This window comes from Serratia nevei (assembly GCF_024160145.1).
Taxonomy (GTDB): domain Bacteria; phylum Pseudomonadota; class Gammaproteobacteria; order Enterobacterales; family Enterobacteriaceae; genus Serratia; species Serratia nevei_A.
Window position 1 is genome coordinate 113,062 of sequence record NZ_JAMYWQ010000007.1, and the last position, 46,521, is coordinate 159,582.

Sequence of the window (46,521 nt, forward strand, 5' to 3'; positions counted from 1 at the left end):
TCGCCCTGCGGCTGTGCGCCGATGCTGAGGTAGAAATCGATGGCCGGTTGGTTCCAGTCCAGCACGCTCCACTCCAGGCGGCCGCACTGCCGCTCGCACGCCAGCTGGGCGATGTGCCGCAGCAGCTTTTTACCGGCCCCCGCGCCGCGATGCTTCGGCGCCACGTACAGGTCTTCCAGATAGATGCCGTTTTTACCCAGCCAGGTGGAGTAACTCATAAAGAACACCGCATAACCCGCCGGCTCGCCGTTCACCGTACAAATCAGCGCTTCGGAACAGGCGCCCGGCCCAAACAGGCTGCGTTCGATATCTTCCACGCTGGCCAGCACCTGCTCGCGCGCCTTTTCGTACACCGCCAGCTCGATAATCATATCCAGAATCAGTTGGGCGTCGCTTTTTTGCGCTGGGTAAATCTCGATGGTCATGGCAAATCCTGAGTGTGTTGATGACTGTTCTTGCCAGCATATCGCGCCTCAAATACTGTATGAACTGCATTTTTATCAACAGGTAATGAATATCATGCATCTGGATTTGAAGCGTCTCGATCTCAACCTGCTGCTGGTGTTTGAAGCGGTCTATCGGCTGCGATCGGTGACGCACGCCTTCGCTGCTGGGAGCGCCGTTCATCGTCGCCGACAGCGAACTGGTGATGAGCATGCCGCGCTACGCCGCGTAAAAATTGCGGCAGGCGGCGGCGCTGGATATCCACCCCCTGCCGTTTCCGGTGCCGCCGTATCAGATTAAAATCTACCTGCACCGCAAGAACGGCCGGCCGGAGGCCTGCCGCTGGCTGCGGCAACAGCTGCAGGCGTTGGCGGCGTTATAACGCGGGTTCGCCGATCGGCAGATACCCCTGCCACAGCGGCCGGGCCGGTTTGCCGTGCGGGTTGGCCCGCAGATGCACGTGGTAGCCCTGCAGCGCCTGCAGCAGCAGGCAGTCGTCCACCTCGGCCAGGTCATCCTTGTGCTGCTGCGCGCTGTCCGTCAGCAGCACCCGTTTGGCTTTCTCCTTCGCCTCGTCGGCGGAGCGCGCCACAAACAGGCCGAACTGGTGCAATTCCGCCAGCTCATCGCTGCGGTAGCCGCCCACGTTGACGAAAAACAGCTTCTCTTCACCGGCGAACGGCGCAGGCTCCAGGCTCACGTCGTAGCCGTCCGCCCAGTCGATGCGCGCGTAGCCGTCGACATGCACCTTGCGCTTATCGCCGAACCACTTTTCACGCAGCAGCGGATACGCCTCTTCCGGCCGATCCGCCGCCGCGAACTGCACGTCGTGCAACTCGATATTGGCGCCCGGCGCCGTACCGCCCACATAAAACATCAATAATCCCGGCATGTTAGTCTGCTCTCCTTGGTGACAATCGCTATATAAAATAATACATAACGAAACTCGTGCCAACGGCGGCGCCATTCTGTGTTATCAATAGGTGAGGTTTAATCTGTTGTGGAGGAACGCATGGCATTCAATATCGGTGATTTTGTTCAACGCACCACCGGCGGCCCAAAGATGACCGTGGTGGCAATTGACGGCGACACCCTGGTTTGCAGCTGGAATGAACTGGGTAAAGAGCAGCGCACGGAGGTGCAGGCCAGCGACGTGGCGCTGTACCACGAAGACGGCGATTTCGGTGTCTGCTGAATAACCGGGGCGCGCCGCGCCCCGTTATCGCCTTATGCGCGAATGTCCTGATAGGCCGGCGTGGTATCGAACTCATGTTTGGCGAACGGGCACAGCGGAATGATTTTGCGCTGCTCCGCGCGCATTTTCTCCACCACCAGCGCCACCAGCTTTTTGCCGACGCCCTGCCCCTTCAATGACTCATCCACCCAGGTGTGATCGATAATGGTCAGCTTGTCGCCGCTCGGCACGAAAGAGATCTCGGCGATCAGCTTGCCCTGCTCGTCATTGATATAAAAACGCTTGTCGTCTGCCAGTATTTTATGATCCATATTATTTCTCCCTATATTTAAGCGCGCCGCTGGGGCAGGTATCGATAACGCGTTTCACCTCGGCCGGATCGGCATTGTCCGGCATAATCCACGGGCGGCGATTCAAGGTAAAAATAGCCGCGTTGCCACGCACGCAGCGGGCGGAATGGCGGCAAACTGCGCCGTTAAAATAAACGTCAATCTTGTCGCCGGAATAACAACGATAGCCGGCGGCGGTCAATTCTTCGTCCATCACGACCTCACATTGCCTGTTTTATTGTTTTTGCTCCAGGCTCAAGTATAGGCAATACAGCCGGCTTCACCACGCATCCCTTCCGCCGAAAAAAAGAGGCGCAACCGCCCGCCGCCGCTAGAAAAAAACGTAAATTGTTCTAATCTTTATTCAGCAAGACAACATCATTCCGACAGTGGCTAAGGAGTTTGAAATGGGTGATAGCTCAAAAGACGGCGTTATTCTGCTGTCCCGCATATTACTGATGATTCTATTTATCATTTTCGGCTGGATGAAACTGGTCAACTTCGGTGCGACCGTCTCGGCGATGGAAGGCTACGGCGCGCCGATGCCATATTTGGCGGCGATCGTTGCCGTCGTGGTGGAGTTTATTTTCGGCATTGCGCTTATTCTCGGCCTGTTTACTCGCCCTATCGCGGTCATTTTCGCCCTGTACGTTTTGGGCACCGCATTTATCGGCCATCCGTTCTGGAAAATGACCGGTATGGAAATGATGGGCAACGAAATCAACTTCTTTAAAAACATCAGCATCATTGGCGGTTTGCTGTTGCTGGCGGTGACCGGCGCCGGCCGTTATTCGCTGGACTATAAAATATTTAATAAATAATTCATCGATGGCCGGCGACTGTCGCCGGCCATTTTATTTCGGCTATCCCTTCAACGGCTGCGCTTGGCGTGGCGCTCAAAGTTTTCCGCCCTGGCCTGCGCCGATTTACGCAGCGTGACGTAGCAGGCACCCTCGCCGCCGTCGCGCGGCAAGGCACGGCAAAACGCCTGCACCTGTTCAAACTGCGCCAGCCATTTGGCGACGTAACTGCGCACGATATTCGGGTGGCTTTCGTTCTGCCGCCCGCGGCCGTGCACGATCAGCAGCGAACGCAGGTTTTGCGCCTCCGCCTGCACGATGAAGCGAAACAGCGCCTGCCGGCTGGCTTCGACCGACTGACGCAGCAGGTTCAGCGACGCCTGCGGCGGGTAACGGCCGCTGCGCAGCTTGTCCAGCACGCCCTGTTGAATGCCCTCCCCTTTGAACGCCAGCGGTTGCTCGCAAGGGATCACCTCGAGAAAATCGGTGCTGAGGAAGTTTTCCTGCAGCCGCCGCTGCGCTTCGCGCCGCGCGCTTTTGTCCACCGCATCCTGCGGCTTGAGGTACAGCGTCTGCCGCCCGCTCGCCAGCGGCACCACGTCCGCCATTGCCTGTTCAAAAAAGTCTTTTTCCTGCTCGCTCATCTTCCACCTCTCTTGAACGGCAGCCTTTACGGCCGGGAATGGGGTCGATTGTAAGATGCCTTGGCGCGGTTGCAAGCCGGGAATTGTCAGCGGCAGTGGTCTCATTTGTCGCCAACGGGTGAGCTTACGAGCAGTTTTCGCTATACTGCTAAGCCATCATTGAGTGCCGCAAAGGATCGAGCCCATGACAATGCGCGAGCTGGAAATCCAGTTTCAAAATGCGATGAATGAGTTGCAGAGCAGCTTCGAACGGCAACACCGCGAATGGCAGCGGAGCTACCAGGCGTTGCAACAACTGCTGGAAGAAGCCAAACAGCGCGAAGCCGCCCTGCGGGCGCAAAATGAACAACTGGCGCGCAAACTGAGCACCGCCAGTTCGGTGCCGGAGCAGCACGCGCTGGTGAAGCAGATCAAAATGCTCGGCGCCCATCTGGATGCGCTGGCCAAAGACGCGGCCACCTTCAACCATCACCTGCACCAACAGCGTGCGGCCGATAATTTCAGCGGCGAACAGCATTGATAGCGGGCGCTGTCGCACAGCGCCTCCCGCCCCGTTTCTGGCGTATTGAGAGTGTAATAAAGCCTAAATGACCTGGATCATCCTCGCCGCCCTGATCGTCGTATTTATTATCGGTTACCGCATTTTGACGTCCGACACCCGTAAAGCCATCGATTCGTTGGCCCATCTGCTGAGGGTCAAACCGATGCTGATCGAATCGATGATCCAGGAAATGGGCGGCCGTCAAAGCCAGACCTTTATCCGCATGCTGAACAACGGCTACACCGAAGAGATGCACCAGGCCGCTTACCTGCTGTTCATCTACCTGACGTTCATCAAGCAGGCGGACGACGAGCAGACCGCCCTGTGGCGCGACGTACTGCTGCGCGCCGGGCTGTCGCCGGAGCTGCACGCCGAGCACACCGAAGCGGCGCTGTTTTACTTTGCCGAGCTGGATATCGATGCGTTTGAACTGGCGCAGTTCCGCCGCGCCTACAATGAGCGTTTCAACCGCGAAGCGTTGTCCCACGGCTGATCGCGTCCCCCTGAGCGGGGGACCGATTACAGGAACATGCTGAAAAGGTAGCGCGACAGCGCTTCGCGCGAGCTGAAACCGTGTGCGATGCCGTAACGCTGGTTCGGGGCGTCGCCGCTTAAATCCAGGGGAAACTCCAGATACTGCTCGCTGGTGCGCACCGGGGAGGTCGGCGTGGCGAAATGCACGCTTTTCTCTTTCAGCGCCGGGTGGATCACCAGCGCGGTTCTGCCCATCCGCGCTTCGCGATTCACATACACGTAGTGTGCGCCCTTGCGGTAGCCATAGGCCTGATCGGTGACATAATCACGCTCAAAGCCGGTATTCTCCAACACTTTAGCCACTTCATCCGGCCGTAAATACATCGATTCCTCCTCTCATTCTGGACCGCTGAGCGACCTTACCGTAATCATTCACCGAAACAATAATTTTCTGGAGAGGAATCCGGGTTTCAGACTATTCCTGAATCAAGCCCGGCTGTGCTGCAGCAAGCTCAGGGTGAGCAGCACGCCGAGCGCCACCAGCAGCGCCGCCGCCAGATAGATAGACGGCACGCCCGCCTGCCCGATCAACAGCCCGGCCAGCGGCCCGGTGATGCCCAGCGCCAGGTCGAGGAACGCCGAATAGGTGCCGAGCGCCGTGCCCTGATTCTGCGGCGGCACCTGTTTCACCGCCTCAACGCCCAGCGCCGGGAACACCAGCGAGAAACCGGCACCGGCCAGCAACGCCCCGGTTTGCACCATCCAGGGCTCACCGGCCTGCCAGATCAACAGCAGCCCGACAATTTCAACCAGCAACGACGCCAGCGTCACCTTCAGACCGCCGTGGCGATTGATGACATTGCTGAAGATCAGGCGGATGCCGACGAAGGCGCAGCTGAACAGCGTCAGTGAAAACGCCGCGCCGCTCCAGCCTTTGTCGGCATAGTACAGGGTGATAAAGGTGGCGATCACGCCGAAGCCGACGGTGCCCATCGCCAGCCCAAGGCCATAGGCCCAGATGCGGCCGAACACCGCGCGAAAGGCGATGCGCTGCCCGGCGGCGATCGAGACGTCCGGCTTGCCGCTGGCCAACAGCAGCGCCACCGCAACCGCCAGCACGATCAGCGCCGCCACCCCGGCCAATCCCCACTGCTGATTCAGGAACACGCCGAGCGGCGCGCCGGCCGCCATCGCCCCGTAGGTGGCGACGCCGTTCCAGGAGATCACCCGCGCAGTATGCATCGCCCCTACCCGGCCAATGCCCCACAGCGTAGAGCCGGTGCTGGCGAAGCTTTCGCCGACGCCGAGCAACACCCGCCCCGCGCACAGCAACAGCAGGCTGAGCCACGGGTCACCGTCAACCCCGAACGCCAGCGCGTAAAACAGGCCGCTGGCGCCGCAGCACGCCAGGCCGAACAGCACCACCTTCTTGGGCCCCAGCTGGTCGGCATAGCGCCCGGCGTGCGGGCGGCTGACCAGCGTGGCGAAGTACTGCGCGCTGATGATAAGCCCCGCCAGCACCGAGTTGTAGCCCAGGTGGTTATGCACGAATGCCGGCAACACCGCCAGCGGCAGGCCGATGGTCAGGTAGCAGACGAAAGTGAACATCACCACGGACAGAATGCGTCGGTTCAGCTGGAAGTTATTTTCTGCGGTCATCGAAGGTGGCTCGCATCGGACGGGGTAGACAGAGATGGCCAGCATACCCCGATGGGATCTGATGATAAATGAGAGAGTTATAACGAATTATTATTTCGCTAACGGTTTTATCGCCACCCGCGCGCGCAGAAAATCGATAAACGCCCGCACCTTCTCCGGCACGTGGCGAGTGTTCGGGTAGAGCGCATAGATGCTCTGCTCGGGGAAGCGGTGATCCGGCAGCAACCACCGCAGCCGGCCGGTGTCGATCTCCGGCTGCGCCAGCCACGCCGGCAGCAGCGCCACCCCGGCGCCATGCAGGGCGAACGCCAGCAATGCCGCGGCGCTGTCGCCGGTGAGCGTGGCGGCGTCCGCCACCTTGAACAGCACCGCTTCGCGCTGCGGCGTGACCACCTGCCAGCTGAGCGGCGAACTGAGCCGGCTGTGGGCAATCCACTGCGCCTGCGCCAGATCCGTCAGTGAATGAATTGGCCGTTCGGCCAGGTAATCCGGCGCCGCCACCGGAAAAATGGCGAAGCTGTCGATCCGCGCCGCGCGGTGGCTGGAGTCCGCCAACTGGCCCAGACGGATCGCCACGTCGAAGCGCTCCGAGATCAGATCGACGTGATAAGAAGAAGAGACATGCTGAATGCGCAGCCGCGGGTGCTGCCGCGAAAATGCCGCCAGCGCCGGCACCACCACCTGCGCACCATACTCCGGCGTGCTGGTGATACGCAGCACGCCACTCAACCCGTGGTGATCGCGGCGGACGTCGTCCAGCACGTTTTCCGCCTCCTGCAGCAGCTGCAGGCTGCGCTGGTAAAAGCGCTCACCGGCATCGGTCAGCGACAGCCGCCGGGTGCTGCGCGCCAGCAGTGACACCCCCAGCTCGTTCTCCAGTTGCTTGACGTTAAAGCTCACCACCGCCTTGGTTTGCCCCAGCGCCGCCGCCGCCGCGGTAAAGCTGCCCGCCTCCACCACCGCCGCGAAGATCGCCAGGCGCTGCAAATTCAGCATTTCGCCGCCCTTATTGTCAAAATAATTTTGACAGTGTAATCGCCCGCGGCCGATTTATCCGCACTTTTCCCCCCGATACACTGCTCGCCTTCAACCGGAGGCACCATGTCTTATCGCAGCAAAGTGGCAATCGTCTATCTGCTCGGCTTTTTCGTCGATCTGATCAATATGTTTATCGCCAACGTCGCCTACCCCGCCATCGGCCAGGCGATGCGGGCGTCGGTTAGCCAACTGGCGTGGGTCAGCAACGGCTATATTCTCGGCCTGACGCTGGTGATCCCGCTCAGCGCCTGGCTGGCGCAGCGCATCGGCGGGCGGCGGGTGTTCCTGCTGTCGCTGGCGCTGTTCCTACTGGCTACCCTCGGCGCGGGCAACGCCGACAGCATCGGCACGCTGATCGGCTGGCGCACCCTGCAGGGCATGGGCGGCGGCTTGCTGATCCCCATCGGCCAGACGCTGACCTACCAGCTGTACCGCAGCCATGAACGCGCCGGGCTGTCGGCGGCCATCATGCTGGTGGGGCTGCTGGCACCGGCGCTGTCACCGGCGCTCGGCGGCTGGCTCGTCGATCGGCTGGACTGGCGCTGGGTGTTTTTCGCCAACCTGCCGCCGGCGGCTCTGGCGCTGACGCTGGCGGCGCGGTGGCTGCGCGCGGAAGCACCTGAGACGGTGCGTAAACCGCTCGACGGCAAAGGACTGCTGAGCGCCTGCGCGGCGTTGACGCTGCTGCTGCTCGGCCTGACCCGGCTGAGCGAGGCCGGCCGGCAGGCTTCCGGCGCGGCGCTGCTGGCCGCCGGCCTGCTGGTGCTGGCGTACTATCTGCGTCATAGCCTGCGCGCGCCGCAGCCGCTGCTGAACCTGCGGCTGGTCGCCGATCCGCTGCTGCGCAACGCCATGGCGGTTTATTTGTGCATTCCCGGCCTGTTCATCGGCGTCAGCCTGGTGGCGATGCTGTATCTGCAAAACCAGCTGGGGATGCCCGCCGCCCAGGTCGGTGGCCTGATGCTGCCCTGGGCGCTGGCGTCGTTTCTCGCCATCACGCTGACCGGCAAAACCTTTAACCGGCTCGGCCCACGGCCGCTGCTGATCGCCGGCTGCCTGTTGCAAGGTGCCGGCATGCTGGCGCTGGCGCAGATCGACTTGGCAGGGCAGCACGCGTTGCAGATCGTCGCCTTCGCCCTGATGGGGTTCGGCGGCAGCCTGTGCAGCAGCACCGCGCAGAGCAGCGCATTCCTGCAGATCCCCGACGCTCAGTTGGCGGACGCCAGCGCGCTGTGGAACATCAACCGCCAGCTCAGTTTTTGCCTCGGCGTAGCGCTGCTCAGCCTGTTGCTGAATCTGCTGCTGAGCGTGTTGCCGCCCGCGGTGGCCTACCGCACCTGCTTCATCCTGGCGGGCGCCAGCGTATTTATCCCGCTGCTGCTGTGCCTGCGCCTCGCCAACCGCGCCATCGTGCGCCGACTCAACGCTCAACAGGAGATGTTATGAACCCGTATTTTACCGAAGTGATCGACGCCCACATCGCCATTGAACGCTGGCTGGGCAAAGGAAGCGGAGAAGAACAGGCGCTGCTGGCGCGCTTTACGCCGGATTTCAGCATGATCGCGCTGAGCGGCGCCGCGTTGGATTTCACCGCGCTGTGCGTTTTTTTCCACGCGCATCGTGCCGCCAAACCGGGATTGGAAATCGTGATAGAAGAGATGAAGCTGGTGGCCGAATGGCCGACGGGCGCGGTAGTCAGCTACCGGGAAAAACAGAGTCTGCCGGGGCAAAGCGCTACGTTGCGCTATTCCACGGTGGTCTTTGAACGTCAGCCCAACGCGCTCGGCTGGCGGCATTTGCACGAAACCGCCGCGGCGCAATAATTACAGAAAGCTGCCGGCCAAAAACAGTTCCCAGCCGACTACCACCCCGCACAGGGCCACCGCGCTGAAAATGACTTCAAACAGATAGCGATTGATCATCGTTCGTCGCCTCAAAAGAAGACACCCGGAAGAACCGGGTGTCTGGAGTACGGGCTGGAGAGTGCGGAACCTCTCGGTTCCGCAAACATCACTTAATTAAGCTTTTTTACCGGCTTTTTTGTGGTGTTTTTTAGCGGCCTGAGCTTTCTGCACTGGCGCTTTTTTGTGGTGCTTTTTAGCGGCCTGGGCTTTCTGAGCTGGCGCTTTTTTGTGGTGCTTTTTAGCGGCCTGAGCTTTCTGGGCTGGCGCTTTTTTGTGGTGCTTAGCTTTCTTGTGGTGCGTTGCTTTAGCTGGCGCTTTTTCAGCAGCAGCCGCTGGCGCAGCGGTAGTGGTGGTCGCAGCTGGTGCGGTGGTGGTAGCCGGAGCAGTAGCTGCAGTATCAGCAGCGAAAGCAACAGAAGACAGACCCATAGTGGCAGCAACGATCAGCGCTAATACTTTTTTCATCTTTAAATCCTCAGAGTGTTGTTTCGGTAAGCTCCGGTGGAGCCGTTGAAACAGATACTAGTGGAATCAAACTGCCGTTTCCGTGAGTGATTGGTTTCGCCGAGTAACCAAATGTACAGCGTTTGTGTACAGAGCTTGTTAACCCTGCGCGCAGGTATATGCTGAAGGAAATACCCCGGCACAGGTCGTCCACATCATGAAAACCGCCTCGCTGAAACATGCGCCCGGCCGCTTCGCCGGCCTGGCTCTCGCCGGTCTGCTGCTGTTGACGCTACTCTATCTGTTCGTGCGTCACTGGGCCGAGTTCGTGCAGTACTGCATTAACTTCCAGATTTACATGCACCGCTATCTGGTGCTTTATCTGCTGCAACAGCGCAACCATCAATACAGCGGCGGGCTGATGCTGATGCTGGCCAGCTTCGCTTACGGCTTCCTGCACTCCATCGGCCCCGGCCACGGCAAGTTTGTCATCACCACTTATCTGGCCACCCACCGCCAACAGCTGAACGCCAGCCGGCTGATCACCCTGCTGGGCAGCCTGATGCAAGGCGTAGTCGCCATTGTGTTCGTGGTGGTGCTGGCGGTGGCGCTCAACCTATCGATGGGCGATCTCAGCCTCAGCCGTTACTGGGTGGAAAAAGGCAGCGCGGTATTCATCGCCGTTTTTGGCCTGACGGTGATCCTGCGCGCCGGCGGCTGGCGCTGGCGGCGGCGGCCGATCATCAAAGCGCTGCACCCGGCCGACCACGCGCATACGGCGGCGTGCGACTGCGGCCACCGGCATCAACCCAGCGCGGACGAACTGACCGGTGGCTGGCGCAATGCGCTGTGGCTGATCGTCTCCATCGGCATTCGCCCATGCAGCGGCGCGATCCTGATTCTGGTGTTCGCCAACGCCATCGGCATGTTCACCTGGGGCGCGATCTCCGCCATGAGCATGGCGCTGGGCACCGGGCTGTCGATCATGATCCTCGCCACGCTGGTGCACCACGCGCGCGAGCGTTTTCTGGCCAACCAACCCGGCCTGACGGGCTATTATCTGGCGCAGGCGTCGCGTATCGCCGTGATGCTCGGCGGCGTGATCCTGATCCTGTTCGCGCTGGTGCTGTTCAATGCGGTGATCCCGGTCAGCGCCAACGGCGATTTTATCGCCGCCGGCTGCTAACGCCGATGAAATCGTCGTTTTTTTTGCGTTATCGTCACGCAAATCTCGGCATGGTCTACACTTAAACCACATGTGTCAAAATGGAGAGCCGAATGTTTAAGAAAGCGGAAAGAACAGAACGCGATATCGATCAGGACGTCACTCTGCTGGCCGATACGCTGGATGAAGTCTTACGCGAGTCCGGCGACAAGACCAAAGAGGAACTGAAAGAGCTGCACAGCAAGGCAAAAGGCGTGCTGCGCGACGCCCGAGCGCGCTTCAATGGTTCCACCAGTCTGACACAGCAAGCGCGCGACGCGGTCGATCAGGCCGACAGCTATGTGCGTGACAAACCTTGGCAGGGCGTGGGGATCGGTGCCGCCGTCGGCATCGTGCTCGGCGTGCTGCTGGCCCGGCGTTAACACCCCTGCAGTCATAAAGATAAAACAGATGTGCGTCTGGCCCGCGAAATCGCGGGCCGTTTAATTTGCGCGCCTGAACAGCTGCGCCAGCGCCTGCACCGCCCGCTCCGTCTCCTCTTGCCGGCTGAAATTGGCAAATCCCAACAGTAACCCCTGCCCCGCCGGATGGTCGATTTCCCAATCCGACAACGCCTGCGCCGCCAGCCCCTGTTGCCGCGCTTGCGCCGCCAACGGCGCATCCGCCAGGCCGTCGCGCAGCCGGGCCAACAGCTGAATACCCCCCTGCTGCGGCACCACCGTCAGCCACGCCCCCAGCTGCCGCTCCAGCGCCTGCGTCAACCCTTCGCGCCGCTGGCGATACAGCGGCCGCATGCGTTTCAGATGCCGATAGAAGTGCCCCTGCCGAATAAAATCCGCCACGCCGGCCTGCAGCAGCGGCGGGCAGCCGCAGCCGCGCAACCGGCTGCTGCGCACAAACGCCTCCGTCAGGCCGGCGGGCACCACCAGATAAGCCATGCGCAGCGCCGGGAACAGCGTTTTGCTGAAGGTGCCGGCGTACAGCACCCGCCCCTGAACATCGAGGCTTTTCAACGGCGGCAACGGCCGCCCGTGATAGCGAAACTCGCTGTCGTAATCGTCTTCGAGGATCCAGGCCCCACGCTGCTGCGCCCAGTCGAGCAGCGCCATCCGCCGCATCAGGCTGAGCGAGACGCCGAGCGGGCTTTGATGGGTTGGCGTCACCACCGCCAACCGCGCCGCCGGCTCAATCAGGATACCGGCGGCCACGTCCATGCCTTGCTCATCCACCGGCACGGCAACCGGCCTGACACCGGCAATCCGCAGCAACGGGCGCGTGACCGGATAACCGGGATCTTCTATCCACACCGCGTCGCCGGCGTGCAACAGCGTCTCCGTCACCCAGTCCAGCAACGCAGGATAGCCGGCACAGAGGAAAATTTGCTCCGGCCGGCAGCTGATGCCGCGCGACAGATGCAGATAATGGGCGATCGCCTCGCGCAGTTCGGGCAGGCCGCCGGCCGGCGGCAGCGCCAGCGAAGCCACCGTAGAGCCGCGTAACCGGCGGGCGACAATGCGCTGCCACAACGCCCGTGGAAACGCATCCAGCGCCGGCACACCCAGTTGAAACGGCTGCAGCATGCCCTGCGGCTGCAGCGGATCGGGCGCCATCGTCGGCAACGATTCCGCAACCGGCGGCGTGCCCGGTGCTCTGGGCTGCAGCTGCGGCGAAACATAGGTTCCGGCCTGCCCGCGGCTCTGCAAGAAACCTTCGGCGATCAGCTGCGCGTAGGCGCTTTCCACCGTGGCGCGCGCCACGCCCAGATCGCTCGCCAACCCGCGCACCGAGGGCAGCCGGCGGCCCGCCGCCAGGTTGCCCTGGGCGATGGCGTCTTTAATCCGCCGATAAATCTGCCGGTACAGCGGTTCGGCAAGCTGGCTGTCCAGCCGCAGCGAAGTCAGAAAGGGTTGCATCATGGCCTGGTTAAATAATCATTTTATGGCCCTATAGCATAGACCATAAGGCCGCTACAGTAGCGTCATGATTTCGTTACCTACCAATTGAGGTTGACCATGATTAAGCCACGTTTGAACTATGCCGAGCTGGCGCCCGCCCCGTACAAAAATATGGTGAGCGCGCTGATGGCGCTGGAGAAAGGCACCCTGGACAAGGCCACCATCGAGTTGATGTTTATGCGCGTATCGCAGATCAACGGCTGCGCCTACTGCCTGGACATGCACGGCAAAGCGCTGCGCGAAAGCGGCTTCAGCCACGCCAAACTCGATACGTTGGCGGGCTGGCGCGTCAGCCATGAATTCAGCGAGCGTGAACGCGCGGCGCTGGAGTGGGCCGAGTCGGTTACGCTGATCGCCGCCACCGGCGCGCCGGACAGCGCTTTCGCAGCGCTGAAGGCGCACTTCAGCGATACCGAGATCGCCGATCTGACCTTCGCCATCAGCATCATGAACGCCTTCAACCGACTGGCCGTCAGCATGCGCCAGTAATTGGCCTCCCAAAAGAAATAGCGACATTGCCTGCCTCTATTAAGAGACAGGCAAATAACTGCGGTATAACCAGGCACTGTCTGACAGACACCAGGATAAAAAGATGACCGTCAGACATAGCTCGAGCCATATAATGAATTACTTGACTGATTCCTCAGTCTTTTTATGTGCTCGCGCGGATGCCTTATGCGCTTCATCCGCCTTATGATGCGATTCTTCCAGGTGCTTTTTCCATTCCCCCTTCAGTTCAGAAATAACACCTTCATGCGAATGCTCGTGCGCATGCACGGCGGACTGATGGCGCAGGGCCAAATGTTTATGGTGAATAGCAGCCTCTTCATGTTTCTTTGCCGCTTCATGATGATGAATCGCAGTAATATGATGATTTTTAATCGCTTCTTTGGACATAAAATACTCCTTTTTTCATGTTTCAAATAGAATTAAATTAATCTGAGAATCTTGATAAAAAACCCTCGCACTAACCTTAGTGCAAATAAAAATATATTCCACACTGATTTTAAAATAAAAAAATAAATATAGATAAAACATATTAAAATCAAACCAGTGAAGCCAAATCAAGCCAGGTAAAAAAACAGACCGGGCCATGAGTCGCCAAGGAATATTTATATAATGCATTTAAGAAATAGAGATTATTTCCAGGATAAATAAAATACCATGATCATTGATATTAAAAATAACGTTACTTCGATAATAATTAAAAAAGCCAATAGCAGCGCCGCACATTCGACGCAGGGTACTTTTCTGGCACCACGCACCACGCCTGGAGGGGGCACATCGCGGGTAAGCGGCAAGTTTCGGCCCAAACCTGCGCGATCAAAAAATTTTTGCCTCGCTTTTTCCAGCCGCGGCGCGGCTTGCACCCTCACCCCGACAAAACACCATATATAGCGTGGTTGATAAAATAAATATCAACATATAGTATTTTATGGGTCAGCCGCAGGGAATGTCGTTCGGTTGATAACGCCGTCAGAAACGCCAGGAACGATGCTCCGTTATCTGACTTGTCCGCCTTTCCTTCAGCCTAAAGGTAAATGCGAATCATGAGCATTATTATTTACAGCAAGCCGGACTGTGTCCAGTGCAACGCCACCTATCGCGCATTTGACCAGCAGGGGATTGATTATCAGGTGATCGATCTCACCCAGGATCAGCAAGCGCTGAACCACGTTAAGTCCCTTGGTTATCAGCAAGTTCCGGTGATTGTCGCCGGTGACGATCACTGGTCCGGTTTCCGGCCGGACAAGATCGGCGCGCTGGCGCTCGCCTGCTGAGGCCCGCCGATGAATCCGCTGGTCTATTTCTCCAGCAGCTCGGAGAACACCCACCGGTTCGTTGAGAAACTGGGCCTGCCGGCGATCCGCATTCCGATCGCCGGCGCCCGCAGCAAGCTGCTGATGGAGCAACCCTATATCTTGATCGTGCCCAGCTATGGCGGCGGCAGCGCCGTCGGCGCGGTGCCGATCCAGGTGATCCGCTTTCTCAACGTTCCGCAAAACCGTTCATACCTGCGCGGCGTCATCGCCGCCGGGAACACCAACTTCGGCGCAGCGTACGGCATCGCCGGCGACATCATCGCCAAAAAATGCCAGGTGCCTTTCTTGTACCGCTTCGAGCTACTCGGCACCGCGCAAGACGTTGAAAACGTTCGACAGGGAGTAACCGCATTTTGGCAACGACAGAACTGACCAGGCCCGAGACGGGCGCGCAGGATTACCATTCGCTCAACGCGATGCTCAATCTTTACGATGCGGAAGGCCGGATCCAGTTCGATAAGGATCGGCTGGCGGCGCGGCACTACTTCCTGCAGCACGTCAACCAAAACACCGTATTCTTCCACAACCTGGAGGAAAAGCTGCGCTATCTGGTGGAGGAAGGCTACTACGAGCCGCAGGTGCTGGCGCAGTACCAATTCCCGTTTATCAAGCAGCTGTTCCAGCAGGCCTACGCCAAAAAATTCCGCTTCGAGACCTTCCTCGGCGCCTTTAAGTACTACACCAGCTATACGCTGAAAACCTTCGACGGCAAACGCTATCTGGAGCGCTACGAAGATCGGGTATGCATGGTGGCATTGACGCTGGCGGCAGGCGACACCGGGCTGGCGCAGGATCTGGTGGAGGAGATGATGTCGGGCCGCTTCCAGCCGGCCACCCCAACCTTCCTCAACTGCGGCAAACGCCAGCGCGGCGAGCTGGTCTCCTGCTTCCTGCTGCGTATCGAAGACAATATGGAATCGATCGGGCGGGCGGTGAACTCCGCGCTGCAGTTGTCGAAACGCGGCGGCGGCGTGGCCTTCCTGCTGAGCAATATTCGCGAGGTGGGCGCGCCAATCAAGCGCATCGAGAACCAGTCCTCCGGCGTCATTCCGATCATGAAAATGCTCGAAGACGCCTTCTCCTACGCCAACCAGCTCGGCGCGCGCCAGGGGGCCGGCGCGGTGTATCTCAATGCCCACCACCCGGACATTCTGCGTTTCCTCGACACCAAGCGGGAAAACGCCGACGAGAAGATCCGCATCAAAACGCTGTCGCTGGGGGTGGTGATCCCGGATATCACCTTCGAACTGGCGAAGAACAACGAAGAGATGTACCTGTTTTCGCCCTACCACGTCGAACGGGTGTATGGCGTGCCGTTTTCGGAGATTGCCGTCAGCGAGAAGTACCGCGAGATGGTGGACGACAAGCGCATCCGCAAGTCGCGCATCAACGCACGTGAGTTCTTCCAGGTGCTGGCGGAGATCCAGTTCGAATCCGGCTACCCGTACGTGATGTTCGAGGACACCGTCAACCGGGAAAATCCGATCGCCGGGCGCATCAACATGAGCAACCTGTGTTCGGAGATCCTGCAGGTCAACCGCGCCAGCACGTATCACGAGGATCTGAGCTACGATCGCATCGGCAAGGACATCTCCTGCAACCTCGGTTCGCTGAATATCGCCAAAACCATGGATGCGCCGGACTTCGGCAAGGCGATCGAGACCGCGATCCGCGCGCTGACCGCGGTGGCCGACATGAGCGATATCCGCTCGGTGCCCTCGATCGCCGAAGGCAACCGCAGCGCCCGCGCCATCGGTCTGGGCCAGATGAATCTGCACGGTTACCTGGCGCGCGAGCGCATCTTCTACGGCTCGGAAGAAGGCATCGACTTCACCAATCTCTATTTCTATACCGTGGCCTATCACGCCCTCCGCGCCTCTAATCGGCTGGCGATCGAGCGCGGCGGCGCGTTCGACGGCTTCGAGCACTCCCGCTACGCCAGCGGCGAATACTTCGACAAGTACACCGAGCGCGACTGGCTGCCGCAGACCGAGCGGGTGCGCGAGCTGTTCGCCGCCGCCGGCATCGCCATTCCGGGCCGCGACGAGTGGCGCGCGCTGCGTCAGTCAGTGATGATGCATGGGCTGTACAACCAGAACCTGCAGGCGGTGCCGCCGACCGGTTCGATTTCGTACATCAACAACGCCACCTCCAGCATCCATCCGATCGTTTCACGCATCGAAATCCGCAAGGAAGGCAAGATCGGCCGCGTTTACTACCCGGCACCGTACATGACCAACGACAACCTGGCGTATTACCAGGATGCCTACGAAATTGGCCCGGAAAAAATCATCGATACCTATGCCGCCGCGACGCAACACGTCGATCAGGGGCTGTCGCTGACGCTGTTCTTCCGCGATACCGCCACCACCCGCGATATCAACCGCGCGCAGATCTACGCCTGGCGCAAAGGCATCAAGACCATCTACTACATCCGCCTGCGCCAGATGGCGCTGGAAGGCACCGAGGTGCAGGGCTGCGTGTCCTGCTCGCTGTGAGGCAACTTATGACGACCGTAACATCGGCGCCGCTGGTGCGCGCCATCAACTGGAACATCATCGAAGACGACAAGGATCTGGAGGTGTGGAACCGCCTGACCTCCAACTTTTGGCTGCCGGAGAAGGTGCCGTTGTCCAACGATATCCCCTCTTGGGCCACGCTGACACCGAAGGAGCAGCAGCTGACCATTCGGGTGTTCACCGGGCTGACGCTGCTGGACACCCTCCAGAACACCGTCGGCGCCCCGGCCCTGATCGCCGATGCGCTGACGCCGCACGAAGAAGCGGTGTACTCCAACATCAGCTTTATGGAGGCGGTGCACGCCCGCTCATACAGCTCAATCTTCTCCACCCTGTGCCAAACGCCGGACGTGGACGACGCCTACCGCTGGAGCGAGGAAAACCGCGCGCTGCAGAAGAAAGCCGGCATCATTCTGGCGCACTATCGCAGCGACGATCCGCTGCTGAAGAAGGTCGCCAGCGTGTTCCTCGAGTCGTTCCTGTTCTATTCGGGCTTTTACCTGCCGATGTACTGGTCAAGCCGCGCCAAGCTGACCAACACCGCCGATCTGATCCGCCTGATCATTCGCGACGAAGCGGTGCACGGCTACTACATCGGCTATAAGTTCCAGAAAGGGCTGGAGAAGGTGGACGCCGCGCGGCGCCAACAGGTGAAAAACTTCGCCTTCGATCTGCTGCAGGATCTGTACGACAACGAGGTGCGCTACACCGAGGAGCTGTACGACGGCGTCGGCTGGACGGAAGACGTGAAAACCTTCCTGCACTACAACGCCAACAAGGCGCTGATGAATCTGGGGTATGAGGCGCTGTTCCCGCCGGCGATGGCGGAGGTCAACCCGGCTATCCTATCGGCATTGTCGCCGAACGCCGATGAAAACCACGACTTCTTCTCCGGCTCCGGTTCGTCTTACGTCATCGGCAAGGCGGTCAACACCGAGGATGAGGACTGGGATTTCTGACGGCATGACAACGATACCGGTCTTTCAGGCCGGTATCGTGCATTCAATACCCTTGTTCTTTCTGACTACGGATCGCCAGAACAAACGCCGTATCGATATCAGGGATATATTTGTAGAGCGCCAAATAACCGTGCGCTTGCTGCCCAATAATCAATTCACGCAGCCCTGCGCCAAGGGCTCGTCCGATTAATGGATTATGTTCCAATACCGCAATCGCCTGGATGATTTCCTGAATGCGCCGTCCTGAATCCGCGGCACCATGCTGAGCCAAATGAGCGAGAATACGTTCGATATCATCCCTGACCTCTGGCGCCAACTCGATATTTGCCATCAGCGCCCCAATTTTTTAACCGGAGGTTTAACAGCGTCAGTGTTACCCGCTGCGTAATTTTCCAAATAACCGCGTATCTCTTTCCAAGAGACAGTCTCTCCCGTCGCAATGATCTTGGCATAGCGTTTTTCCGCTTCATTCTCAAAGTCGCGGCGCAGCTCTTCTTGCTGCGTTTTCTCCGCTATGGCCTGCAAAATAAAGCTGTGAGACGTCACGCCAGCCTGCTCGGCGACGGCAGCAACTCGGGCTTTAAGCTCATCTGGAATACGGATGGTCGTCGTCGACATAATCGCTCCCAACGTCGGTCAATCACATGTAGCTCAATTGTGCTACATGAAGTCTGGCAGCGCAATAATGCTGGGGATTATTTCACCCACTGACGCAGCTCAAGCCGCCGCCAGATGGCGATCTCCGCCCGCGTGCGCCGGCATCCCCGGCACCGCCGGGTTTCGTCGTCGATGCGGCACAGGCTGACGCAGGGCGATCTCACGCCGTGCCGGGATTGCTGATTGTCGCCCGCCATAAACCGCCCTTGATATGATGTGTGCCGCCACAGGATACCCGATCCTGCGACGGCGCGTCGTCAATCAGATGATGCCGCCGTTGGCGCGCAGGGTTTGTCCGTTGATCCAGCCGCCGTCGGCCCCGGCGAGGAAGGCCACCGCCGCGGCGATATCTTCCGGCGTGCCCAGGCGCTCCAGCGGCGCCATCTTCGCCAGCCGCTCGATAAGCTCCGGGGTTTTACCGTCGAGGAACAAGCCGGTGGCGGTCGGCCCCGGCGCGACGGCGTTCACCGTGATATTGCGGCCGCGCAGCTCTTTTGCCAGCACGCTGGTCAACGCCTCGATCGCCGCCTTGCTGGCGGCATACATGCCGTACCCCGGCTGCAGCAGCCCTACCACGCTGGAGGAGAAGTTGATGATGCGGCCATTGTCGCGCAGGCGCTTCGCCGCTTCACGCATGGTGTTGAAGCTGCCTTTCAGGTTGATGTCGATCAGGCGATCCGCGTCTTCATCGCGCATATCCGCCACCGGCGCCAGCGCGATCACCCCGGCGTTGTTGACCAGCACGTCGATGCCGCCAAACGCCTGTTCGGCGCTGTCGAACAGGCGGGCGACCGCGACCGCATCGCTGACGTCGGCTTTGGCGCCGCGCGCGCGGCCGCCCGCCTGTTCTATCTTGCGCACCAGTTCATCGGCCGGCGCCGGATTGCCTGAATAGTTGATGATGACGGTAAAGCCGTCGGCGGCCAGACGCTCGGCGATAGCGGCGCCGATGCCGCGCGATGCGCCGGTGACGATGGCGACGGAGTGAGTTTTCTGGTTCATCGGGAGCTCCTTAAAGAAAACAACAGGCATGACGTTAATCATGCACTCTTTATCACGGCGAATAAGCCCCGATTCTCTGGCATCATAATCCCAAATTATCGAACAATGCGTCTGGGCTCGTGCGATGGCCGCCCAACGGGCGGCCATCGCCGTTACAGCGCGCCGTAATTCAGCGGCACCCAGTTGTACCCTTCGCCCTGGCGGTTCAGGTAGCCCAATCCGGGGAACGACAGGTGCGCGCCGCCCACCAGCTCACTCTGCCGTGCGCTGTCGCCGAACACCCGCAGCCGCTGAGCGACCGCCGCCTTGGCGTCGCTGTCAAAGCTGATAGCCACCTTCGGATGCGGCATCTGCACCGCCGCTACGTGGATCAGATCCCCCAGCAGCAGCAGCTTGTTGCCCTGGCTCGTCACCTGATAGACGCTGTGACCCGGCGTATGCCCGTGGGCGGCAAAGGCGGCGATGCCCGGCGAAAGCTCGCCGTCGCCGTTGAACGGCTTAAAGTGGCCGGCCGCCTGGTAAGGCTTGATCGCCGCCTGGGCTCTTTCGAAGTTGCTTTTATTTTCCGCGTTGGCCCGTTTCAGCTGGTCGGCGCTCAGCCAGAAGTCCGCGTCCTGGCTGGCGGCGCGCACCACCGCATTGGGGAATACCGCCTTGCCGTCGCGCGTCAAGCCGCCGAGGTGATCCGGGTGCATGTGGGTCAGGTAGATCTCATCCACCTGCTCCGGCTGGTAGCCCGCCGCACGCAGGTTATCCACCAGCTTGCCCAGGCCGTCCCCCAGCAACTGGCCGGCACCGCTGTCGACCATCACCAGCTTGTCGCCGGTATTGATCAGATAGGCATTGACCGAGGTCACCACCGGCAGGCTTTGATGCCGTTCGGCCAACCCAGCGGCGATCTGCTGCGGCGTGGTGTTCAGCAACAGCTTGTCCGCCGGCAAGCGAATGACGCCGTCGGACAACGCGGTCACTTCAAAGCTGCCCAGCATGATGCGGTAAAATCCCGGCGTCGGGGTTTTGGCCTGCGGCGCGGCGGCGCCAGCCTGTAATGACATAACGGCCAGCGCCGCGCCCAGCAGACAACGTTTCCAGAACATGATGACTCCTTGCGAGAATTGGACAGCGCTAAGTATTGACGCAAAAAGCCCGATGCGCCTGTTTAATAAATTCCTTTGATAAATATATAAATAATATATTTATTATGAATAATTTTGTTTGCCGAGCCACACAACCCCAATCCATATTTTCTCGCTCGCCACTTGGTTATTTTTCTTACTCCCTAAACCACGAGTAAGGAAATATCATGAACTATCAATTCGAAAACCTGGTCTTTGAAGGCGGCGGCGTAAAAGGCATCGCCTATGGCGGCGCGCTGGAATTGCTGGAAGCCAAAGGCATCATGCCGCAGATCAAGCAAACCTCCGGCGCCTCGGCGGGCGCCATCGCCGCGCTGCTGGTCGGCCTGGGCTGCAGCTCGGCAGACGTCACCAAAATTCTGTCGGCGATGGATTTTAAAAAATTCCTCGATTATAACGGCGGCTTTTTCGGTACGCTCCAGGACGCCTATCGCCTGTTCAATCAATACGGCATCGCGCCCGGCGATTATTTCTACCAATGGTCGCGCGATATTATCAAGCAATATACCGGCAAGCCGGATATTACCTTCGAGCAGTTCGAAGCGATGAAAGCGGCGAAAGGGTTCAAGTCGATTTACTTTATCGGCGCCAACCTCAACAGCGGCCAGCGCGAGGTCTATTCGCATCGCACCACGCCGCGCATGAAAGTGGCGGACGGCCTGCGCATTTCGATGTCGTTCCCGTTCGCCTTCGTGGCGAAGAACAATACCCTGGGTGACCTGTGCATCGACGGCGGCATGATCGACAACTACCCGGTGCGGCTGTTCGACTATGACTTTTCCGCGACGCCACCTTATATCGACAGTTCCAGCCAGCGTATCAACACCCGCACCCTGGGCCTTCGCCTGGACTCCGCCGGCGAAATCGCCCAGGCCGCCGGCCAGGCCGGACCGCGCACGCAGGTCAACAACCTGTTCGATTTCACCCTGGCGGTGGCCAACGTGATGCTGGACATCCAAACCAAGGTGCACCTGGACAGCGATGACTGGAAGCGCACCGTGTATGTTGACACGCTCGACGTCGGCACGCTGGAATTCGGCATCAGCGAGGAGAAGAAACGCGCGCTGATCGAATCCGGCCGCCGCGGCGTAGAGCGCTACTTCACCTGGTACGACACCGCCATGAAACAGGCAGCGTAACCGGTATTATCCCTGCCCGCGCGTACGGCCGACGCGCGGGCAAAAAAATCCCCGCGGGGGCGGGGAAAGGCAAAGTAACGCTAAGGATTTATAGGAGTTATACGAAGAACTTGGCCAACACCAGCAGCGACAGCGAGACGTTGATAGCGCCCCCGATCCGGGTGGCGATCTGGGCGAACGGCATCAGCGACATGCGGTTGCCGGCGGTGAGGATCGCGACGTCGCCGGTGCCGCCCTGTCCGCTCTGGCAGCAGGAGACGATCGCCACGTCGATAGGGTGCATGCCGATTTTCTTGCCGACGAAGAAACCGGTCGCCACCAGCGCGCTGACGGTCGTGACGATCACGATCAGATTCTGTACGGTGAACGCGTCCACCAGCTCCTGCCACGGCGTAATGGCCACCCCGACCGCGAACAGGATCGGATAGGTCACGGCGGTGCGGAAGAATTTGTACACCACCTGCGAACCTTCCTGAATACGCGGCGACACCCCGTGCGCCAGCTTCACCGCCACGGCGGCGAACAGCATGCCCACCGGCGCCGGCAGACCGATCAGGCGGTGCAGCAGCATACCCACCATATACAGCAGGATGGCCAGCAGCGCGCCACAGGCGATGGTGCTGACGTCCACCTTGCCGCTGATTTTTTCCACCGCGTCCATGTCGCTGTCGCCCTGCTTGCTCGGCATCAGGCTGCCTTCGCCGGTCAGGTGCGGATAACGCTTGCCCAGCTGGTTGAGCAGGCCGGCGATGACGATGGCGGTCAGGCTGCCGAGCATCACGATCGGCAGAATGCGCCCCAACGCCACGCCCTGCTCCATATGCAGGATCGCCGCGTAGCCCATCGACAGCGGGATCGCCCCTTCACCCACGCCGCCGGCCATGATCGGCAGGATCAGGAAGAAGAAGATCTGGAACGGCTCCAGGCCCAGCGCCATGCCGACGCCCATCCCCACCAGCATGCCGACGATCTCGCCGCACAGCATCGGAATAAAGATGCGCAGGAACCCCTGGATCAGCACCTGGCGGTTCATGCTCATGATGCTGCCGACGATGATGCAGCAGATGTAAAGATAAAGAATGTTGGTCGATTTGTAGAACTTGGTGGTCGACTCCACCACTACGTCCGGCAGCAGGCCGTAGTGCACCAGCGCGGAAGGAATGAAGGTGGCGCAGATCGCCGCCGCGCCCATTTTGCCGATCAGCGGCAGGCGCTTGCCGAATTCGCCGCAGGCGAAACCGAAGAACGCTAAGGTAGCCACCATCACCACGATATCGCTCGGCAATTTGCCTTCCAGGCAGTCGAGCAGAATCAATACGCCGGCCAGAATAAAGAACGGTAACGGAATAATCCCTACTTTATAATTGTCCAGTATCCGCCACCATTTCTCACGCAGAGGAATATCGGCGGCCTTGTCTTTGGCTACGAGGTAAGAATCATCTGTTGTGCTCATAATCTGGCCTCTTATTAGTTTGTTCAGCCATCATAGAGAAGCGCACGGATTATCTGCTGTGATTATGTTCAAAGTTAAAAAGGGTTTTTAATGGTGGTTATGGTTTCTATGGGGTTAATTAAGATTATGTAAAAACCGGCGTGGTTTTAATGGTGTTAATGGCGCTTTTATTTTAAAGCTTATCAACTTTATCGCAGACCAACCCTTTTCGATCGCTTCACTCTAATCCCGTGTGAGGGATCACAAGTTGATCGGGCGCAATATTACAGACCCCGCTTCTCGTGATAGGGTAAGGCTTCAGGATCTCTTTACGGTGAAGCACCGCCATGCGTCTCAAACTCTCATTTCAAATCAAGCTGTTTCTGTGCCTGGTGGCCTTCTCCTGCCTGCTGCTGACCTGCATCGGCGCCTACACCTATTACCAGCTGGATGCGCAGCTGCACCGCGATCTCGGCGCCCGCGCTCAGGTGCAGGCGCGGGAAATCGCTCTCATTCCTTCGCTGGTGGACGCGGTGGAAAACAACGACGCCGCCAAAATTGCCGCCCTGATGAAAAAAATCCGCGCCAGTAGCGACGCCAGTTATATCGTCATCGGCGATAATCATGCCCGCCACCTTTATCATTCCGAATATGAAGGCCGCCTGGGCACGCCGATGATCGGCGGCGATAATAAAGAGGTGCTGGAAGGCAAAAGCATTATTTCCATTCGCAAGGGCGGCATTGGCGTTTCATTGCGCAGCAAGGCGCCGATCGTGGATGAAAATAATCGCGTGATCGGCATCGTCTCCGTCGGCTATTTGAAATCGCATATCGATAATTTAAACGCCAGGACGCTGACGCAAATTATCGGCTCCATCGTCCTGCTGCTGATCGCCCTGTTCGTCTTTTCCTGGCTGCTGTCGAAAAACCTCAAGCGCCAGATGTTCTGGCTGGAGCCGAAAGAGATAGCGCTGCTGGTGCGCCAGCAAAAGGCGCTGCTGGAAGCCATCTATGAAGGGGTGATCGCCATCGATCCGCAGTTGCGGATCATCACCATCAACCATGCGGCGCGCGCGCTGCTGGATCTGCACCAGCCCGCCGCCGGCTTGCTCGGTCGGCCGATCGGCGAGGTGATCCAGGCGCAGCCGAACTTCTTCGGCGCCGCACAGCTGGGCCAGGATACGCACGACGAGGTGTGCCGCTTCAACCATGTGCGGGTGATCGCCAGCCGGGTGCGCATCATGCAGGAGCAGGAGCTGCAAGGCTGGGTGATCAGCTTCCGCGACAAGAACGATATCAATACCCTGAGCAGCCAGCTCAGCCAGGTGAAACGCTATGCCGACAACCTGCGCATCATGCGCCACGAGCAGCTGAACTGGACCGCCACGCTGGCCGGGCTGCTGCATATGCAGCGCTACGACGAGGCCATCCGCTACGTGGAAGCTCAGTCGGAGGGTGCGCAGGAGATCCTCGATTTCATCTCGCAGCGCTTCAGTTCGGCGGCGCTGTGCGGCCTGCTGCTGGGTAAATACTCCAGCGCCAAGGAAAAAGGCATCGAGCTGCGCTTCGATCCGGCCTGCCAGCTGCGGCAGATCCCGGCGGCGCTGAATGAGACCGAACTGATGTCGATCGTCGGCAACCTGCTGGATAATGCGGTGGAGGCGACGCTGCACAGCCCGGCCCCGCACGACGCGATCGAGCTTTATATCAGCGACGGCAGCGACGAGCTGGTGATCGAGGTGGCAGATCGCGGCACCGGCATCGCCGAGGAGATCCGTGATACGCTGTTTGAACAGGGCGTCACCACCAAAGCGGATAAAAGCGACCACGGCATCGGCCTGCATCTGGTCGCCAGCCACGTGGCGCAGGCGCACGGCAGCATAGAAGTGTCGGACAACGAGCCGCACGGCGCGATATTCTCTATATTTATCCCTAAATAAAACCCATAACCCGATTTTTTGAGCACCCGATTATGTCACACCAAGCACTGGACGTTCTGATCGTGGAAGACGAGCCGCAACTGGCGACGCTGCACGCGGAGTTCATCGAAAAAAATTTCAACCTGCGGGTGGTGGCCTACGCCGCCACGCTGGCAGAAGCGCGGGCCAAAGCCAATGCGCATCAGCCGCGGCTGATCCTGCTGGATAACTTTCTGCCGGACGGCCAGGGCATCGAGCTGATGGAAGAACCGGCGGTGAAGAACCCTGCCTGTTCGGTGATCTTCATCACCGCCGCCAGCGACATGCATACCTGCAGCCAGGCGATCCGCAACGGCGCCTTCGACTACATCATCAAGCCGGTGTCCTACAAGCGGCTGCGCAATTCGCTCGAACGCTTCATGCAGTTTGTGCAGACCCAGCGCACCTTCAAGATTATCGATCAGGACAACGTCGATGCGCTGTACAACCTGCAGTCGAAGCAGTTCTCCAGCGAGCCGAGCGCCAAAGGCATCGAAACCAATACCCTCGAGCTGGTGCAGGCGCTGTTTATCGCCCAGCCGGCGGTGGCGCATGCGGTGGAAGACGTGGTTGAGCAGGTCGGTATCAGCAAGACCACCGCCCGCCGTTATCTGGAATACTGCGTCGCTACCCAGTTCGTGCGGGTGGAGATGCTGTACGGCAATATCGGCCATCCGCGGCGGCTGTATCGCAAGGCCTGAGGCTGCCATCTGGCTGTCATATTGCGGCGATAACATAGCGCCCGACGATATCCCCCTCGATATCGGCACCTGTCGTTAAAACTGATGAAATACTGATGACTTTTGCCCGGCCTCTGGTCGGGTTTTTTATTGTCCAGATTGCAGGCCAGGCGTTGAAATATGCAGCTGCGTTATTTCTCCAACATCAATCCATGATGGCGAATAACGGCTGCCTATTTTGATTCATGGGCCAAAATACCATAACTAATTAAAACCTTGATGTAAACCACTAATATCCCATTTAAACGACATTCAGGGTTGTCTCAGATATTCACTGTGTTAGGGTAAAAAGCTCTTTTATTTCGCTAGGGACAGCTCATATCGTTTTAATTAAACCAGAGGAAACAGCAAATTGCATGGCAATTAAACTCGAAGTAAAGAACCTGTATAAGATATTTGGCGAACATCCGGAACGCGCATTCAAACTGCTGGATAAAGGTCTGACAAAAGATCGGCTGTTTGAAAAAACCGGCTTATCGCTCGGCGTAAAAGACGCCACTCTGGCCATTGAAGAAGGCGAGATATTTGTCATCATGGGGCTCTCCGGTTCCGGCAAGTCCACCCTGGTACGCCTTCTCAATCGTCTGATAGAACCCACCCGCGGCCAGGTGCTGATCGACGGTGAGGACATCGCCAAAATATCCGACACCGCGCTGCGCGCCGTGCGGCGAAATAAGATCAGCATGGTATTTCAATCATTCGCGCTGATGCCGCACATGAATGTCCTGAATAATACCGCCTTCGGTATGGAATTAATCGGCACACCGCTGCAGGAGCGCCAGGAAAAAGCGCTGGACGCCCTGCGCCAGGTTGGGCTGGAGAATTATGCGCTGTCTTATCCGGATGAATTATCCGGCGGTATGCGCCAGCGCGTGGGATTAGCCCGCGCCCTGGCCAATAACCCGGATATATTATTGATGGACGAGGCCTTCTCGGCGCTCGATCCGTTAATTCGCACCGAAATGCAGGATGAGCTGGTGAAATTACAGGCCCAGCATCAGCGCACCATCGTGTTTATTTCCCACGATCTGGACGAAGCGATGCGCATCGGCGATCGCATCGCCATCATGCAGGGCGGCGAGGTGATCCAGGTCGGTACGCCGGACGAGATCCTGAATAACCCGGCCAACGACTATGTGCGCACCTTCTTCCGCGGTGTGGACATCAGTCATGTGTTCAGCGCCAAGGATATCGCCCAACGGCGCCCGGTGGCGCTGATCCGCAAAACCCCCGGCTTTGGCCCCCGATCGGCGCTGCAGCTGCTGCGCGATGAGGACCGTGATTATGGTTATGTGGTTGAACGCGGGAAGAAATTTATCGGCGTAGTGTCGATAGAGTCGCTGAAAAAGGCGCTGTCCGCCAATCAAACGCTGGACGATGCCCTGCTCGAGGCCCCCGCCGCCGTACCGGCCGACACGCCGCTCAGCGATCTGATCTCCCTGGTCGCCCAGGCGCCGTGCGCGGTGCCGGTGGTGTGCGAAGAACATCACTATCTCGGCATCATCTCCAAGGCCATGCTGCTGCAGGCGTTGGACAAGGAGGGCTCCGCCAATGAGTGATACCACGCAAACCCAAGATCCCTGGGCTACCGCACCGGTCGATACCGGCACCGCACCCGCAAACGATGCCGCCGCCAACGCCGGCGACGCCTGGTCCAGCGCGCCAGCTACCCATGACGCCGCCGCGTCAGGCGCCGATTGGCTCAGCAGCGCCCCGGCGCAGCCGGAGCACTTCAGCCTGCTCGATCCGTTCCACAAAGCCTGGGTGCCGTTCGACGCCTGGGTCACGCAAGGCATCGACTGGCTGGTGCTGCATTTCCGCCCGCTGTTCCAGGGCATCCGCGTGCCGGTGGACATGATCCTGAACGGCTTTCAGCAACTGCTGCTGGGCATGCCGGCGCCGATCGCTATCCTGGTGTTCTCGCTGCTCGCCTGGCAGGTCTCGGGCCTCGGCATGGGCGCCGCCACGCTGCTCTCCCTGATCGCCATCGGCGCCATCGGTGCCTGGTCGCAGGCGATGGTCACGCTGGCGCTGGTGCTGACCGCGCTGTTCTTCTGCATTCTTATCGGCCTGCCGCTCGGCATCTGGCTGGCACGCAGCAAGCATGCCGCCAGGGTGATTAGACCGCTGCTCGACGCCATGCAGACCACCCCGGCCTTCGTCTACCTGGTGCCGATCGTCATGCTGTTCGGCATCGGCAACGTGCCGGGCGTGGTGGTGACCATCATCTTCGCGCTGCCGCCGATCGTGCGTCTGACCCTTCTCGGCATCAAGCAGGTGCCGGAGGATCTGATCGAAGCCGCCGAATCCTTCGGCGCCAGCCCGCGCCAGCTGCTGTTCAAGGTGCAGTTGCCGCTGGCGATGCCGACCATCATGGCCGGCGTGAACCAGACGCTGATGTTGGCGCTGTCGATGGTCGTCATTGCCTCGATGATCGCCGTCGGCGGCCTGGGCCAAATGGTGCTGCGCGGCATCGGCCGGCTGGACATGGGCCTGGCCGCCGTCGGCGGGGTCGGCATCGTGATCCTGGCGATCATTCTCGATCGCCTCACCCAATCGCTGGGGCGCGATCGCCGCAGCAAAGGCCTCGGCCGCTGGTATCGCCGCGGCCCCATCGGGCTGCTGACTCGCCCGTTCATCAAACAAGCCTGACGCTTTGCCAGCCGGCGGCTGCGGCCCCGGCGGGCGATGACACCACCACATCGAAAGAGGGGAAACACTATGCGCACCACGGGCATCTGGGCTCTCGCCCTGACGACGCTGATTGGCTCACACAGCGTGAGCGCGGCAGATTTACCCGGCAAGGGGATCGCGGTACAGCCGGTGCAAAGCACCATTTCCGAAGAGACGTTCCAGACGCTGCTGGTCAGCAAGGCGCTGGAAAAATTGGGTTACGACGTGAAGGAACCGCGAGAAGTGGATTACAACGTCGCCTACACCTCGATCGCCTCCGGCGACGCGACCTTTATCGCGGTCAACTGGGATCCGCTGCACGCCGATCAGTACCAGGCCGCCGGCGGCGACGCCAAGTTCTACCGCGAAGGCGTCTACGTCAACGGCGCCGCGCAGGGCTACCTGATCGACAAGAAAACCGCCGAGCAGTACCACATCACCAACGTCGAGCAGCTCAAGGATCCCAAGATCGCCAGGCTGTTCGACACCAACGGCGACGGCAAGGCCGATCTGACCGGCTGCACCCCGGGCTGGGGCTGCGAAGCGGTGATTAACCACCACATCAAGGCCTACGGCCTGAGCAACACCGTCGAACACAATCAGGGCAACTACGCGGCGATGATCGCCGACACCCTCACCCGCTACAAAGAGGGCAAACCGGTGCTGTATTACACCTGGACACCGTACTGGGTCAGCGATGTGATGGTGCCGGGCCGCGACGTGGTCTGGCTGCAGGTGCCGTTCTCCTCCCTGCCGGGCGAGCAGAAGAACGTCGACACCCAGTTGCCTAACGGCGCCAACTACGGCTTCCCGGTCAACATCATGCGCATCGCCGCCAACAAACAGTGGGCCGAAGCCAATCCGGCGGCCGCCAAGCTGTTCGCCATCATGAAGCTGCCGATCGCCGACATCAACGCGCAAAACCTGCGCATGCATGAAGGCCAGGCTTCGGAAGCCGACATCCAGAACCACGTCAACGGTTGGATCAAGGCGCACCAGGCCACCTTCGACGGCTGGGTGAAAACCGCCGCCGAAGCGGCGAAGCCGTAACCGCTCAGGGGCGCCGCCTTGGCCGCGCCCCTACCCCGCCATATCGATGCCGCTGAAATGCAAGAAGCGTTCGGCGATAGTCGACATGGGCTGCGGCCAAATGCAATACACCTGGCGCCGCGGCCCGTCTTCAATCGGAATCGACACCAGCGCGCTTAACCGCTGCGCGGTCGAGATCGGTACGATGCCCGCCGCCAGCCCGCGCCGCACCAGATTCTCCAGCCATTCGATATGATCGATTTCAAAACTGACGTGCCGACGGATGCCCGCCGCCTGAAAGGCGCGATCGGTTTGGCGCCGCGCACCGGTACCGCTGTAGAAATCCACCAGCGGCACTTCCGCCAGCGCCTGCAGGTTCACCCGCTCGCGGCCGGCCAGCGGATGCTGTGGCGCCACCAGCGCCACCAGCGGCTCATCGGCCAACTGCCGGTGCGACATCGGCAGCAGGTCAGCATCACCCGGCCAGATGCCGACGAACGCCATATCGCATTTTTGCTGGCGCACGTCTTCCAGCAACGCTTCGCTCATGCCGACGTACAGGCGGATATTCACCGCCGGATAGTGGCGGTGAAACTTGTCGAGCCTTTCGGTCAGAGCCATCACGTTTATGGTTGAAATGGTGCCGATAGTCAGGGTGCCGGACACCGCGCCATCGGCCGCCGTCACCTCCTCCACCAGCGCCTGCTGCGCCGCCAGCAGCCGCTGCGCAGGGGCCATGAAAGCCTGGCCGGCGGGGGTCAACCGCACCCGACGCGAAGTGCGTTCAAACAGCGTGCAGCCCAGCTCTTCTTCCAGTTTGGCGATCTGGTGGCTCAGCGCCGACTGCACCGTATGGCAGCGCTGCGCCGCCCGGGTAAAGTTCAGCTCTTCCGCCACCGCCAGCGCATAGCGGATCTGTTTCAGGTTCATGGCATCTATCTTGAAATGAGATAAATAAAATGAAAATTATACATTGGTTTCCCGGCGTGCGTTGCCGGATACTGCGCGCCATCTTCTTCCCGTGATGAAAAAACCATGAGCCAACAAAACGCCCATCCGGGCCTCAGCCCGGCGCTGACCGTGCTGATCGCCATCGCTACCGGCCTGGCGGTCGCCAGCAACTATTACGCGCAGCCGCTGCTGGAAACCATCGCCACCGGCTTCAACCTGTCGGTCAATCAGGCCGGCTTTATCGTTACCGCCGCGCAGCTCGGTTACGCTACCGGCCTGCTGCTGCTGGTGCCGCTCGGCGATATGTTCGAGCGCCGCGGGCTGATCGTGTTCATGACGCTGCTGGCCGCCGGCGGTATGCTGATCACCGCCACCTCCGCCACGCTGCCGATGATGATCCTCGGCACCGCGCTCACCGGGCTGTTCTCGGTGGTGGCGCAGATTCTGGTGCCGCTGGCCGCCACGCTGGCCCACCCGGAAAAGCGCGGCAAGACCGTCGGCATCATCATGAGCGGCCTGCTGCTCGGCATCCTGCTGGCGCGCACCGTCGCGGGCGCGCTGGCATCGTTTGGCGGCTGGCGCACCATCTACTGGGTCGCCAGCGTGCTGATGATCCTGATGGCGCTGATCCTGTGGCGCGCGCTGCCGCGCTATAAGCAACACTCCGGGCTGAACTACCCGCAGCTGCTGGCCTCGATCTTCAGCCTGTTTTGCCGCACGCCGCTGCTGCGCACCCGCGCCATCCTCGGCGCCCTGTCGTTCGCCAACTTCAGCGTGCTCTGGACCTCCATGGCCTTTCTGCTCGCCGCGCCGCCGTTCAACTATTCCGAAGGGGTGATCGGGCTGTTCGGCCTGGTGGGCGCCGCCGGGGCGCTGGCCGCTTCGCGCGCCGGGCATTTGGCGGACAAGGGCAAGGCCGGGTTGACCACCACCGTCGGCCTGGTGCTGCTGCTGCTGTCCTGGATACCTATCGCGTTGGCTAAACAATCGCTGTGGGCGCTGATCGCCGGCATCCTGATCCTCGATCTGGCGGTGCAGGCGGTACACGTGACCAACCAGAGCGTGATGTACCGCATCATGCCGGACGCACGCAACCGCCTGACCGCCGGCTACATGACCAGCTACTTTATCGGCGGCGCCCTCGGCTCGCTGCTCTCCGCCTCGGCCTACCAGCATGCCGGCTGGTACGGCGTGGCCGCCGCCGGTGGAGTGTTATGCCTGCTCAACCTGCTGACCTGGTGGCTCGGCAAGCGCCACGACCCGCAGGGGCCGGCGACAATCTGATTATCGTGCAAATAGTCACTTAAGAAATTTATTAGCGGTGCAGGGTATAAACATTACTTACTCTCTGGTAATGTTCTGGGCATAAACTATTGAAGTCCTATCTACCCTGCGACCCACAACCATGCAAAGCCAAGCTGCAGACAGCCTCAATCCGCCCGCCGTCAGCGCCACCTTCGCCAATGGCGTCATCGACAGTTTGCCGATCGTCATCGGGTATGTCCCGGTGGCGTTCGCCTTCGGCCTCAGCGCCGTCAAACTGGGCTTTTCCCCGCTGGAAAGCATTTTCTTTTCCTGCATCATCTACGCCGGCGCCAGCCAGTTCGTGATCACCGCCCTGCTGAGCGCCGGGATGTCGCTGTGGGTCTCCGCGTTGACGGTGATGGCGATGGACGTGCGCCACCTGCTGTACGGCCCGGCGCTGCGCCACCGCATCGTCTCGCGCATGTCGCCCGGTAAAACGGCGCTGTGGGCCTTTGGCCTGACCGATGAGGTGTTCGCCGCCGCCACCGCCAAACTGCTGCGCAACCACCGCAGCTGGAGCGAAAACTGGATGCTGGGCATCGCGCTCTGTTCCTGGCTCTCCTGGGTGGCCGGCACCGCGCTCGGCGCGCTGTTCGGCAACGGCCCGCTGGAGCAGTTCCCGGTGATCGAAGCCTCGCTGGCCTTCATGCTGCCGGCGCTGTTTCTCAGTTTCCTGCTGGCCGCTTTCCGGCGCCCGCAGAGCCTGACTATCGCCGCCGCGCTGGCCGGCGCGCTGCTCGGCGTGGTGCTGTTCTCCATTCCGGTCGCCATTTTGGCCGGCATCGGCGCCGGCTGCGTCGCCGCCCTGTTCCAGCCCGCCCCTGCGGAGGCCAACCATGAACACTGATGTGCTGGCGATCGGCCTGGTGGTGGGCTGCGCCAATTACCTGTTCCGTTATCTGCCGCTGCGGCTGGCGCCGGCGCGCGCCCAGCCCGGCCTCAAACGCGGTAAAGCCGCTCTGCTGCTCGACAGCATCGGCATCGCTTCGATCTGCGCCCTGCTGGTGGTCTCCAGCACGCCGGTGGTGATGCGCGAGCCGGACAAGCTGCTGCCGACGTTGGTGGGGTTCGCCGCGCTGGCGCTGTGCTTCTCCCGCAGCAAAAGCATCATTCTGTCAACGCTGCTCGGCGCGACGGCCTTTGGCATCACATTAAAGCTGTTAATGCTTTTCGGCCCGGGCTGACGCCGCACCCGGCCGGTTGGCTTCATTTTGGCGTTTCATGCGTCACATCTTTACAAACACTGACAAATGACACGAATTGCTAAATTATCCGCACGGCTGAACATTTACATTATTTGTCACCGTCGTTACTATCTCGAACGAAATTAATGAGGCCCTAAATTATGGAAAGCTCGTTTGCCCCCATAGAACAAATGCTGAATTTCCGCGCCACGCGGCAGAAAGATTTCCCTTATCAGGAAATCCTGCTGACCCGCCTGTGTATGCACATGCAAGGCAAGTTGCTGGAAAACCGCAATAAGATGCTGAAAGCGCAGGGGATTAACGAAACACTGTTTATGGCGCTGATTACCCTGGATGCGCAGGAAAGCCACAGCATCCAACCTTCTGAGCTAAGCTCTGCCTTAGGCTCCTCACGCACCAATGCGACCCGCATCGCCGACGAGCTGGAGAAACGCGGCTGGATCGAGCGCCGGGAAAGCGACAACGATCGCCGCTGCCTGCATCTGCATCTGACGCCGCAGGGGGAAGAATTTCTCAGTCAACTGCTGCCGCCGCAGCACCAATGTCTGCATTTCCTGTGGTCCACGCTGACCGACGATGAGCAAAAACAGCTGGAACAGCTGACGCGCAAATTGCTGGCACGTCTTGATCAAATGGAAATCACAGAACAGTTACCCTAATTCACAATTTCTGTTCAGGTACCTACTTATGCGATCCCCATTTAACTGGAGATTCACCCCGCTGTTCGCCGTGTTGCTGCTGGCCGGGTGTGCTTCGACCGATAATATTGCTCCACAATCCACGCTGATGGATCCGCAGAGCCTGCAGTTGGCTCAGCCGAAAGTCAGCTCGCTGGCCGTCAGCCCGCAGTGGTGGCGCGCCCTCAAGGATCCGCAGCTGGACGCCTTGATGACGCAGACGCTGCAAAGCTCGCCAACCCTGCGCCAAGCCGCCGCTCGCGTGCGCGAAGCGCAGAGCGTGGTGGGTGAAGCCAGTGCCGCCAACGGGCCGAACCTGGATCTGAATGCCAGCACCCAGCGTCAACGCGTGCCGCAAAACGTCAATATGGGGCTGGGGTATCCGCATAAGCCGATCTACGAAAGCTCCAACTCGCTGGGGCTGAACCTGGCTTACGAGTTCGACTGGTGGGGCAAATACCGCAATCAGGTGAACGCCGCCAAAGCGCAGGTCAATGCCGCACGCGCCGAGCAGGAACAGGCGGCGCTGACGCTGACCAGCTCGGTGGCGTCCGCCTACTACCAGCTGCAGAGCAATCTGGCACTCGAGAAGTTGTTGCAACAGGAAGTGAACAACAACGAGCGCCTGACCGCGCTGCGCCAACAGCGCTATCAGGCCGGCCTGACCGGCGTCGACGTGCCGCAACAAACCCAGGCGCAGTCCGACGTCGCCAAGCAGCAGATCCTGCAATTGCAGTCGCAGATCCAGCAGCTCAGGCATCAGCTCGCCGCGCTGGCAGGCCAGGGGCCGAACGCCATGCAGCACCTGCGGCAGGTGCCGCTGCCCGCAGACAACCTGATGGCGCCGCAGGGCGAGCTGACGGCGGATCTGCTGGGCAAACGCCCGGACATTGCCGCGCAACGCCAGTTGGTGGAGTCATACAGCCAGCGCGTCAGCGCCGCGCGTAAAGAGTTTTACCCCAGCCTGACCATTTCAGCCTTCGCCGGCCTGATGACCACCAATACCGGTGGCACCAGCCCGAATCTGTTTGAAGCGGCCAGCCAGGCCTGGAACGTGATGCCGGCGATTTCGCTGCCGATCTTCCACGCCGGGGCACTGCGCAGCAAGCTGGGCGAGGAGTCCGCGCTGTATGACGAAGCGGTGGAATCCTATAACCAAACCATCCTGAACGCGGTACAGGAAACCGCCGACGCCATCACCATCCAGCAGAGCTCTGCACAACAGCAGCTGCAGGCGGCGTCCGCGGCCCAGTCGATGCAACAGGTGTACCAGGTCGCCAACGCCCGTTACCAGGCAGGGATTATCGGGCGCGACGAGTTGTTGACCAGCCAGACGCAGCTATTGCAGCAGCAACAGGCGGAGTTGAATGCCAGCAGCAATTTACTGCAGGCGAAGATAGGACTGATCCGCGCGCTGGGCGGTGGCTATCAGGCCCCGGCCGCAGCGGATTCGAAAGCATAATAATATAAGGCTTGGAGAACACCATGAGCGCAAGCGCGGAAATCCAAAACCCGCAGCAACCGAGCGGCAAGAAGAAGCAGCGTAAATTTTGGCTGCTGTTGCTGACGGTTATTTTCATCGTTATTGGGGTGGCTTACTTAGTGTATTGGTTCCTGGTGCTGCGTCATCACCAGGAAACCGACGACGCCTACGTCTCCGGCAACCAGGTGCAGATCATGGCCCAGGTGTCCGGCAGCGTGAACAGCGTCAATTTCGACAACACCGACTACGTCAAGCAGGGTGACGTGCTGCTGACGCTCGATCCGACCGATGCCGAGCAGGCGTTTGAACGCGCCAAAACCGGCCTGGCCAATAGCGTGCGTCAGACCCACCAGCTGATCATCAACAGCAAGCAGTATCAGGCCAACATCGCCCTGCGCAAGACCGATCTGAGCAAGGCCGAGAACGATCTGAAGCGCCGCGTGGTGCTGGGCAGCGTTGACGCCATCGGCCGCGAAGAGCTGCAACACGCTCGCGATGCGGTCGACAGCGCCAAGGCCGCGCTGGAAGTGGCGGTGCAGCAATACAACGCCAATCAGGCGATGGTGCTGAACACCCCGCTGGAACAGCAGCCGGCGATCCAACAGGCCGCCGCGCAGATGCGCGACGCCTGGCTGGCGCTGCAGCGTACCAAAGTGATCAGCCCGATCACCGGCTATGTCTCGCGCCGCAGCGTGCAGGTCGGCGCGCAGATCGCCGCCGGTTCGCCGCTGATGGCGGTGGTGCCGGCCGATCACATCTGGGTTGACGCCAACTTCAAGGAAACCCAGATCGCCAACATGCGCATCGGCCAGCCGGCGACGGTGGTCAGCGACGTCTACGGCGACGACGTGGTGTATCAGGGCAAAGTGGCCGGTATCGACATGGGCACCGGCAGCGCCTTCTCGCTGCTGCCGGCGCAAAACGCCACCGGCAACTGGATCAAGGTGGTGCAACGTCTGCCGGTGCGTATTGAGCTCGACGCCAAGCAGGTGGCCGATCATCCGCTGCGCATCGGTCTTTCTACGCTGGTGACCGTCGACACCGCCAACCTGGACGGCCGCGTGCTGGCCGACGTGGTGCGCGACAAACCGCTGTACCAGAGCGACGCGCTGGCGTTGAATCTGGCGCCGGTTAACCAGCTGATCGCCGACGTGATCCATGCGAACGCCGGCTAAGCGCGCGGGAGGCCATCTTGCCACAGAAACCGCTTGAAGGTGCCCAGCTTGCCTGGATGACGGTCGCGCTTGCCATGGCGACCTTCATGCAGGTGCTGGACTCCACCATCGCCAACGTGGCGATCCCCACCATTTCCGGTAACCTCGGGTCTTCCAACTCGCAGGGCACCTGGGTGATCACCTCGTTCGGCGTGGCGAACGCCATCTCGATTCCGATCACCGGCTGGCTGGCGAAACGCTTCGGCGAAGTGCGGCTGTTCCTGTGGTCCACCGCGCTGTTCGCCCTCGCCTCCTGGCTGTGCGGCATCTCCAACAGCCTCGGCATGCTGATCTTCTTCCGCGTGATCCAGGGCGTGGTGGCCGGGCCGCTGATCCCGCTGTCGCAGAGTTTGCTGCTGAATAACTATCCGCCCGCCAAGCGAGCGATGGCCCTGGCGCTTTGGTCGATGACGGTGATCGTCGCGCCGATCTTCGGGCCGATCCTCGGCGGCTACATCAGCGACAACTACCATTGGGGCTGGATCTTCTTCATCAACATCCCGATCGGCGTTTTCGTGATCGTGGCGGCGATGGCGACGTTGAAGGGGCGGGAAACCAAAACCGAGATCAAACCGATCGACACCGTCGGTCTGGTGTTGCTGATCGTCGGCATCGGTTCGCTGCAAATCATGCTCGATCAGGGCAAGGAGCTGGACTGGTTCAACTCGACCGAGATCATCACGCTCACCGTCGTGGCGGTGGTGGCGCTGCTGTTCCTGGTGGTGTGGGAGCTGACGGACGACCATCCGGTGGTGGATCTGTCGCTGTTCAAGTCGCGCAACTTCACCATCGGCTGCCTGTGCATCAGCCTGGCCTACATGCTGTACTTCGGCGCCATCGTGCTGTTGCCGCAGCTGCTGCAAGAGGTGTACGGCTATACCGCCACCTGGGCGGGGCTGGCGTCGGCGCCGGTCGGGCTGATCCCGGTATTGCTGTCACCGATCATCGGCAAGTTCGGCAACCGGCTCGACATGCGCCGGCTGGTCACCTTCAGCTTCATCATGTATGCCGTGTGCTTCTACTGGCGCGCCTATACGTTTGAACCGGGCATGGACTTCGGCGCCTCCGCCTGGCCGCAGTTCGTGCAGGGCTTCGCCATCGCCTGCTTCTTCATGCCGTTGACCACCATCACGCTGTCCGGCCTGCCGCCGGAACGCATGGCGGCGGCGTCGAGCCTGTCGAACTTCACGCGAACGCTGGCGGGGTCGATCGGCACCTCGATCACCACTACCCTGTGGACGCAGCGCGAATCGCAGCACCATTCGCAACTGACGGAGTTCGTCAACCCGTACAACCCGCAGTCACAGGAGATGTACCGGCAGCTGGAACAGCTCGGCATGAGCAAGCAGCAGGCGTCGGCGTATATCGCCAACGAGATCACCGCGCAGGGCCTGATCATCTCCGCCAACGAGATCTTCTGGCTGTCGGCCGGGGTGTTCCTGGTGCTGCTGGCGCTGGTGTGGGTGGCGAAACCGCCGTTCAGCTCCGGCGGCGGTGGGGGCGGCGGCGCTCACTAGGCTTTAATAAACGAAACGGGCACCCTGGGGCGCCCGTTTTTTTATCCGACGTAGAAAAGATTACGCCTGATTCTGACGCCACCAGTCCGCCAGCAGAATGCCGGTCGCCACCGAAACGTTCAGGCTTTCCACCTTGCCGGTGCCGCCGATAGACACGTTCATGTCGCCCTGCTGCCAGGCGCTGTCGCTCAGACCGTCCCGCTCCTGGCCCAGTACCAGCACCATCTTGGCCGGCAGCTTGGCCTGCGCCAGCGCAGTGCCTTTGTGGCTGGAGGTAGTGACGATGGTGTAACCCGCCTTGCGGAAGGTATCCAGCACCGACAGGAAATCATCGGCGTTGATCGCCTTGATATGCTCCGCGCCGCCTTCAGCGGTGCGCACCGCCGCGCCGGACTCCAGCAGCGCCGGATCCTGCAGCAGCACGCCGTTGACGCCAAAGTGGGCGCAAGAACGGACGATGGCGCCCAGGTTATGCGGGTTACCCACTTCTTCCAGCGCCAGCACGCAGTCGGTCGCCGGTGCGCTTTTCAGGTAGGTCTGCGCATCCAGGCCCTGACGTTTTTTGATCAGGAAGCACACGCCGCCGTGGTGCTCGGTGCCGGAAGCCTTGGCCAGCTCTTCCTCATCCACCACGTGGTAAGCCTTGCGGTTGGCCGCCATCCAGCGCAGCGCTTCGCGGAAACGCGGGGTGACCGACTGCACGAACCAGGCGCGCACAATCGCTTCCGGGCGGCTGGCGAACAGCGCCTGACAGGCGTTTTCACCGTAAACGCGGGTTTCTTCCGCACGCTGGCGACGCAGCTGTTCCGGATCGATAAAGCTTTTGCCGCTGATACCGCCGTGATCAAACGCCGGCTCTTCATTCGGCGCGCGCGAAACGGTTCTCCACGGTGACTCGTTGCCACCGCGATCTTCAGAGCGCGCCGGACGGCGAGGACGATCGCTTTCACTGCGGCGGGAGTCGGCGCCACGGCGATCGTTGCCGCCGCGCGCCTTGTCTTGACCGGTGCGGCCCGAGCGCGCACCGTCAGCCGGACGGCCTTTGCCGGCCGGACGTTTATTCTTGTTGCGGTCGTCGCCGTTGTCGTCGTCACTGCGGACGTACATCACTTTGACTTTACCGTTCTTGCCACTAAATGAATCGTTCATTGTCTTCTCCACCAACGCGCAGGGCGCGAAGATTACCTGATGTTGGTGCACGAAGCCACCAACTTGCGCTAAAAGCTCCCAACTATCACATCCATTGAACAAACCTCATTGTCCATGCGCCGGGTTTTGCCGATAATTGTCAGCATTAAAGAAACATCTCCGCAACCGCGTTGCGGGGACCATGCTTTCTCTGTACCCGAGGTCAACATGAATACAGTTTGTGCAGCTTGCCATGCCACCAACCGCGTGCCGGAAGAACGTCTGGCGGACAACGCGAAATGCGGCCGCTGCGGCCATGAGCTCTTCGACGGTGAAGTGATCAACGCCACCGCCGCCACGCTGGACCAGTTGCTGCAGGACGATCTGCCGGTCGTGGTCGATTTCTGGGCGCCGTGGTGCGGCCCGTGCCGCAGCTTTGCGCCGATCTTTGAAGACGTGGCCGAAGAGCGCGCCGGCAAAGTGCGCTTCGTGAAAGTGAACACCGAAGCCGAGCCGGAGCTGAGCGCCCGTTTCCGCATCCGCAGCATCCCAACCATCATGGTGTTCCGTCAGGGCAAGATGGTCGACATGCTCAACGGTGCGATGCCAAAGGCGCCGTTTGACAACTGGCTCAACGAGTTAGTGTGATTCGGCAAGTATAGGCCGTATCCCGCCATCGCGCGCGAACGCGCCCCGATCGAGCCCGCCCCTCCCGGCGGGCTTTTTTCTGCGTTACAATGGCGGTTTTTCCCCAGGATCGTTATGACCGACAACGCCGTACTTCGCCTGCGCCAATTCCGTTTAGACCGCGCCACCCGCCCCTTTCTGGCGCGCGGTTGCCGAGTGGCGCGTTGTCAGGGTTGCCTGCTGCCGCATAAAAACTGCCTGTGCGACACCATTCGCCCGCAGCAGGCCGGCAGCCGTTTCTGCCTGATCATGTTCGGCGCCGAGCCGCTCAAGCCGAGCAACACCGGCCGCCTGATCGCCGATATCCTGCCGGACACCCAGGCGTTCCTCTGGTCGCGCACCGAGATCGATCCCGCCCTGCTGGCCGCCATCAACGATCCGACGCGGCAGCCTTATGTGGTGTTCCCTGCCTCCTACGCCGACGCCGAACGGCCGGTGTTCAGCGAGCTGCCCGCCGGCGGTAAACCGCCGCTGTTCATTATGCTGGACGGCACCTGGGCGGAAGCGCGCAAAATGTTCCGTAAAAGCCCGTACCTCAATCAATTCCCGGTGTTTTCCCTCAACGTCGACGCCGCATCGGACTACCAGCTGCGCGAAGCCAGCCGCGCCGAGCAGCACTGCACGGCGGAAGTGGCCGCTGCCCTGCTGCAACAGGCGGGCGATCTGCCGGCCGCCGACGGATTGAATCAGCATTTCCGCTATTTCCGCCAACAGTATCTGGCGGGAAAACCGACCCGGCCGGAGGCACAGGTCACAGCAATGTAGCCATAAAGCGCCTAAAATCAGGCGTAACGTTGCCAAAAGGAGCCGTGCATGAGCCAGCGAGGGTTAGAAGCGCTACTACGTCCCAAATCGATCGCCGTGCTGGGCGCTTCGCAGCAGCCCGGCCGCGCCGGCAACCTGATGATGAGCAACCTGCTGGCCGGCGGTTTCGGCGGGCCCATTTTGCCGGTCACGCCGCGCTACAAGGCGGTATGCGGCGTGATGGCCTACCCCGACGTCGCCAGCCTGCCGCTGACGCCGGATCTGGCGATCATCTGCACCCACGCCAAACGCAATCTGGCGCTGATTGAAGCGCTGGGCCAACGCGGCTGTAAAACCGCCATCGTCCTCTCTTCGCCGCCGGAACAGTTTGCCGAGCTGAAGGCCTGCGCGCAGCGCTACGCCATGCGGCTGCTGGGCCCCAACAGCCTGGGCCTGCTGGCGCCGTGGCAGGGCATCAACGCCAGCTTCTCGCCGGTGCCGATCCAAAAGGGCAAGCTGGCGTTTATCTCGCAGTCCGCCGCCGTGGCCAACACCATTCTCGACTGGGCGCAGCAGCGCGAAGTCGGCTTCTCCTACTTCATCGCGCTGGGCGACAGCCTGGATATCGACGTCGATGACCTGCTCGACTTTTTGGCGCGCGACAGCAAGACCAGCGCCATCCTGCTGTATCTGGAAAACATCAGCGATGCGCGGCGCTTTCTCTCCGCCTCGCGCAGCGCCTCGCGCAACAAGCCCATTCTGGTGATCAAAAGCGGCCGTAGCCAACAGGCGCAGCTGCTGCTCAACAGCCAGCTGGGGCTGGACGCCGCCTATGACGCCGCCATCCAGCGCGCCGGCCTGCTGCGCGTGCAGGATACCCATGAACTGTTCTCGGCGGTGGAAACCCTCAGCCATATGCATCCGCTGCGCGGCGAACGGCTGATGATCGTCAGCAATGGGGCGGCACCAGCAGCGATGGCGCTGGACGAGCTGCTCGGGCGCAACGGCAAGCTGGCCACGCTGAGTGATGAGAGCCTGGCGAAGCTGAGCGACGCACTGCCGGATTTCATTCGCGCCGGCAACCCGCTCGACCTGCGCGATGACGCCACGCCACAGCGTTTCCTGGCGGCTATCGAAGCGCTACTCGACAGCCACGACTATGACGCGCTGCTGTTGATCCACGCGCCGAGCGCGGCGGCGCCCGGCACTGCCACGGCGGAACGGCTGATCGACGCGCTGCATCGCCATGCGCGCGGCAAACGCATCACGCTGCTGACCAACTGGTGCGGCGAATACTCTTCGCAAGAGGCGCGCCGGTTGTTTACCGAAGCCGCCATTCCCACCTACCGCACGCCGGAAGGCGCGGTGACGGCTTTTATGCATATGGTGGAATACCGCCGTAACCAGAAGCAGCTGAAAGAGACGCCGGCGCTGCCGAGCGGCCTGACCGCCAATACTGCCGACGCCCACCGTCTGATCCGTCAGGCGCTGGCCGAGGGCGCCACCCAGTTGGATACCCACGAGGTGCAATCCATTCTGCAGGCCTATGACCTGAGCACCCTGCCGACCTGGATCGCCGAAGACAGCGCCGAAGCGGTACACATCGCCGAACAGATCGGCTACCCGGTGGCGCTGAAGCTGCGTTCGCCGGATATCCCGCATAAATCGGAAGTTCAGGGCGTGATGCTCTACCTGCGCACCGCAACCGAAGTGCAGCGCGCGGCGGAGGCGATCCTCGATCGCGTGAAGCGTACCTATCCTCAGGCGCGCATCCATGGCCTGCTGGTGCAGAGCATGGCCAACCGCGCCGGCGCCCAGGAGCTGCGCATCGCGGTGGAGCAAGATGCGATTTTCGGCCCGCTGATCATGCTGGGTGAAGGCGGCGTGGAGTGGCGCCAGGAAAATCAGGTGGCAGTCGCGCTGCCGCCGTTGAACATGGCGCTGGCGCGTTATCTGGTGTTGCAGGCGGTGAAAGGCGGCAAGATCCGCGGGCGCAGCGCGCTGCGGCCTTTGGATATTCCCGGATTGAGCCGCTTGCTGGTGCAGGTCTCCAACCTGATCCTCGACTGCCCGGAGATCGTCCGGCTGGATATTCACCCGGTGCTGGCCTCCGGCAGCGAATTCACCCTGCTGGACGTTTCGATGCAGCTCGCGCCGTTCAGCGGCGATCCGCAAGCGCGGCTGGCGATTCGCCCTTATCCGCATGAGCTGGAAGAGACTATCGCGCTGAAAGACGGCAGCCAATGCCTGTTCCGCCCGATCCTGCCGGAAGACGAGCCGGCGCTGAAGCATTTCATCGACCGGGTGACCAAGGAAGATCTCTATTATCGCTACTTCAGCGAGATCAACGAGTTTACCCATGACGATTTGGCCAACATGACGCAGATCGACTACGATCGAGAAATGGCCTTTGTGGCGGTGCGCGCAGACGAGATCATCGGCGTGACCCGCGCGCTGTCCGATCCGGACAACACCGACGCCGAATTCGCCGTGCTGGTGCGTTCCGATCTGAAAGGCGTAGGGCTGGGCCGCCAGCTGCTGGAGAAAATGATCGCCTATGCGCGCGCTCATGGCCTGACCCGCCTGAGCGGCATCACCATGCCGAATAACCGCGGCATGATCGCGCTGGCGCAGCGGCTGGGCTTTGGCATCGAGGTGCAGCTTGAGGACGGCATCGTCAATCTGACGCTGCCGCTGCAGGCCGCCGACGCGCAGTGAGCTGCGTCGCAATGCGCTACGAATCCACCACTTAACGCCAAAACATACGCACAATCGGGGAAACTAATGGTATTATCGCCCGATTATTCGGTTTATTGTTTTTATGCCTGTGGCGTTCCGGCCATCAATCATGAGAGAAGAAGCGCACTGTGATGTTGTCAAAATTTAAACGTAGCAAACATCAACAACACCTTGCACAACTGCCCAAACTCCCCCAGACGGTTGCTGATGTTCGTACGTTGTACGCGCCGTCCGACTTTCGCGCCACGCTGCTGGACGCCATCGCCAACGCCACCCAACGTATCTATCTGGTGGCGCTGTATCTGGAGCATGACGACACCGGGCGCGAGATCCTCAACGCGCTCTATCAGGCCAAGCAGCGGCGGCCCGAGCTGGAAATCTGCGTGCTGGTCGACTGGCACCGCGCACAGCGCGGGCGCATCGGCGCCGCCGCGGCCAATACCAACGCCGACTGGTATTGCGCCATGGCCAGCCAGCATCCAGAGCAGTCGGTGCCGATCTACGGCGTGCCGGTCAATACCCGCGAAGCGCTGGGCGTGCTGCACCTGAAGGGCTTTGTGGTCGACGATACCGTGATCTACAGCGGCGCCAGCATCAACGATGTCTATCTGCATCAGCATGAGAAATACCGTTACGATCGCTACCAGCTGATCACCAATGAGGCGTTGGCCGATACCCTGATCGATTACATCAAGCAGCATCTGCTCACCGCCGGCGCCGTACAGCGCCTCGATCGCAGCGATCGGCCGAAAAGCCCGGAGATCAAAAACGAGATCCGCCAGTTCCGTTTCGCCCTGCGCCGCGCCGGTTACCACTTCCGCGGCAAGGCCGGAAACGATGAGCTGGCGGTAACGCCGCTGGTTGGGCTTGGCAAACAAAGCGTGCTGAATAAGACCATTCATCACCTGATGTCCTGTACCGATCAGAAACTGACGCTGTGCACCCCCTATTTCAACCTGCCGGCGCTGCTGGTACGCAACATCATTTATCTGCTGCGCCAGGGTAAACAGGTGGAGATCATCGTCGGCGACAAAACCGCCAACGACTTCTATATTCCGGAAGATCAGCCATTCAAAATCATTGGCGCGCTGCCCTATCTGTACGAGATCAACCTGCGCCGCTTCCTGAGCCGCTTGCAGCGTTACGTCGACACCGGCCAGCTGATCGTGCGTCTGTGGAAGGATGGCGATAACAGCTATCACCTGAAAGGCATGTGGGTAGACGAAGAATGGCAGCTGATTACCGGCAATAACCTCAACCCGCGCGCCTGGCGGCTGGATCTGGAAAACGCCATTCTGATCCACGATCCCAAGCAGGAAATGCGCGAGCAGCGGCAAAAAGAGCTGGAGTGCATCCGCACTCACACCACCGTGGTCGGCCATTATCAGGAGCTGCAAAGCATTCAGCAGTATCCGATCAAGGTGCGCAAGCTGATTCGCCGTCTGCGGCGTATTCGCGTCGATCGGCTGATTAGCCGTATCCTCTAAGTGGTACTCTGACCCCGGCCAAAGCCGGGGTTTTTATTTTACAGCTGTATCTCTTTGCCTTTGCGATGCAGCCGGAGCGAGACCAGCAGCGCCAGCAGGCACATGCCGGAAACGTACCAGAAGAAGGCATTCTCCACGCCGAACGATTTCAGCGACAGCGCGACATATTCCGCCGAGCCGCCGAACAGGGCGTTGGCTACCGCATAAGACAAGCCCACGCCTAACGCACGCACCTCCGGCGGGAACATCTCGGCTTTGAGCAGCCCGCTGATCGCGGTGTAGAAACTGACGATAAACAGCGCCAACACGATCAGGCCGAACGCCATAAAGGGATTGGTCACCTCTTTCAGCGCAAACAGGATCGGCACCGTCAGCACGGTGGCCAATGCCGAGAAGATCAGCATCGAACTGCGACGGCCGATTTTGTCAGAGAACGCGCCGACCGCCGGCTGCAGCAGCATAAAGACGAACAGCGCGACGGTCATGATGGCGCTGGCCAGCCTGGCGTCCATACCGGCGGTGTTCACCAGATATTTCTGCATATAGGTGGTGAAGGTGTAGAAGGTCAGCGAACCGGCGGCGGTAAAGCCCAGCACCATCAGAAACGCTTTGCGGTTTTTCCACAGCCCCGTCAGCGAACCGGCATCCTGGTGGTTACGCGTCTTCGCATCGGAGGTTTCATTCAGCGAACGGCGCAGGTACAGCGCCACCACTGCCAACACCGCCCCCAGGGCAAACGGTATACGCCATCCCCAGGCCTTCAGCTCTTCGCCGGACAATATCTGCTGCAGGATCACCAACACCAGCAGCGCCAGCAGTTGCCCGCCGATCAGCGTGACGTACTGGAACGAGGCGTAGAAGCCGCGCCGCCCCTTGATCGCCACCTCGCTCATGTAGGTGGCGCTGGTGCCGTACTCGCCGCCCACCGACAACCCCTGGAACAGGCGCGCGATCAGCAGCAGCGCCGGTGCCCAACTGCCGATCGACTCATACGTCGGCAGACAGGCGATCACCAGCGATCCGGCACACATCATGCAGACCGAAAGCAGCATTGAATTTTTTCGTCCGTGCTTGTCGGCTATGTAGCCGAACAGCCAGCCGCCGATAGGCCGCATAAAGAAGCCGGCGGCGAATACCCCGGCGGTTTGCAACAGTTGTGTGGTGCTGTTGCCCGCCGGAAAAAATGAGGCGGCAAAGTAGATTGAGCAGAAGGAGTAAACGTAAAAATCAAACCACTCCACCAGATTACCTGACGAAGCCCCGACGATAGCGAAAATGCGTTTTTTGTTATCCAGCGCCCCCTGTTCGACGCCGTGCTCCCCCTCGAGAGCCGAGGTTGTTTCTGTCATGATATTTTCTCCGAGCCATAGTAATGATGAAATTCGGCTTCCTGCCGCCTGGTGTTACTTTATTGTTATTTATAAGTTAACAACCAACAGAATAGCGGACGAAGAATATCTGGGATTCAGAGAAACAATGCGTTGGTTTTGTGATGAATATTGAACAGTACGATGAAAGCTGAAACGGATTACAGCGGGGATTTTCCATTTTACGCATAGCAAAAAGCCCTGAACGTCAGTTCAGGGCTTTCGGCTTTGTTTGATGCCTGGCAGTGTCCTACTCTCGCATGGGGAGACCCCACACTACCATCGGCGCTACGGCGTTTCACTTCTGAGTTCGGCATGGGGTCAGGTGGGACCACCGCGCTATTGCCGCCAGGCAAAT

General features: G+C 60.4%; 52 protein-coding genes and 1 rRNA gene (1 of these 53 only partly in view). 31 read left to right on the forward strand and 22 right to left on the reverse strand.

The genetic code is table 11. The annotated features are described in order from the left end of the window. Window positions 1–425, reverse strand: partial view of a GNAT family N-acetyltransferase gene (locus M6G53_RS07640; protein ID WP_087762388.1) — the 5' portion only. It extends 73 nt beyond the left edge of the window; only the first 425 of its 498 coding nucleotides appear in the window; its start codon is at window positions 423–425; its stop codon lies off the left edge, out of view. On the opposite strand from M6G53_RS07640, the gene M6G53_RS07645 reads away from it, so the two are divergent. Then, complete coding sequence (locus M6G53_RS07645; RefSeq protein WP_253330233.1) at window positions 418–744, forward strand: hypothetical protein; 327 nt, start codon at window positions 418–420, stop codon at window positions 742–744. The two genes, M6G53_RS07640 and M6G53_RS07645, sit on opposite strands and share 8 nt — an antisense overlap. Before the next feature lie 76 nt (window positions 745–820). Here the strand turns inward: M6G53_RS07645 and M6G53_RS07650 are convergent, their stop codons facing one another. Beyond that, window positions 821–1,336, reverse strand: coding sequence for a DUF1543 domain-containing protein (locus M6G53_RS07650; RefSeq protein WP_038872776.1), 516 nt, complete (start codon window positions 1,334–1,336; stop codon window positions 821–823). 120 nt (window positions 1,337–1,456) lie between these two features. Here M6G53_RS07650 and M6G53_RS07655 point away from each other — a divergent pair, with 120 nt between their 5' ends. After that, complete coding sequence (locus M6G53_RS07655; RefSeq protein ID WP_253330235.1) at window positions 1,457–1,639, forward strand: GDFGVC terminal motif YodC-like protein; 183 nt, start codon at window positions 1,457–1,459, stop codon at window positions 1,637–1,639. A gap of 32 nt (window positions 1,640–1,671) precedes the next feature. Here the strand turns inward: M6G53_RS07655 and M6G53_RS07660 are convergent, their stop codons facing one another. Next, window positions 1,672–1,950: a GNAT family N-acetyltransferase gene (locus M6G53_RS07660; RefSeq protein WP_004928983.1), complete on the reverse strand. Its 279-nt coding sequence runs from the start codon at window positions 1,948–1,950 to the stop codon at window positions 1,672–1,674. Window position 1,951: 1 nt separating this feature from the next. Next, window positions 1,952–2,182, reverse strand: a complete 231-nt coding sequence (locus M6G53_RS07665) for a (4Fe-4S)-binding protein (protein WP_253330237.1) — start codon at window positions 2,180–2,182, stop codon at window positions 1,952–1,954. 193 nt (window positions 2,183–2,375) lie between these two features. On the opposite strand from M6G53_RS07665, the gene M6G53_RS07670 reads away from it, so the two are divergent. Then, complete coding sequence (locus M6G53_RS07670; protein ID WP_253330239.1) at window positions 2,376–2,789, forward strand: DoxX family protein; 414 nt, start codon at window positions 2,376–2,378, stop codon at window positions 2,787–2,789. A gap of 50 nt (window positions 2,790–2,839) precedes the next feature. On the opposite strand, the gene smrA is transcribed toward M6G53_RS07670, so the two are convergent. Then, window positions 2,840–3,412, reverse strand: a complete 573-nt coding sequence (gene smrA / locus M6G53_RS07675) for a DNA endonuclease SmrA (RefSeq protein WP_253330241.1) — start codon at window positions 3,410–3,412, stop codon at window positions 2,840–2,842. Between the two features lie 184 nt (window positions 3,413–3,596). Here smrA and M6G53_RS07680 point away from each other — a divergent pair, with 184 nt between their 5' ends. Next, window positions 3,597–3,932: an MbeD/MobD family mobilization/exclusion family protein gene (locus M6G53_RS07680; RefSeq protein WP_253330243.1), complete on the forward strand. Its 336-nt coding sequence runs from the start codon at window positions 3,597–3,599 to the stop codon at window positions 3,930–3,932. A 67-nt stretch (window positions 3,933–3,999) separates the two neighbouring features. Continuing rightward, a complete protein-coding gene (locus M6G53_RS07685) occupies window positions 4,000–4,446 on the forward strand; it encodes a DUF1198 family protein (protein WP_253330245.1) in 447 nt (148 codons plus the stop codon). 26 nt (window positions 4,447–4,472) lie between these two features. Here the strand turns inward: M6G53_RS07685 and M6G53_RS07690 are convergent, their stop codons facing one another. The 3 genes from M6G53_RS07690 to M6G53_RS07700 all read right to left on the reverse strand — a co-directional run bounded on the left by M6G53_RS07690 (window position 4,473) and on the right by M6G53_RS07700 (window position 7,082). After that, complete coding sequence (locus M6G53_RS07690) at window positions 4,473–4,811, reverse strand: DUF2002 family protein (protein WP_253330247.1); 339 nt, start codon at window positions 4,809–4,811, stop codon at window positions 4,473–4,475. A 102-nt stretch (window positions 4,812–4,913) separates the two neighbouring features. After that, a complete protein-coding gene (locus tag M6G53_RS07695; protein ID WP_253330249.1) occupies window positions 4,914–6,086 on the reverse strand; it encodes an MFS transporter in 1,173 nt (390 codons plus the stop codon). Window positions 6,087–6,176: 90 nt separating this feature from the next. Continuing rightward, on the reverse strand, window positions 6,177–7,082 hold the full coding sequence (locus tag M6G53_RS07700) for a LysR family transcriptional regulator (RefSeq protein ID WP_253330251.1): 906 nt from the start codon (window positions 7,080–7,082) through the stop codon (window positions 6,177–6,179). 105 nt (window positions 7,083–7,187) lie between these two features. On the opposite strand from M6G53_RS07700, the gene M6G53_RS07705 reads away from it, so the two are divergent. Together M6G53_RS07705 and M6G53_RS07710 are read left to right on the forward strand one after the other, a co-directional pair. Continuing rightward, window positions 7,188–8,570: an MFS transporter gene (locus M6G53_RS07705; RefSeq protein WP_253330253.1), complete on the forward strand. Its 1,383-nt coding sequence runs from the start codon at window positions 7,188–7,190 to the stop codon at window positions 8,568–8,570. Further along, on the forward strand, window positions 8,567–8,947 hold the full coding sequence (locus tag M6G53_RS07710) for a DUF4440 domain-containing protein (protein ID WP_253330255.1): 381 nt from the start codon (window positions 8,567–8,569) through the stop codon (window positions 8,945–8,947). Before M6G53_RS07705 ends, M6G53_RS07710 begins: the two co-directional genes overlap by 4 nt. Before the next feature lie 195 nt (window positions 8,948–9,142). Here the strand turns inward: M6G53_RS07710 and asr are convergent, their stop codons facing one another. After that, a complete protein-coding gene (asr, locus tag M6G53_RS07715; RefSeq protein WP_004928953.1) occupies window positions 9,143–9,493 on the reverse strand; it encodes an acid resistance repetitive basic protein Asr in 351 nt (116 codons plus the stop codon). 196 nt (window positions 9,494–9,689) lie between these two features. Between asr and M6G53_RS07720 the strand changes: the two genes are divergently transcribed. Together M6G53_RS07720 and M6G53_RS07725 are read left to right on the forward strand one after the other, a co-directional pair. Beyond that, on the forward strand, window positions 9,690–10,658 hold the full coding sequence (locus M6G53_RS07720; RefSeq protein WP_253330256.1) for a nickel/cobalt transporter: 969 nt from the start codon (window positions 9,690–9,692) through the stop codon (window positions 10,656–10,658). Between the two features lie 92 nt (window positions 10,659–10,750). Then, window positions 10,751–11,059: an ElaB/YgaM/YqjD family protein gene (locus M6G53_RS07725; protein ID WP_253330258.1), complete on the forward strand. Its 309-nt coding sequence runs from the start codon at window positions 10,751–10,753 to the stop codon at window positions 11,057–11,059. 60 nt (window positions 11,060–11,119) lie between these two features. On the opposite strand, the gene pdxR is transcribed toward M6G53_RS07725, so the two are convergent. Beyond that, window positions 11,120–12,553 (reverse strand): MocR-like pyridoxine biosynthesis transcription factor PdxR, encoded by a 1,434-nt coding sequence (gene pdxR / locus M6G53_RS07730; protein ID WP_253330260.1) that lies wholly within the window; start codon window positions 12,551–12,553, stop codon window positions 11,120–11,122. A 96-nt stretch (window positions 12,554–12,649) separates the two neighbouring features. On the opposite strand from pdxR, the gene M6G53_RS07735 reads away from it, so the two are divergent. Next, the gene (locus tag M6G53_RS07735) at window positions 12,650–13,081 is read left to right on the forward strand and encodes a carboxymuconolactone decarboxylase family protein (RefSeq protein ID WP_253330262.1); all 432 of its coding nucleotides are present in this window, start codon (window positions 12,650–12,652) and stop codon (window positions 13,079–13,081) included. 138 nt (window positions 13,082–13,219) lie between these two features. Here M6G53_RS07735 and M6G53_RS07740 read toward each other — a convergent pair whose 3' ends face one another. Both M6G53_RS07740 and M6G53_RS07745 read right to left on the reverse strand, forming a co-directional pair. After that, a complete protein-coding gene (locus M6G53_RS07740; protein ID WP_253330264.1) occupies window positions 13,220–13,489 on the reverse strand; it encodes a hypothetical protein in 270 nt (89 codons plus the stop codon). Window positions 13,490–13,731: 242 nt separating this feature from the next. Further along, window positions 13,732–13,962, reverse strand: coding sequence for a hypothetical protein (locus M6G53_RS07745; RefSeq protein WP_253330266.1), 231 nt, complete (start codon window positions 13,960–13,962; stop codon window positions 13,732–13,734). Window positions 13,963–14,142: 180 nt separating this feature from the next. On the opposite strand from M6G53_RS07745, the gene nrdH reads away from it, so the two are divergent. The 4 genes from nrdH to nrdF are packed head-to-tail and all read left to right on the forward strand — an operon-like array spanning window position 14,143 to window position 17,893. Further along, entirely contained in the window at window positions 14,143–14,373 is a 231-nt protein-coding gene (nrdH, locus tag M6G53_RS07750) for a glutaredoxin-like protein NrdH (RefSeq protein WP_253330269.1), read from the forward strand. Window positions 14,374–14,382: 9 nt separating this feature from the next. Next, on the forward strand, window positions 14,383–14,787 hold the full coding sequence (nrdI, locus tag M6G53_RS07755) for a class Ib ribonucleoside-diphosphate reductase assembly flavoprotein NrdI (RefSeq protein ID WP_015378865.1): 405 nt from the start codon (window positions 14,383–14,385) through the stop codon (window positions 14,785–14,787). Further along, the gene (nrdE, locus tag M6G53_RS07760; protein WP_301286155.1) at window positions 14,769–16,913 is read left to right on the forward strand and encodes a class 1b ribonucleoside-diphosphate reductase subunit alpha; all 2,145 of its coding nucleotides are present in this window, start codon (window positions 14,769–14,771) and stop codon (window positions 16,911–16,913) included. The genes nrdI and nrdE overlap by 19 nt, the downstream gene beginning before the upstream one ends. Before the next feature lie 8 nt (window positions 16,914–16,921). Then, complete coding sequence (gene nrdF / locus M6G53_RS07765; protein ID WP_253330271.1) at window positions 16,922–17,893, forward strand: class 1b ribonucleoside-diphosphate reductase subunit beta; 972 nt, start codon at window positions 16,922–16,924, stop codon at window positions 17,891–17,893. Window positions 17,894–17,936: 43 nt separating this feature from the next. Here the strand turns inward: nrdF and M6G53_RS07770 are convergent, their stop codons facing one another. The 5 genes from M6G53_RS07770 to M6G53_RS07790 all read right to left on the reverse strand — a co-directional run bounded on the left by M6G53_RS07770 (window position 17,937) and on the right by M6G53_RS07790 (window position 20,649). Next, window positions 17,937–18,224, reverse strand: a complete 288-nt coding sequence (locus M6G53_RS07770) for a type II toxin-antitoxin system RelE/ParE family toxin (protein ID WP_253330273.1) — start codon at window positions 18,222–18,224, stop codon at window positions 17,937–17,939. Continuing rightward, the gene (locus M6G53_RS07775) at window positions 18,224–18,511 is read right to left on the reverse strand and encodes a CopG family ribbon-helix-helix protein (protein ID WP_253330275.1); all 288 of its coding nucleotides are present in this window, start codon (window positions 18,509–18,511) and stop codon (window positions 18,224–18,226) included. Before M6G53_RS07775 ends, M6G53_RS07770 begins: the two co-directional genes overlap by 1 nt. A 77-nt stretch (window positions 18,512–18,588) precedes the next feature. Further along, window positions 18,589–18,747, reverse strand: coding sequence for a DUF1289 domain-containing protein (locus M6G53_RS07780; protein ID WP_253330277.1), 159 nt, complete (start codon window positions 18,745–18,747; stop codon window positions 18,589–18,591). Window positions 18,748–18,811: 64 nt separating this feature from the next. Further along, entirely contained in the window at window positions 18,812–19,552 is a 741-nt protein-coding gene (locus tag M6G53_RS07785) for an SDR family oxidoreductase (RefSeq protein WP_253330279.1), read from the reverse strand. Window positions 19,553–19,704: 152 nt separating this feature from the next. After that, window positions 19,705–20,649, reverse strand: a complete 945-nt coding sequence (locus M6G53_RS07790) for an MBL fold metallo-hydrolase (protein ID WP_253330287.1) — start codon at window positions 20,647–20,649, stop codon at window positions 19,705–19,707. Between the two features lie 206 nt (window positions 20,650–20,855). Here M6G53_RS07790 and M6G53_RS07795 point away from each other — a divergent pair, with 206 nt between their 5' ends. Then, window positions 20,856–21,827, forward strand: coding sequence for a patatin-like phospholipase family protein (locus M6G53_RS07795; protein WP_253330289.1), 972 nt, complete (start codon window positions 20,856–20,858; stop codon window positions 21,825–21,827). A gap of 97 nt (window positions 21,828–21,924) precedes the next feature. On the opposite strand, the gene M6G53_RS07800 is transcribed toward M6G53_RS07795, so the two are convergent. After that, on the reverse strand, window positions 21,925–23,280 hold the full coding sequence (locus M6G53_RS07800; RefSeq protein ID WP_253330291.1) for a 2-hydroxycarboxylate transporter family protein: 1,356 nt from the start codon (window positions 23,278–23,280) through the stop codon (window positions 21,925–21,927). 326 nt (window positions 23,281–23,606) lie between these two features. Between M6G53_RS07800 and M6G53_RS07805 the strand changes: the two genes are divergently transcribed. From M6G53_RS07805 to proX, 5 genes are all read left to right on the forward strand, one after another. Then, entirely contained in the window at window positions 23,607–25,199 is a 1,593-nt protein-coding gene (locus tag M6G53_RS07805; RefSeq protein WP_253330293.1) for an ATP-binding protein, read from the forward strand. Window positions 25,200–25,231: 32 nt separating this feature from the next. Then, window positions 25,232–25,918: a response regulator gene (locus tag M6G53_RS07810; RefSeq protein WP_033635694.1), complete on the forward strand. Its 687-nt coding sequence runs from the start codon at window positions 25,232–25,234 to the stop codon at window positions 25,916–25,918. Between the two features lie 395 nt (window positions 25,919–26,313). Beyond that, complete coding sequence (proV, locus tag M6G53_RS07815) at window positions 26,314–27,516, forward strand: glycine betaine/L-proline ABC transporter ATP-binding protein ProV (RefSeq protein WP_253330295.1); 1,203 nt, start codon at window positions 26,314–26,316, stop codon at window positions 27,514–27,516. Further along, window positions 27,509–28,609: a glycine betaine/L-proline ABC transporter permease ProW gene (gene proW / locus M6G53_RS07820; protein WP_253330297.1), complete on the forward strand. Its 1,101-nt coding sequence runs from the start codon at window positions 27,509–27,511 to the stop codon at window positions 28,607–28,609. The genes proV and proW overlap by 8 nt, the downstream gene beginning before the upstream one ends. A gap of 69 nt (window positions 28,610–28,678) precedes the next feature. Continuing rightward, window positions 28,679–29,680, forward strand: a complete 1,002-nt coding sequence (proX, locus tag M6G53_RS07825; RefSeq protein ID WP_253330299.1) for a glycine betaine/L-proline ABC transporter substrate-binding protein ProX — start codon at window positions 28,679–28,681, stop codon at window positions 29,678–29,680. Between the two features lie 30 nt (window positions 29,681–29,710). On the opposite strand, the gene M6G53_RS07830 is transcribed toward proX, so the two are convergent. Further along, window positions 29,711–30,589 carry a LysR family transcriptional regulator gene (locus tag M6G53_RS07830; protein WP_064291384.1) on the reverse strand — a complete coding sequence of 293 codons (879 nt, stop codon included), beginning with the start codon at window positions 30,587–30,589 and terminating at the stop codon, window positions 29,711–29,713. Between the two features lie 105 nt (window positions 30,590–30,694). Here M6G53_RS07830 and M6G53_RS07835 point away from each other — a divergent pair, with 105 nt between their 5' ends. From M6G53_RS07835 to emrB, 7 genes are all read left to right on the forward strand, one after another. Continuing rightward, window positions 30,695–31,894 carry an MFS transporter gene (locus tag M6G53_RS07835; protein WP_253330301.1) on the forward strand — a complete coding sequence of 400 codons (1,200 nt, stop codon included), beginning with the start codon at window positions 30,695–30,697 and terminating at the stop codon, window positions 31,892–31,894. Between the two features lie 121 nt (window positions 31,895–32,015). Further along, window positions 32,016–32,762: an AzlC family ABC transporter permease gene (locus M6G53_RS07840; protein WP_253330303.1), complete on the forward strand. Its 747-nt coding sequence runs from the start codon at window positions 32,016–32,018 to the stop codon at window positions 32,760–32,762. Continuing rightward, complete coding sequence (gene ygaH / locus M6G53_RS07845) at window positions 32,752–33,099, forward strand: L-valine transporter subunit YgaH (protein WP_253330305.1); 348 nt, start codon at window positions 32,752–32,754, stop codon at window positions 33,097–33,099. Before M6G53_RS07840 ends, ygaH begins: the two co-directional genes overlap by 11 nt. Before the next feature lie 161 nt (window positions 33,100–33,260). After that, window positions 33,261–33,779 (forward strand): transcriptional repressor MprA, encoded by a 519-nt coding sequence (gene mprA / locus M6G53_RS07850; RefSeq protein WP_004928879.1) that lies wholly within the window; start codon window positions 33,261–33,263, stop codon window positions 33,777–33,779. A gap of 28 nt (window positions 33,780–33,807) precedes the next feature. Beyond that, the gene (locus tag M6G53_RS07855) at window positions 33,808–35,259 is read left to right on the forward strand and encodes an efflux transporter outer membrane subunit (RefSeq protein ID WP_253330307.1); all 1,452 of its coding nucleotides are present in this window, start codon (window positions 33,808–33,810) and stop codon (window positions 35,257–35,259) included. A gap of 23 nt (window positions 35,260–35,282) precedes the next feature. Beyond that, window positions 35,283–36,455 carry a multidrug efflux MFS transporter periplasmic adaptor subunit EmrA gene (gene emrA, locus M6G53_RS07860; protein WP_033649764.1) on the forward strand — a complete coding sequence of 391 codons (1,173 nt, stop codon included), beginning with the start codon at window positions 35,283–35,285 and terminating at the stop codon, window positions 36,453–36,455. Window positions 36,456–36,472: 17 nt separating this feature from the next. Continuing rightward, window positions 36,473–38,011 (forward strand): multidrug efflux MFS transporter permease subunit EmrB, encoded by a 1,539-nt coding sequence (gene emrB / locus M6G53_RS07865; RefSeq protein ID WP_253330309.1) that lies wholly within the window; start codon window positions 36,473–36,475, stop codon window positions 38,009–38,011. Window positions 38,012–38,071: 60 nt separating this feature from the next. On the opposite strand, the gene M6G53_RS07870 is transcribed toward emrB, so the two are convergent. Continuing rightward, complete coding sequence (locus M6G53_RS07870) at window positions 38,072–39,160, reverse strand: tRNA/rRNA methyltransferase (protein WP_015378876.1); 1,089 nt, start codon at window positions 39,158–39,160, stop codon at window positions 38,072–38,074. Between the two features lie 207 nt (window positions 39,161–39,367). On the opposite strand from M6G53_RS07870, the gene trxC reads away from it, so the two are divergent. The 4 genes from trxC (at window position 39,368) to pssA (ending at window position 44,796) form a co-directional block, all read left to right on the forward strand. Beyond that, window positions 39,368–39,787, forward strand: coding sequence for a thioredoxin TrxC (gene trxC / locus M6G53_RS07875; protein ID WP_253330310.1), 420 nt, complete (start codon window positions 39,368–39,370; stop codon window positions 39,785–39,787). A gap of 114 nt (window positions 39,788–39,901) precedes the next feature. Further along, entirely contained in the window at window positions 39,902–40,591 is a 690-nt protein-coding gene (locus M6G53_RS07880; RefSeq protein ID WP_253330312.1) for a tRNA-uridine aminocarboxypropyltransferase, read from the forward strand. A 48-nt stretch (window positions 40,592–40,639) separates the two neighbouring features. Next, window positions 40,640–43,288, forward strand: coding sequence for a bifunctional acetate--CoA ligase family protein/GNAT family N-acetyltransferase (locus M6G53_RS07885; protein WP_253330314.1), 2,649 nt, complete (start codon window positions 40,640–40,642; stop codon window positions 43,286–43,288). A 152-nt stretch (window positions 43,289–43,440) separates the two neighbouring features. Next, the gene (gene pssA, locus M6G53_RS07890; protein ID WP_253330316.1) at window positions 43,441–44,796 is read left to right on the forward strand and encodes a CDP-diacylglycerol--serine O-phosphatidyltransferase; all 1,356 of its coding nucleotides are present in this window, start codon (window positions 43,441–43,443) and stop codon (window positions 44,794–44,796) included. Window positions 44,797–44,834: 38 nt separating this feature from the next. Here pssA and M6G53_RS07895 read toward each other — a convergent pair whose 3' ends face one another. After that, on the reverse strand, window positions 44,835–46,145 hold the full coding sequence (locus M6G53_RS07895; RefSeq protein ID WP_253330318.1) for an MFS family transporter: 1,311 nt from the start codon (window positions 46,143–46,145) through the stop codon (window positions 44,835–44,837). A gap of 255 nt (window positions 46,146–46,400) precedes the next feature. After that, window positions 46,401–46,516, reverse strand: a 5S ribosomal RNA gene (gene rrf, locus M6G53_RS07900). Window positions 46,517–46,521 lie beyond the last annotated feature (5 nt).

What these genes read in the sequence shown, in the direction of transcription:
- M6G53_RS07645 (WP_253330233.1), top strand. Translation starts at nt 418, where the DNA reads ATGGTCATGGCAAATCCTGAGTGTGTTGATGACTGTTCTTGCCAGCAT.
- M6G53_RS07650 (WP_038872776.1), bottom strand. Translation starts at nt 1,336, where the DNA reads ATGCCGGGATTATTGATGTTTTATGTGGGCGGTACGGCGCCGGGCGCC.
- M6G53_RS07655 (WP_253330235.1), top strand. Translation starts at nt 1,457, where the DNA reads ATGGCATTCAATATCGGTGATTTTGTTCAACGCACCACCGGCGGCCCA.
- M6G53_RS07660 (WP_004928983.1), bottom strand. Translation starts at nt 1,950, where the DNA reads ATGGATCATAAAATACTGGCAGACGACAAGCGTTTTTATATCAATGAC.
- M6G53_RS07665 (WP_253330237.1), bottom strand. Translation starts at nt 2,182, where the DNA reads ATGGACGAAGAATTGACCGCCGCCGGCTATCGTTGTTATTCCGGCGAC.
- M6G53_RS07670 (WP_253330239.1), top strand. Translation starts at nt 2,376, where the DNA reads ATGGGTGATAGCTCAAAAGACGGCGTTATTCTGCTGTCCCGCATATTA.
- smrA (WP_253330241.1), bottom strand. Translation starts at nt 3,412, where the DNA reads ATGAGCGAGCAGGAAAAAGACTTTTTTGAACAGGCAATGGCGGACGTG.
- M6G53_RS07680 (WP_253330243.1), top strand. Translation starts at nt 3,597, where the DNA reads ATGACAATGCGCGAGCTGGAAATCCAGTTTCAAAATGCGATGAATGAG.
- M6G53_RS07685 (WP_253330245.1), top strand. Translation starts at nt 4,000, where the DNA reads ATGACCTGGATCATCCTCGCCGCCCTGATCGTCGTATTTATTATCGGT.
- M6G53_RS07690 (WP_253330247.1), bottom strand. Translation starts at nt 4,811, where the DNA reads ATGTATTTACGGCCGGATGAAGTGGCTAAAGTGTTGGAGAATACCGGC.
- M6G53_RS07695 (WP_253330249.1), bottom strand. Translation starts at nt 6,086, where the DNA reads ATGACCGCAGAAAATAACTTCCAGCTGAACCGACGCATTCTGTCCGTG.
- M6G53_RS07700 (WP_253330251.1), bottom strand. Translation starts at nt 7,082, where the DNA reads ATGCTGAATTTGCAGCGCCTGGCGATCTTCGCGGCGGTGGTGGAGGCG.
- M6G53_RS07705 (WP_253330253.1), top strand. Translation starts at nt 7,188, where the DNA reads ATGTCTTATCGCAGCAAAGTGGCAATCGTCTATCTGCTCGGCTTTTTC.
- M6G53_RS07710 (WP_253330255.1), top strand. Translation starts at nt 8,567, where the DNA reads ATGAACCCGTATTTTACCGAAGTGATCGACGCCCACATCGCCATTGAA.
- asr (WP_004928953.1), bottom strand. Translation starts at nt 9,493, where the DNA reads ATGAAAAAAGTATTAGCGCTGATCGTTGCTGCCACTATGGGTCTGTCT.
- M6G53_RS07720 (WP_253330256.1), top strand. Translation starts at nt 9,690, where the DNA reads ATGAAAACCGCCTCGCTGAAACATGCGCCCGGCCGCTTCGCCGGCCTG.
- M6G53_RS07725 (WP_253330258.1), top strand. Translation starts at nt 10,751, where the DNA reads ATGTTTAAGAAAGCGGAAAGAACAGAACGCGATATCGATCAGGACGTC.
- pdxR (WP_253330260.1), bottom strand. Translation starts at nt 12,553, where the DNA reads ATGATGCAACCCTTTCTGACTTCGCTGCGGCTGGACAGCCAGCTTGCC.
- M6G53_RS07735 (WP_253330262.1), top strand. Translation starts at nt 12,650, where the DNA reads ATGATTAAGCCACGTTTGAACTATGCCGAGCTGGCGCCCGCCCCGTAC.
- M6G53_RS07740 (WP_253330264.1), bottom strand. Translation starts at nt 13,489, where the DNA reads ATGTCCAAAGAAGCGATTAAAAATCATCATATTACTGCGATTCATCAT.
- nrdH (WP_253330269.1), top strand. Translation starts at nt 14,143, where the DNA reads ATGAGCATTATTATTTACAGCAAGCCGGACTGTGTCCAGTGCAACGCC.
- nrdI (WP_015378865.1), top strand. Translation starts at nt 14,383, where the DNA reads ATGAATCCGCTGGTCTATTTCTCCAGCAGCTCGGAGAACACCCACCGG.
- nrdF (WP_253330271.1), top strand. Translation starts at nt 16,922, where the DNA reads ATGACGACCGTAACATCGGCGCCGCTGGTGCGCGCCATCAACTGGAAC.
- M6G53_RS07770 (WP_253330273.1), bottom strand. Translation starts at nt 18,224, where the DNA reads ATGGCAAATATCGAGTTGGCGCCAGAGGTCAGGGATGATATCGAACGT.
- M6G53_RS07775 (WP_253330275.1), bottom strand. Translation starts at nt 18,511, where the DNA reads ATGTCGACGACGACCATCCGTATTCCAGATGAGCTTAAAGCCCGAGTT.
- M6G53_RS07780 (WP_253330277.1), bottom strand. Translation starts at nt 18,747, where the DNA reads ATGGCGGGCGACAATCAGCAATCCCGGCACGGCGTGAGATCGCCCTGC.
- M6G53_RS07785 (WP_253330279.1), bottom strand. Translation starts at nt 19,552, where the DNA reads ATGAACCAGAAAACTCACTCCGTCGCCATCGTCACCGGCGCATCGCGC.
- M6G53_RS07790 (WP_253330287.1), bottom strand. Translation starts at nt 20,649, where the DNA reads ATGTTCTGGAAACGTTGTCTGCTGGGCGCGGCGCTGGCCGTTATGTCA.
- M6G53_RS07795 (WP_253330289.1), top strand. Translation starts at nt 20,856, where the DNA reads ATGAACTATCAATTCGAAAACCTGGTCTTTGAAGGCGGCGGCGTAAAA.
- M6G53_RS07800 (WP_253330291.1), bottom strand. Translation starts at nt 23,280, where the DNA reads ATGAGCACAACAGATGATTCTTACCTCGTAGCCAAAGACAAGGCCGCC.
- M6G53_RS07805 (WP_253330293.1), top strand. Translation starts at nt 23,607, where the DNA reads ATGCGTCTCAAACTCTCATTTCAAATCAAGCTGTTTCTGTGCCTGGTG.
- M6G53_RS07810 (WP_033635694.1), top strand. Translation starts at nt 25,232, where the DNA reads ATGTCACACCAAGCACTGGACGTTCTGATCGTGGAAGACGAGCCGCAA.
- proV (WP_253330295.1), top strand. Translation starts at nt 26,314, where the DNA reads ATGGCAATTAAACTCGAAGTAAAGAACCTGTATAAGATATTTGGCGAA.
- proW (WP_253330297.1), top strand. Translation starts at nt 27,509, where the DNA reads ATGAGTGATACCACGCAAACCCAAGATCCCTGGGCTACCGCACCGGTC.
- proX (WP_253330299.1), top strand. Translation starts at nt 28,679, where the DNA reads ATGCGCACCACGGGCATCTGGGCTCTCGCCCTGACGACGCTGATTGGC.
- M6G53_RS07830 (WP_064291384.1), bottom strand. Translation starts at nt 30,589, where the DNA reads ATGAACCTGAAACAGATCCGCTATGCGCTGGCGGTGGCGGAAGAGCTG.
- M6G53_RS07835 (WP_253330301.1), top strand. Translation starts at nt 30,695, where the DNA reads ATGAGCCAACAAAACGCCCATCCGGGCCTCAGCCCGGCGCTGACCGTG.
- M6G53_RS07840 (WP_253330303.1), top strand. Translation starts at nt 32,016, where the DNA reads ATGCAAAGCCAAGCTGCAGACAGCCTCAATCCGCCCGCCGTCAGCGCC.
- ygaH (WP_253330305.1), top strand. Translation starts at nt 32,752, where the DNA reads ATGAACACTGATGTGCTGGCGATCGGCCTGGTGGTGGGCTGCGCCAAT.
- mprA (WP_004928879.1), top strand. Translation starts at nt 33,261, where the DNA reads ATGGAAAGCTCGTTTGCCCCCATAGAACAAATGCTGAATTTCCGCGCC.
- M6G53_RS07855 (WP_253330307.1), top strand. Translation starts at nt 33,808, where the DNA reads ATGCGATCCCCATTTAACTGGAGATTCACCCCGCTGTTCGCCGTGTTG.
- emrA (WP_033649764.1), top strand. Translation starts at nt 35,283, where the DNA reads ATGAGCGCAAGCGCGGAAATCCAAAACCCGCAGCAACCGAGCGGCAAG.
- M6G53_RS07870 (WP_015378876.1), bottom strand. Translation starts at nt 39,160, where the DNA reads ATGAACGATTCATTTAGTGGCAAGAACGGTAAAGTCAAAGTGATGTAC.
- trxC (WP_253330310.1), top strand. Translation starts at nt 39,368, where the DNA reads ATGAATACAGTTTGTGCAGCTTGCCATGCCACCAACCGCGTGCCGGAA.
- M6G53_RS07880 (WP_253330312.1), top strand. Translation starts at nt 39,902, where the DNA reads ATGACCGACAACGCCGTACTTCGCCTGCGCCAATTCCGTTTAGACCGC.
- M6G53_RS07885 (WP_253330314.1), top strand. Translation starts at nt 40,640, where the DNA reads ATGAGCCAGCGAGGGTTAGAAGCGCTACTACGTCCCAAATCGATCGCC.
- pssA (WP_253330316.1), top strand. Translation starts at nt 43,441, where the DNA reads ATGTTGTCAAAATTTAAACGTAGCAAACATCAACAACACCTTGCACAA.
- M6G53_RS07895 (WP_253330318.1), bottom strand. Translation starts at nt 46,145, where the DNA reads ATGACAGAAACAACCTCGGCTCTCGAGGGGGAGCACGGCGTCGAACAG.